The 46,516-nt window shown below is 39.8% G+C and carries 49 protein-coding genes and 1 pseudogene; 6 read left to right on the top strand and 44 right to left on the bottom strand.

The window, feature by feature from the left end:
* Positions 1-45 precede the first annotated feature (45 nt).
* The 4 genes and pseudogenes from tnpA to E7C97_RS02030 form a co-directional block, all read right to left on the bottom strand.
* Positions 46-510 (bottom strand): annotated as a pseudogene (gene tnpA / locus E7C97_RS02045) (IS200/IS605 family transposase).
* Between the two features lie 190 nt (positions 511-700).
* Positions 701-2,137, bottom strand: coding sequence for a signal recognition particle-docking protein FtsY (gene ftsY, locus E7C97_RS02040; protein ID WP_316107961.1), 1,437 nt, complete (start codon positions 2,135-2,137; stop codon positions 701-703).
* Between the two features lie 3 nt (positions 2,138-2,140).
* A complete protein-coding gene (locus E7C97_RS02035; protein ID WP_316107960.1) occupies positions 2,141-2,959 on the bottom strand; it encodes a Cof-type HAD-IIB family hydrolase in 819 nt (272 codons plus the stop codon).
* The gene (locus E7C97_RS02030) at positions 2,959-3,750 is read right to left on the bottom strand and encodes an HAD family hydrolase (protein WP_316107959.1); all 792 of its coding nucleotides are present in this window, start codon (positions 3,748-3,750) and stop codon (positions 2,959-2,961) included. Before E7C97_RS02030 ends, E7C97_RS02035 begins: the two co-directional genes overlap by 1 nt.
* Positions 3,751-4,083: 333 nt before the next feature.
* Here E7C97_RS02030 and E7C97_RS02025 point away from each other — a divergent pair, with 333 nt between their 5' ends.
* A complete protein-coding gene (locus E7C97_RS02025; protein WP_075228267.1) occupies positions 4,084-4,551 on the top strand; it encodes an 8-oxo-dGTP diphosphatase in 468 nt (155 codons plus the stop codon).
* A 124-nt stretch (positions 4,552-4,675) separates the two neighbouring features.
* Here E7C97_RS02025 and E7C97_RS02020 read toward each other — a convergent pair whose 3' ends face one another.
* From E7C97_RS02020 to rnc, 4 genes are all read right to left on the bottom strand, one after another.
* Positions 4,676-5,254 carry an HD domain-containing protein gene (locus E7C97_RS02020; RefSeq protein WP_316107958.1) on the bottom strand — a complete coding sequence of 193 codons (579 nt, stop codon included), beginning with the start codon at positions 5,252-5,254 and terminating at the stop codon, positions 4,676-4,678.
* Between the two features lie 138 nt (positions 5,255-5,392).
* Positions 5,393-6,052 (bottom strand): trimeric intracellular cation channel family protein, encoded by a 660-nt coding sequence (locus tag E7C97_RS02015; RefSeq protein ID WP_316107957.1) that lies wholly within the window; start codon positions 6,050-6,052, stop codon positions 5,393-5,395.
* An 87-nt stretch (positions 6,053-6,139) separates the two neighbouring features.
* On the bottom strand, positions 6,140-9,679 hold the full coding sequence (gene smc, locus E7C97_RS02010) for a chromosome segregation protein SMC (RefSeq protein ID WP_316107956.1): 3,540 nt from the start codon (positions 9,677-9,679) through the stop codon (positions 6,140-6,142).
* Positions 9,670-10,368, bottom strand: coding sequence for a ribonuclease III (rnc, locus tag E7C97_RS02005; protein ID WP_000661075.1), 699 nt, complete (start codon positions 10,366-10,368; stop codon positions 9,670-9,672). The genes smc and rnc overlap by 10 nt, the downstream gene beginning before the upstream one ends.
* A 153-nt stretch (positions 10,369-10,521) precedes the next feature.
* Here rnc and E7C97_RS02000 point away from each other — a divergent pair, with 153 nt between their 5' ends.
* The 3 genes from E7C97_RS02000 to ffh are packed head-to-tail and all read left to right on the top strand — an operon-like array spanning position 10,522 to position 12,655.
* Positions 10,522-10,854, top strand: coding sequence for a putative DNA-binding protein (locus E7C97_RS02000; protein ID WP_000402065.1), 333 nt, complete (start codon positions 10,522-10,524; stop codon positions 10,852-10,854).
* A 2-nt stretch (positions 10,855-10,856) separates the two neighbouring features.
* Entirely contained in the window at positions 10,857-11,072 is a 216-nt protein-coding gene (locus E7C97_RS01995) for a 2-oxoglutarate:acceptor oxidoreductase (protein ID WP_316107953.1), read from the top strand.
* Between the two features lie 17 nt (positions 11,073-11,089).
* Complete coding sequence (gene ffh / locus E7C97_RS01990; protein ID WP_316107951.1) at positions 11,090-12,655, top strand: signal recognition particle protein; 1,566 nt, start codon at positions 11,090-11,092, stop codon at positions 12,653-12,655.
* A 29-nt stretch (positions 12,656-12,684) separates the two neighbouring features.
* Here the strand turns inward: ffh and E7C97_RS01985 are convergent, their stop codons facing one another.
* From E7C97_RS01985 to E7C97_RS01960, 6 genes are all read right to left on the bottom strand, one after another.
* Positions 12,685-13,575, bottom strand: coding sequence for an RluA family pseudouridine synthase (locus E7C97_RS01985; protein ID WP_316107949.1), 891 nt, complete (start codon positions 13,573-13,575; stop codon positions 12,685-12,687).
* Positions 13,565-14,026, bottom strand: coding sequence for a signal peptidase II (gene lspA / locus E7C97_RS01980; protein ID WP_316107947.1), 462 nt, complete (start codon positions 14,024-14,026; stop codon positions 13,565-13,567). The genes E7C97_RS01985 and lspA overlap by 11 nt, the downstream gene beginning before the upstream one ends.
* The gene (locus tag E7C97_RS01975) at positions 14,023-14,931 is read right to left on the bottom strand and encodes a LysR family transcriptional regulator (protein WP_316107946.1); all 909 of its coding nucleotides are present in this window, start codon (positions 14,929-14,931) and stop codon (positions 14,023-14,025) included. The genes lspA and E7C97_RS01975 overlap by 4 nt, the downstream gene beginning before the upstream one ends.
* Before the next feature lie 152 nt (positions 14,932-15,083).
* The gene (gene sodA, locus E7C97_RS01970) at positions 15,084-15,689 is read right to left on the bottom strand and encodes a superoxide dismutase SodA (protein ID WP_006150800.1); all 606 of its coding nucleotides are present in this window, start codon (positions 15,687-15,689) and stop codon (positions 15,084-15,086) included.
* 69 nt (positions 15,690-15,758) lie between these two features.
* The gene (gene holA, locus E7C97_RS01965; RefSeq protein WP_316107943.1) at positions 15,759-16,796 is read right to left on the bottom strand and encodes a DNA polymerase III subunit delta; all 1,038 of its coding nucleotides are present in this window, start codon (positions 16,794-16,796) and stop codon (positions 15,759-15,761) included.
* Positions 16,797-16,828: 32 nt separating this feature from the next.
* Positions 16,829-17,764, bottom strand: a complete 936-nt coding sequence (locus E7C97_RS01960; RefSeq protein WP_316107941.1) for a dihydroorotate oxidase — start codon at positions 17,762-17,764, stop codon at positions 16,829-16,831.
* 226 nt (positions 17,765-17,990) lie between these two features.
* Between E7C97_RS01960 and gdhA the strand changes: the two genes are divergently transcribed.
* Complete coding sequence (gdhA, locus tag E7C97_RS01955) at positions 17,991-19,337, top strand: NADP-specific glutamate dehydrogenase (RefSeq protein ID WP_045763342.1); 1,347 nt, start codon at positions 17,991-17,993, stop codon at positions 19,335-19,337.
* 234 nt (positions 19,338-19,571) lie between these two features.
* On the opposite strand, the gene alaS is transcribed toward gdhA, so the two are convergent.
* The 10 genes from alaS to budA form a co-directional block, all read right to left on the bottom strand.
* On the bottom strand, positions 19,572-22,190 hold the full coding sequence (alaS, locus tag E7C97_RS01950; protein ID WP_316107938.1) for an alanine--tRNA ligase: 2,619 nt from the start codon (positions 22,188-22,190) through the stop codon (positions 19,572-19,574).
* A 16-nt stretch (positions 22,191-22,206) separates the two neighbouring features.
* Positions 22,207-22,692, bottom strand: coding sequence for an LURP-one-related family protein (locus E7C97_RS01945; RefSeq protein WP_316107936.1), 486 nt, complete (start codon positions 22,690-22,692; stop codon positions 22,207-22,209).
* A 273-nt stretch (positions 22,693-22,965) separates the two neighbouring features.
* Entirely contained in the window at positions 22,966-23,217 is a 252-nt protein-coding gene (locus E7C97_RS01940; RefSeq protein ID WP_049503189.1) for a hypothetical protein, read from the bottom strand.
* A gap of 140 nt (positions 23,218-23,357) precedes the next feature.
* Positions 23,358-24,428 carry an ABC transporter substrate-binding protein gene (locus E7C97_RS01935; protein ID WP_049508863.1) on the bottom strand — a complete coding sequence of 357 codons (1,071 nt, stop codon included), beginning with the start codon at positions 24,426-24,428 and terminating at the stop codon, positions 23,358-23,360.
* A complete protein-coding gene (locus tag E7C97_RS01930) occupies positions 24,425-25,198 on the bottom strand; it encodes an ABC transporter permease (protein WP_045763347.1) in 774 nt (257 codons plus the stop codon). The genes E7C97_RS01935 and E7C97_RS01930 overlap by 4 nt, the downstream gene beginning before the upstream one ends.
* Positions 25,195-26,001, bottom strand: a complete 807-nt coding sequence (locus E7C97_RS01925) for an ABC transporter permease (RefSeq protein WP_000754116.1) — start codon at positions 25,999-26,001, stop codon at positions 25,195-25,197. Before E7C97_RS01925 ends, E7C97_RS01930 begins: the two co-directional genes overlap by 4 nt.
* Entirely contained in the window at positions 25,982-27,139 is a 1,158-nt protein-coding gene (locus E7C97_RS01920) for an ABC transporter ATP-binding protein (protein WP_316107933.1), read from the bottom strand. Before E7C97_RS01920 ends, E7C97_RS01925 begins: the two co-directional genes overlap by 20 nt.
* A gap of 160 nt (positions 27,140-27,299) precedes the next feature.
* Positions 27,300-28,205, bottom strand: coding sequence for a UDP-N-acetylmuramate dehydrogenase (murB, locus tag E7C97_RS01915; protein WP_045763349.1), 906 nt, complete (start codon positions 28,203-28,205; stop codon positions 27,300-27,302).
* Between the two features lie 117 nt (positions 28,206-28,322).
* Positions 28,323-29,075: a YhfC family glutamic-type intramembrane protease gene (locus E7C97_RS01910; RefSeq protein WP_316107931.1), complete on the bottom strand. Its 753-nt coding sequence runs from the start codon at positions 29,073-29,075 to the stop codon at positions 28,323-28,325.
* A gap of 12 nt (positions 29,076-29,087) precedes the next feature.
* Positions 29,088-29,816: an acetolactate decarboxylase gene (gene budA / locus E7C97_RS01905; RefSeq protein ID WP_049526960.1), complete on the bottom strand. Its 729-nt coding sequence runs from the start codon at positions 29,814-29,816 to the stop codon at positions 29,088-29,090.
* A 284-nt stretch (positions 29,817-30,100) separates the two neighbouring features.
* On the opposite strand from budA, the gene E7C97_RS01900 reads away from it, so the two are divergent.
* A complete protein-coding gene (locus tag E7C97_RS01900) occupies positions 30,101-31,375 on the top strand; it encodes a PLP-dependent aminotransferase family protein (protein ID WP_316107930.1) in 1,275 nt (424 codons plus the stop codon).
* A 19-nt stretch (positions 31,376-31,394) separates the two neighbouring features.
* On the opposite strand, the gene E7C97_RS01895 is transcribed toward E7C97_RS01900, so the two are convergent.
* The 20 genes from E7C97_RS01895 to rpsU form a co-directional block, all read right to left on the bottom strand.
* Complete coding sequence (locus E7C97_RS01895; RefSeq protein ID WP_316107929.1) at positions 31,395-32,210, bottom strand: ABC transporter substrate-binding protein; 816 nt, start codon at positions 32,208-32,210, stop codon at positions 31,395-31,397.
* Between the two features lie 157 nt (positions 32,211-32,367).
* The gene (gene phoU / locus E7C97_RS01890) at positions 32,368-33,021 is read right to left on the bottom strand and encodes a phosphate signaling complex protein PhoU (protein ID WP_045763359.1); all 654 of its coding nucleotides are present in this window, start codon (positions 33,019-33,021) and stop codon (positions 32,368-32,370) included.
* A gap of 11 nt (positions 33,022-33,032) precedes the next feature.
* Positions 33,033-33,791, bottom strand: a complete 759-nt coding sequence (pstB, locus tag E7C97_RS01885) for a phosphate ABC transporter ATP-binding protein PstB (protein ID WP_045763360.1) — start codon at positions 33,789-33,791, stop codon at positions 33,033-33,035.
* Between the two features lie 12 nt (positions 33,792-33,803).
* On the bottom strand, positions 33,804-34,607 hold the full coding sequence (gene pstB / locus E7C97_RS01880) for a phosphate ABC transporter ATP-binding protein PstB (protein ID WP_316107928.1): 804 nt from the start codon (positions 34,605-34,607) through the stop codon (positions 33,804-33,806).
* Between the two features lie 10 nt (positions 34,608-34,617).
* Complete coding sequence (pstA, locus tag E7C97_RS01875) at positions 34,618-35,502, bottom strand: phosphate ABC transporter permease PstA (RefSeq protein ID WP_045763362.1); 885 nt, start codon at positions 35,500-35,502, stop codon at positions 34,618-34,620.
* The gene (pstC, locus tag E7C97_RS01870; RefSeq protein WP_316107926.1) at positions 35,492-36,409 is read right to left on the bottom strand and encodes a phosphate ABC transporter permease subunit PstC; all 918 of its coding nucleotides are present in this window, start codon (positions 36,407-36,409) and stop codon (positions 35,492-35,494) included. The genes pstA and pstC overlap by 11 nt, the downstream gene beginning before the upstream one ends.
* Complete coding sequence (locus tag E7C97_RS01865) at positions 36,409-37,287, bottom strand: phosphate ABC transporter substrate-binding protein PstS (protein WP_301560018.1); 879 nt, start codon at positions 37,285-37,287, stop codon at positions 36,409-36,411. The genes pstC and E7C97_RS01865 overlap by 1 nt, the downstream gene beginning before the upstream one ends.
* Before the next feature lie 110 nt (positions 37,288-37,397).
* The gene (locus tag E7C97_RS01860; RefSeq protein WP_316107924.1) at positions 37,398-38,711 is read right to left on the bottom strand and encodes an RsmF rRNA methyltransferase first C-terminal domain-containing protein; all 1,314 of its coding nucleotides are present in this window, start codon (positions 38,709-38,711) and stop codon (positions 37,398-37,400) included.
* Positions 38,712-38,717: 6 nt separating this feature from the next.
* Entirely contained in the window at positions 38,718-39,485 is a 768-nt protein-coding gene (locus tag E7C97_RS01855) for an inositol monophosphatase family protein (RefSeq protein ID WP_316107922.1), read from the bottom strand.
* Complete coding sequence (locus E7C97_RS01850) at positions 39,475-39,753, bottom strand: UPF0223 family protein (RefSeq protein WP_316107921.1); 279 nt, start codon at positions 39,751-39,753, stop codon at positions 39,475-39,477. Before E7C97_RS01850 ends, E7C97_RS01855 begins: the two co-directional genes overlap by 11 nt.
* Positions 39,754-40,155: a Spx/MgsR family RNA polymerase-binding regulatory protein gene (locus E7C97_RS01845; RefSeq protein WP_000631256.1), complete on the bottom strand. Its 402-nt coding sequence runs from the start codon at positions 40,153-40,155 to the stop codon at positions 39,754-39,756. It lies immediately after the preceding gene.
* 210 nt (positions 40,156-40,365) lie between these two features.
* The gene (locus E7C97_RS01840; RefSeq protein ID WP_316107919.1) at positions 40,366-40,989 is read right to left on the bottom strand and encodes a TIGR01906 family membrane protein; all 624 of its coding nucleotides are present in this window, start codon (positions 40,987-40,989) and stop codon (positions 40,366-40,368) included.
* Complete coding sequence (locus E7C97_RS01835) at positions 40,979-41,752, bottom strand: TIGR01457 family HAD-type hydrolase (protein ID WP_316107918.1); 774 nt, start codon at positions 41,750-41,752, stop codon at positions 40,979-40,981. The genes E7C97_RS01840 and E7C97_RS01835 overlap by 11 nt, the downstream gene beginning before the upstream one ends.
* A 10-nt stretch (positions 41,753-41,762) precedes the next feature.
* Positions 41,763-42,500, bottom strand: coding sequence for an acyl-[acyl-carrier-protein] thioesterase (locus tag E7C97_RS01830; protein WP_316107917.1), 738 nt, complete (start codon positions 42,498-42,500; stop codon positions 41,763-41,765).
* 4 nt (positions 42,501-42,504) lie between these two features.
* On the bottom strand, positions 42,505-43,635 hold the full coding sequence (gene hemW / locus E7C97_RS01825) for a radical SAM family heme chaperone HemW (protein WP_316107916.1): 1,131 nt from the start codon (positions 43,633-43,635) through the stop codon (positions 42,505-42,507).
* Between the two features lie 85 nt (positions 43,636-43,720).
* Entirely contained in the window at positions 43,721-44,116 is a 396-nt protein-coding gene (locus E7C97_RS01820; protein WP_301560024.1) for a YtxH domain-containing protein, read from the bottom strand.
* A 15-nt stretch (positions 44,117-44,131) separates the two neighbouring features.
* Complete coding sequence (locus E7C97_RS01815; protein WP_000895021.1) at positions 44,132-44,515, bottom strand: DUF948 domain-containing protein; 384 nt, start codon at positions 44,513-44,515, stop codon at positions 44,132-44,134.
* A gap of 1 nt (position 44,516) precedes the next feature.
* On the bottom strand, positions 44,517-45,305 hold the full coding sequence (gene lgt / locus E7C97_RS01810) for a prolipoprotein diacylglyceryl transferase (RefSeq protein WP_316107915.1): 789 nt from the start codon (positions 45,303-45,305) through the stop codon (positions 44,517-44,519).
* Positions 45,298-46,233 (bottom strand): HPr(Ser) kinase/phosphatase, encoded by a 936-nt coding sequence (gene hprK, locus E7C97_RS01805; RefSeq protein WP_049526992.1) that lies wholly within the window; start codon positions 46,231-46,233, stop codon positions 45,298-45,300. Before hprK ends, lgt begins: the two co-directional genes overlap by 8 nt.
* 187 nt (positions 46,234-46,420) lie before the next feature.
* The coding region (gene rpsU / locus E7C97_RS01800; RefSeq protein ID WP_049540322.1) for a 30S ribosomal protein S21 at positions 46,421-46,516 on the bottom strand (96 nt) is incomplete at its 5' end.

The following is a 46,516-nucleotide window of genomic DNA, read 5'->3' as shown; positions in this document are numbered from 1 at the left end:
TCATTGCTCTTGACTCGTCACTTGCCTCTTAAAGAGGCGTGAGTATTACTTACCACTATCCCTAAAGGGATCCTCATATTCTTTTACACTCAATTTATCCAGTGCTATATCATGCTTTTCCTGCTCTTGAATATATTTCTTAATTGTGGCTTCATTAAGCCCTACTGTACTCATATAATAACCTTCCGCCCAGAAATGCCGATTCCCAAACTTATACTTGAGGTTGGCGTGTTTATCAAACATCATGAGTGCACTTTTGCCTTTTAAATACCCCATGAAACTTGAAATACTTATCCTAGGTGGGATACTTACCAACATATGTACATGATCAGGCATTTAATGACCTTCGATAATCTCAACACCTTTATAACTACATAATCGGTGGAATATTTCTCCCAAACTACTTCGATATTGATTATAGATCACTTTTCGTCTATACTTAGGGGTGAACACAATGTGATATTTACACATCCACTTTGTGTGTGATAAACTATGAGACTTTTGCGCCATGGTTTTCTCCTTTCGCTTTACAATTGGCTTGAACACCTTTATTGTATCGCGCTTGGAGTTTTTTTGGTATAACCTTCGACGCGCACCCGCATAGCGGGTGGTTTATTTGTCTCGCACCTCTCGGAGCGAGACGGACTAATAGTCACATAAATCAAAAACAATCCTGCAAGAATTCTTGCAGGATTTTCTTTTATATCAAACCTTCTAGAAGGCCTTTCATAAAGTTCTCAGAATTGAATTCACCGATATCATCGATTTTTTCACCAAAACCAATCAACTTAACAGGAATATTGAGTTCCTCACGGATAGCCAGAACAACACCACCTCGGGCAGTTCCATCAATCTTGGTTAAGACAATTCCTGTAACAGGAGTAATTTTTGAAAACTCTTTGGCTTGTACAAGAGCGTTTTGACCTGTTGAGGCATCCAGAGCTAGGAAGGTTTCATGCGGAGCTTCTGGCACGACACGTTTAATGATACGACCAATTTTTTCCAACTCTGCCATCAAGTTTTCCTTGTTTTGTAAACGGCCAGCTGTATCAATCATCAAAATGTCAACACCTTCTGCTACTGCACGTTCCATCCCATCAAAGACAACACTAGCTGGATCTGCTTTTTCAGGCCCAGTAACCACAGGAACATCTACACGACGGCCCCATTCTGCTAGCTGAGCTACCGCACCGGCACGGAAGGTATCCGCAGCAACAAGCATGACTTTCTTGCCAGCTTGTTTGTAGCGGTGAGCTAATTTACCGATTGAAGTTGTTTTCCCGACACCATTAACACCTACAAAGAGCATGACTGTCAAGCCATCTTGGAAGTTAATGCTTTCATTGTATTGTCCATCTTTTTCGTAAAGCTCTATCAATTTTTCGATGATGACACGACGGAGGACATCTGGTTTTTTGGCATTTTCAAGTTTTGCTTCATAGCGCAATTCTTCAGTGAGATTTGAAGCTACCTGCACACCAACGTCACTCATGATTAAGAGTTCTTCTAGTTCTTCGAAGAATTCTTCATCAACAGAGCGGAAGTTAGCAAAGAAAGCATTCAAACGAGCTCCAAAGCCCGTACGAGTTTTCTTGAGACTACGGTCATATTTTTCCTGTACAGTCTCTTGAACTTGAGGAATTTCTTCGATTACTAGATCTTCTTCCTCTTCTTCAGAAGTGTCTGCTTCCGTTTCGTCTGGTTGAACTTGATTAGCTTCTTCATCGTCGCTATCACTTGAAGGTACTTCTTCGACTGGTGACTCAGGTTCTTCTGCAACAAACTCTGCTACCTCTTGAACTCTTTCTTCAGTTTCTTCAACTTCTGTTGACTCTGACTCTTCCTGACAACAATGACACTCAGTTTCCTCTTCAAACTGAGTTGCTTCTGGTTCAACTGTTTCTAGAGTAGCTTCTGCCTCTGGTTCTGCAGAATCACTAGCTTCTTTAGAATAAGTTTCCTCAACTTCTGAACTTTGATTGATTTCCTCAGTATTTTTCACTTCAACTTCTTCAGTTCCAAGTGCTTCAACTTCCTCGCTAGGTTCTGTCAGATCCAAGTTTTCCAAAGCTTCTTTAACGACTTCTTCGATTTTTGGTTCTTCTTTTCTCCCAAATAAACGGTCAAATAATCCCATTCTTTAGTTCTCCTTCAGTACATATTTTTCAATGGCCCAGGCAACAGCTTCCTCGTCATTGGTCATAGGGGTTACTACATTTGCAACTTCCTTGACCTCAGGCACAGCATTTTGCATAGCAACACCGAGTCCTGCCCATTCAATCATGGAAAGGTCATTAGCCTCATCTCCACAAGCCATCACTTGACTTTTGTCAATTCCTAGATGGTCTATCAATTTAGCTAATCCAGTAGCCTTATGAACGTTCTTTGGTGACCATTCCAAAAGCATGTCGCGAGATTTAAAAATTTCATAATTGTTAAACAAGTCTGGTGAAATATTAGCAATTGCGGCATCCAGTGGTTCTTGGGCAAAAGCGGTCACACACTTGTTGTAGGTCATCTGACTAGACAAATCTTCAAAGTCAATTGGAACAAAGTTTAAAACAGGGTTAAACTTGGCGTAAAGACTTTCTTGATCTGATTGGATTTGGTAAACGGTACCTTCTGAAATGGCATCTAAGGGAATGCCTAGTTTTTCAGTTTCCTCGTAAATACGTGTCACATCATCAATAGAGAATACTGTCTTATCAAGGATTTCACCCGTATTTTTCTGAACCAATCCACCATTAAAGGTGATAGTATACTCGTCATCATGGCCGTCTGTTCCAAGCTCTTTAAGGAAGAAATCCATAGCCTTGAGAGGACGTCCCGTTGTCAGTACCACTTTTACTCCCTGATCACGCGCAGCCCTTAAAGTTGCCTTAGTACGATCAGTCAATTTCTTGTCTGTCGTCAGCAAAGTCCCATCTAAGTCTAGGGCAATTAATTTAATATCTGCCATTACAATCCCTCCATATAAGCAATAACTGATTGGTCTTTGTGATGTCCGATAACTGTTTCAGCTAGTTCTAAAATCTCTGGACGAGCATTTTCAGGTGCGACTGGGTGCCCTACAACTTGCATCATGTGCAGGTCATTAAGATTATCACCAAAAGCCATCACCTGGTCCATATCTAGATTCAATTTCTTAGCTAATTCGACAATAGCAACTCCCTTGTCAACATGGTCTAAAACGATGTCAATGGATTCAAAGCCTGTCGTCATAGCCTTGACCCCAGGAACATGTTCATTGACCCAAGCTTCTCCGGCTTCTACTGTCTCTTCAGTAAAGTTAGTTGTGAATTTGAAAATCTCATCGGTAATATCTTCTAGTCTGGCTACTTTTTTGATATTTTCATTGTAATGATGGCTAAACATAAGATAGATTTCATCTACTGTATCTAAGACATAGCAAGCCTCTTTACCAGTCAAGAGCATCTTCTTCTCATCAAAATAAGGTGAAGTCTTTAGCTTTTCAAATGTTGATAGGTAAAAATCACGAGGCATGGTTGCTTCATAAAGGTCCTCTCCATGAAAACGAACCAAACTACCATTTTCAGCAATAAAGATTATCTCATCTTTGACATCCGCAAAATGCTTTTCAAGTGACAAAAGCCCACGACCAGATGCAACAGCAAAATAGATTCCTTTTTCTTTATAAGAATGGAGCAACTTTTTCAGACGCTCCATATCAAATTGACCGGCACCATCCAAAAAAGTACCGTCCATATCCGTTGCTACTAATTTAATCATAAAATTCTTCATACTCCAATTAATAAATCTACCTTCTATTATACCATAGAAAAAGTAAAAAAAGACGTGCTGAATTGACACGTCTTTGTCTTCTATAAATAATCCCGTAGGGCCAATTTAAAGGCCAGGCTGATTTGCTTACTTTCTTTTATATCCAACCTCTCAACACTTTTCTTCCAAAGTTCTTGATTGAAGTCTATTCTGAGAGTTCATCAGCTATTGCGTAAAAATTGTCAATCTTTGGCTGAGATACATTTGTCACAATCATAAATAGCATATAGTTCTTGACATATAATCTTGCATATGAAAAAATACTTGTTGGAGGTTAATCATATGACTGAAAAAATCAAAAACTGGGTTAATATTTGCGTTTTGAAAAATCAAGAAATTTTATTACTTAATAGACAGCACGATAATTTTCCCGGCTGGATTCCACCGGGGGGAAAAGTTGAATTCCCTGAAAGTTTTTTTGAAGCTGCATTACGGGAACTTAAGGAAGAGACTGGTCTCACTGCATTAAATCTTGAATTAAAAGGAATTTCAGGCTTTACTAATTCAATTGGTAATGAGAGATTTGTCTTCTATGACTTTTTATGTACTCAGTTTACTGGTGAACTAAGTACATCTACTGAAGGTGAGCCAAAATGGTGGAATCTAAAAGATATTAATAAAATACCAATGCAAGATGAAATAAGAAAAAGGCTACCACTTTATTTAAGAAAAGGAAGCTTTGAAAGTATTAACTATTGGGATGATAATAAGAAATGCATTAGTGAAAACAAAACAATTTTATTTGACTAATATTCTCTACGGTATAATCAAGAGTATCCAAATAAAAATCATCTACTCTAGCAATTTTTTCCTTCTACCTATAGATAGCTATAAAGCCTTGGAAACAGATTATTCCAAGGCTTTCTCTATATTATTAAAAATATAAGCCCTTTTCCACACTTTCCTGAATTAACTCTTCTGTCAGTTTCCATAATTTTTCTGATTCACTTTTTATGAACTTTTTCTTTTCTAATACCATGTCTGCACTGATATTATCAGGGTTATAATTGATTTCTGACACTTCCAAGTGATTTATCAGCGGTACCAAGGCGTCGATAACTCTTGCATATCTTGCTTCAGAACTCTGCCCTTTTTCAAATTCCAACCACAAATTTTTCATATTCAAATATTTCTCTTCTGGAAGGAGGCTCATTGTTTTTTCTATAGATGCTAGTTCTCTGTCATGAGAATGAAGCTTTTTTTCATCATCAAACACCCAAGTATCTCCGGCATAAATCTCACCTAAATCATGAATCAATAACATAGAAGTGACTTTTTCCATATCCAATTTTTCAGGATAATAATCTTGAAGAACCATTGCAGCTATGGCACCCTGCCAGGAATGTTCGGCACTATTTTCAAATCTGCCATCAAGAGTTCTATTAAATCTTCTTACTGACTTTAACTTCTCTATTTCTTTAATAAAATCAACTGAATGTTTCAAATTACTCATTGCTATTCCTACCTTATTCGAAATTACAAATATAATAGCAAAAATTAATCTTTACATCATTAATTTCCCTTATTTGCAAAAAAATAACGCCTAATCCACATGAGATTAGACGCTGATAAAATAACTCTCGCTTATTCATCAATTCAAGGTTCTCTTATCCATATTTGGCAAAGAGAGCTTGAACTTAATAATACAAAGTCGAATCACAAAGCCAACTATCGAGAGAATGATAAAGGCAGTAATTCTTGGAAAGTGAAGGACAAAGGCCAACCAGTAATAAATAACGCCAATTACAAAAGATAGAAGGGCATAGATATCTTCTTTAAGAACACTCGGAACTTCGTTGATTAATAGGTCTCGGATAATACCACCACCGGCTCCCGTTAGACAAGCCAAAATCCCTGCAGACATCAAATTTAGCTTACTATCCACTAAGGCTGTCGCTCCAATCAAGGAAAAGATAATCAGCCCAATGGAGTCAAAGATGAGGTAAGCTTCTCTCAGCCACTTATAGAACTTTTTTTCATGACTAGCATTGGCCTGTTTTGAAGTTACAAAGACATACATAATAACCGCTACCAGGATAGAGACATAAATGGGGCTAGGATCTGCTAGAGAAGCTGGAAAGCGACTAATAATGGAATCTCTTAGGATTCCTCCGCCTACTGCAGTTACAATTGCCAATAAACTGATTCCAAAAATATCTAAACGTTTACCAAATCCTTTGATGGCTCCTGACGCCGCAAAGGCTATAGTCCCAATATAATTACAGATCATTAGGAATAGATCAAAATCCATATAAGCTCCTCAAATTATTTTTGTAACCCTTCTGACTTCTTAAAGGTCATTCTAAATGCTTAGCTGAAAGTTTGTAACGAGCACTGACTAAGCATCCATATTCTCTAAATCTTTTAGTTTTACAGAGACAATCTTTGATACACCAGATTCTTGCATGGTTACTCCATAGATAGAGTCTGCCGCTGCCATTGTTCCCTTACGGTGAGTAACAACGATAAACTGACTATCCTTATCAAATCGATTGAGGTAATCCCCAAAGCGTTTAACGTTTGCTTCATCGAGTGCAGCTTCTACTTCATCCAAGATAACAAATGGGATGGTCTTGACCCGAATGATTGAGAAGAGCAAAGCCAGAGCTGACAGGGCCTTCTCTCCACCACTCATGAGATTGAGAGATTGGATTTTTTTACCTGGTGGTTGAACAGAGATTTCAACTCCTGCTGTCAATAAATCACCTTCTGTCAGAATTAGGTCTGCTTGTCCACCTCCAAACATCTGCTTGAAAGTCACCTTAAAGGACTCACGAATAGCTTCGAAGGTTGATTTAAATCGTTCCTTCACTTCATCGTTCATCTCTGTAATGGTTTCAAGAAGCAAATTCTTAGCAGAAAGAATATCATCTCGTTGAGTATTCAAGAATTCCAAGCGTTCGTGTACTTCGTCAAACTGTTCAATGGCATCCAAGTTAACCGGACCAAGTGAACGAATGGATTTTTCCAAATCCTTAACCTTTTGTTCAGCGACAGCCAAGTCTTCCAATTGGTTGGCTTGTTCTAATGCTTCCGTATAACTAATCTGGTATTCTTCAGTCAGTTGACCTTGAAGATAGCGAAGGCGGTCTGTAATCTTCTCTTTAGTCGCTTCTGCTCGTGTTTGCTTACGAATCCATTCTTCATTTTGCTGACGAGCTTGTTCTAAATGACTAGCAATATCATCCAATTGACCTTCAATATCATCTAGTTCAAACTGCTTACGAATCAATCCTTGTTGAATTTCTTCCTTTTGACTCTTAGCTTCTGATTCCTGCTTAGCCAAAAGTTCTGTATCAACTTTTTCAAGATTGTCTACTTTTTCTTGCAAAAGACGTTCAATCTCTTCTTGCTCGATATTGAGGTTCTCAAGTTCATTATTAATCCGTTCAATATCGGTAACTTCATAACGCTTCTGTCCAAGCATTTCTGTTTTGAGCAGACGCTCTTGAGAAAGTTTTTCTTGTAAGTTTTGATAGCGTTCCTGAATAGCATTTTTATTGGACTTGATTTCTTCAATCTCAGATTCCAGCTTTTGCTTTTCGGTTGCAATAACTGCGAGACGTTCTTGGCATTTTTCTTTTTCAGCTTGCCAATCTCCACATCTGAGATTAGTTAATTCTTGCTCCTGAAGTTTTAAGAGTGTTTCGAGTTCTTCGACTTGCTGGCTAGTTTGTTGATAAGCTAGGTACAAGCCTTGTTCTTCTATACGAGCTTGTTCCCCTTTGGACTTAATAGTCTCCAAAGTTTGACTAAGTTCGTTCAAGGCTTCTTGAACTGATTTCAGATTTTCTTCCTCTTGACGAAGAAGCTTTTCTTCTTGAGCAATCTCTTTTTGCAACTGCTCCAATTCAGGCTTGATGAAAATGCTGTTATTTTGACGATTAGCACCACCAGCATAAGAACCACCTGTTCGCAATTCTGTACCATCTAGCGTTACCATTCGAACTTGATAACGCACCTTACGAGCTGCATCACGCGCATGTTCAACTGTATCAAAAATAGCTGTGGTAGCTAGCAGATTTTTAAAGATAGCTTCAAGCTTGGCATCAAAAGTAACCAATTCATCTGCCATGCCAAGAAAACCAGGACTTGAGGCAATCACATCTTGGTTTTGACCTGAAATACTACGTGCCTTAATGGTTGTCAAAGGCAGGAAGGTAGCGCGACCAGCACGGTTTCTTTTTAGGAAATCGATAGCCTTCGTTGCTGCCTGTTCATCTTCAACGATGATATGTTGGCTACTTGCACCGAGCGCAATTTCAAGAGCGGTTTGATAATGAACGTCAAAGGTTAAATGTTCACTGACTGCACCTATGATGCCACCTAAACGATTTTTTTCTTGTAAGACACTCTTAACACCAGCATAGAAATTACTATGATTTTTAAGAATGTTTTCCAAACTTTGCGCCTTGGCCTGTTTGTTTTTCAGACTATCCAAACGGTCAAAGAGTTGATTTTGCTGACTTTGATAAGCCTGCTTTTGTGCTTCTTCTTGCTTGGCATTGGTCTGATAGTCAGCAAGTAAGCTTTGTACTTCTTCTTTAGCTGATTTAAGGGCAGCTTCTTGCTCACTAGCCTTGAACTTGGCAGAAGCCAATTGTTCCTTCAAGGATTCTAATTGTTCTTCTTGCTTTTGAGTTTGTTGGCGACTATTTTCAAGGTCGTTTTCAATCCGTGTCAATTGGTTGGACACATCAGCTTCTTCTTGCAGAAAGGCAACGAAGCGTTCACGCAATTGCTCAATCATTTGGTCTGGATCATCAGAAAAAGCTAATAACTCAGCTTCTAGATGATTGAGTTCCTTAGTATTGACCACTAAATTTTCTTCTAACTGACTGAGATTTGCTTCTTTTTCTTCCTTCTCCTGAATGAGAGCCTTTCTCTTTTCATCCAAACTAGCCAAACGGGTCTGCGCTTCTTGTTGATTGAGGGCAACTTGCTCAGTTTCTAGTTTAGATAAAGCTAACTTACGTTCTAAATCACTGATTAAACTAGTCAAATCAATCAAGCTTGACTGGTCTTTTGCCATCTCAGCCTGTAGATCATGACGTTTCTTTTTGAGAGCTTGATTTTCTTCTTCTAAGTCTTGACGTTTTTGATAATATCCGGTTAAAAGTTCTTGGACTTGGTTTAATTCTTCTTCTGTTAGATCCAATTCAGCCTTATTGTTTTGAATCTGAGCAGCCAAAACGTCCAAGTAGATGGCTTTTCGTTGACCGTCTAATTCTATAAATTTGCGTGCAGTTGTCGCTTGTTTTTCCAAGGGCTTGATTTGATTGTCCAGCTCATAGATGATATCTTCCAAGCGGTCTAGATTATCTTGAGTTTGTTGAAGTTTGCTTTCAGTTTCTTTTCGACGGGTTTTATACTTCAAAACTCCCGCCGCTTCTTCAAAAATAGCCCGCCGTTCTTCAGGTTTGGAGTTAAAGATTTCTTCGACCTTTCCTTGGGAAATGATGGAGAAAGAATCACGTCCGAGTCCAGTATCTAAGAAAAGGTCATGGATATCACGGAGACGAACTTTTTTCCCGTCTATCTTGTACTCACTATCTCCACTACGATAGATATGACGTTCAACTTTGATTTCCTGGCCTGCATCCTTAATAAAGCCATCTTTATTATCCAAAGTAACAATAACAGAAGCGTAGTTTAGAGGTTTCCGACTTTCTGTTCCTGCAAAGATGACATCAGGCATCTTCCCACCACGCAGACTCTTGACACTAGATTCACCAAGTGCCCAACGGAGGCTTTCAGTGATATTTGATTTCCCAGAGCCATTTGGTCCTACAATCGCCGTCACCCCTTGGTCAAAAACAACCTTGGTCTTGTCAGCAAAGGACTTAAACCCTTGGATCTCAATTTCCTTTAAATACATGAATCCAGCCCTTTCTCAACTGCATTTTTAGCGGCTTCCTGCTCGGCCAATTTTTTAGAGCGTCCTTTACCTGAACCTAGACTTTGCCCTTCAACAAGGACTTCAACCTCAAACATCTTATCATGGGCTGGCCCAATCTCTGAAATCACCTGATAACGAATATCAACATCTCCATTAACTTGGAGCAATTCTTGAAGGTGAGTCTTATAATCCTTGATCATCTCAAAATCGCCAGCTTCAACCTTAGGAATCATGACTTGGTAGATAAAGGTTTTTACAGTCTTTATATCCTTGTCTAAAAGCAGAGCACCCAAAAAGGCTTCAAAAGCGTCGCCCAAGATCGTGTCTCGGTTACGACCACCAGACTTTTCCTCTCCCTTACCAAGCTTGATAAACTGGTCAAACTGACAATCACGGGCAAAACCAGCCAAACTCTCCTCACGGACAATCATAGCACGGAGTTTTGACAAGTCCCCTTCTGGTTTTTTAGGGTATTTTTTAAACAGATATTCTGAAATCAATAATTGCAGAACAGCGTCTCCTAAAAATTCCAAGCGTTCATTGTGTGAAATTTTTAAGAGGCGGTGCTCATTGGCATAACTGGTATGGGTAAAAGCTGTTTCAAGTAAGCTTTTATCTGTAAAAACAAGCTCAAAACGATCTTGTAACACTGATTCTAATTCTTTCATGATTACCTCTTTCTAAATCATTATAATCCTATCCATTATATCAAAAAAAGGCTTCATAGTCAGAAAAGAACAGTGAAAAGCTCATTTTCTAACTTCTAGCTAAAATCAGCCCCCAGCTAGCGGTTTGGGCTTTTTTTTGGTATAATAAATCTTATGGAAATTGAAAAAACCAATCGAATGAATGCTCTGTTTGAATTTTATGCAGCCCTTTTGACTGATAAGCAGATGAACTATATCGAACTCTACTATGCAGACGACTATAGTTTGGCTGAAATTGCTGAAGAATTCGGTGTCAGTCGCCAGGCCGTTTATGATAATATCAAACGAACTGAAAAGATTCTGGAAGACTATGAGATGAAACTCCATATGTACTCTGACTACATTGTTCGCAGTCAGATTTTTGATCAGATTTTGGAGCGTTATCCAGAGGATACTTTTCTGCAAGAGCAAATTGAGATTTTGACCAGTATTGATAATAGGGAGTAATCATGGAAAATCTTGTCGTCTATAAAGGGATACCCTGTAAATTATTAGCTGCAGAGGAACCATTTCCTAGTCGACTACAGATTATCTCGCCCAATGATATCAACAAAGCTATGCAAATAGGTTTTAGCTGTTGGGGATATCCAAATGAAATCATGAAAGAAGTCATACCCGAAGAACTAGAGTGTTTGCAACATTTCGGACGATTTCCACTGAATTGAAAAAATAGGAGAAAATAATGGCATTTGAAAATTTAACAGAACGTTTACAGAACGTCTTTAAAAACCTACGTAAAAAAGGAAAAATCACAGAGAGTGATATCCAAGAAGCAACCAAGGAAATTCGTCTGGCTCTTTTAGAGGCTGACGTTGCTCTTCCTGTGGTAAAGGATTTTATCAAAAAGGTTCGTGAACGTGCGATCGGGCATGAAGTCATTGATACCCTCAATCCAGCCCAACAAATCATCAAGATTGTTAATGAAGAATTAACAGAAATTCTTGGTTCAGACACAGCTGAGATTATCAAGTCACCAAAAATCCCAACCATTATCATGATGGTTGGTTTGCAGGGTGCTGGTAAAACAACTTTTGCAGGTAAACTTGCTAACAAACTCAAAAAGGAAGAGGATGCTCGTCCTTTGATGATTGCAGCCGATATCTATCGTCCTGCTGCTATTGACCAGTTGAAAACACTTGGACAACAGATTGATGTTCCCGTATTTGCTCTTGGTACTGAAGTTCCTGCAGTTGAGATTGTTCGCCAAGGTTTGGAGCAAGCAAAAGCCAACCATAACGACTATGTTTTGATTGATACGGCAGGTCGTTTGCAAATTGACGAACTTCTCATGAATGAGCTTCGTGACGTTAAAGCACTTGCTCAACCAAATGAGATTCTCTTGGTCATCGATGCCATGATTGGTCAGGAAGCTGCAAACGTTGCGCGTGAATTTAACGCTCAATTAGAAGTTACTGGGGTTATCCTTACTAAGATTGACGGGGACACTCGTGGTGGTGCTGCCCTTTCTGTTCGCCATATCACTGGTAAACCAATCAAGTTCACTGGTACTGGTGAAAAGATTACCGACATTGAAACCTTCCACCCAGACCGTATGGCTAGCCGTATTCTCGGTATGGGGGATATGCTGACTCTGATTGAGAAAGCTTCCCAAGAATATGACGAGCAAAAAGCCCTTGAAATGGCTGAAAAGATGCGCGAAAATACCTTTGATTTCAACGATTTTATCGATCAGTTGGATCAGGTACAAAATATGGGACCAATGGAAGATTTGCTCAAGATGATTCCAGGTATGGCCAACAATCCTGCCCTTCAAAATATGAAGGTGGATGAAAAACAAATTGCTCGCAAACGTGCCATCGTATCTTCTATGACTCCAGAAGAACGTGAAAATCCAGACTTACTTACTCCAAGTCGCCGTCGTCGTATCGCTGCTGGTTCTGGTAATACCTTTATCGAAGTCAACAAGTTCATCAAGGACTTCAACCAAGCTAAACAACTCATGCAAGGTGTCATGTCTGGTGATATGAACAAGATGATGAAGCAAATGGGTATTAACCCTAACAATCTTCCTAAAAATATGCCTGGAGGTATGGATATGTCTGCCCTTGAAGGTATGATGGGACAAGGTGGTATGCCTGACTTGTCAGCTCTTGGAGGAACAGGAATGCCTGACATGAGCCAAATGTTTGGTGGAGGTCTCAAGGGAAAAATCGGGGAATTTGCTATGAAGCAATCCATGAAACGCATGGCTAATAAAATGAAAAAAGCTAAGAAAAAACGCAAATAAAAAGGGACTCGCTTGAGTCCTTTTTCTGTCTAGTTATTTCGAAGTTTTTCCAAAGTCTCTTTAAAGATAGCTGGGATATCGGAAGTAAATTCCATAGTTTCCCCTGTTCTTGGATGGGTAAATCCAAGTGTCTTGGCATGGAGAAATTGCCCATGTCCTTTCAAGGTTTTACGAGGGCCGTAAACCTCATCACCAGCGACTGGATGACCGATGTAAGCCATGTGTACACGGATTTGGTGAGTTCTTCCAGTTTCCAGTTGCAATTCCAGCAAGGTATAATCACCAAAGCGCTCCAAGACTTGAAAACGTGTTACTGCTGGTTTCCCTTTTGCAGTAACAGCTTGTTTCTTGCGGTCTTTTTCACTTCGTCCGATTGGTGCTTCAATGACGCCACGGTCATTTGGAAGATTGCCATGAACGATGGCCCAATACTTACGAAGAGATTTCTTGTCCTTCAATTCTTGAGCAAGTGCGATGTGCGCTTCATCGTTTTTAGCAATCATCAAGAGACCTGAAGTATCCTTATCAATACGATGGACAATCCCTGGACGCAAAACACCATTGATGCCTGATAGGTCCTTGATGTGGTACATAAGGGCGTTAACCAAGGTACCACTCGTATGTCCAGCACTTGGATGAACAACCATGCCTTGAGGTTTATTGACTACTGCTACATCCTCATCTTGATAAATGATTTCTAGAGGAATATCTTCAGCTACATACTCCAAAACCTCTGGTTCTGGCACCTGATAAGTAACGACATCGCCCTCTTGGACCGTATACTTGGCTTTTTTGACCTGACCATTGACCAAAACTTGACCTGATTTGATTTGTTCATTGGCGAGACTTCGCGACAGTTCTGTTAAATCTGACAAAGCCTTATCTAAGCGTAGTCCACCTGTTTCAATTTTAATTTCCATTCATTTCCTCTTTTAGCATTGCAAGCAATAACACAATCACTCCGACCGTCAGATAGCTATCAGCCACATTGAATATGGCAAAATTAACAAAATCTAAGTGAAACATATCCACGACAAATCCTTGACTGATACGATCGATAAAGTTTCCTAGACCACCTGCAATAATCAAAACCAGTCCAAAGACAGTCCAGAAAGAATCCTCTATATGCTTATGCAAATACCAGATAGCTCCTACCATGACCACTAAGGTAATCACTGCAAAAAACCACTGTTGATCTTGAAGCATAGAAAAGGCTGCCCCCCTATTTTGCAGATAGGTTAAACTAACTAGATTTGGGATCCATGATTTGATTTCACCAAGAGCAATATTCTGAACGACGTAAGCCTTTACCACTTGGTCTAAGACAATCAAGGCTGCTATAATCCCTGCAATTATTCCTCTTTTTTTCATGACTTCCTCTTCTGATCAAAATATTCTTGCATGACTTCTACAAATAGATTACCAGCCTGACTCAAGTCTACTTCCTCACGCTTGACATAAACCATGCGATTATTGAGATTATCATTTAGCGGAATAACGGTGATCCCGTTCACACTATTGTTATCTAAGAATCCAGATCCAGTCGCATAAGCATTTGTTCTTTCAAGAATCCCATTTAAGGTAGCGCGGTCAGTTACGTTAAACATTTGAGAGCTAGCACTTGTATCTACAAAGTTCTCTGAGTAATAAAGATACTCATCCTTTTCCTGTGTGAATCGAACTGTTGGTAAATCAGCCAAATCCTCCATAACCAACTCTTTTTTCTTGGCTAAAGGATGCCCTTCACGCAGATAGATATGCGTCTGGAAAGGAATCAACTCAATCACTTCAAGTCCTAACTTTTCAACCCGTTGCATGATTCCTTTTTGGTTTTGATTGTTGAGGTAGATAATTCCAATCTCACTATGTCCTTGGGCTACTTCATCCAAAATCTGAACAGTTGTAGATTCAAAGATACGAAAATTCTTATAGTCAGGATATTGTTGCGAAAAAGCTGTAATGGTTGGTGGCAAGAAATCATAGTGCTGGCTGGCTATTGAAAACTCATCTTTCTCCTCTTCAGGATTGGCATACTGATTTTGGAAAACATCAAATCCTTTAACCAACTCTTGTGCCTTTTCATAAAATTCCATCCCACGACGTGTAAGAAAAGTTCCTGAACTGGTTCTGCGGAAAATCTTGAAGCCAAGCTCTTTTTCCAAGTCTCTTACAGAAATAGATAGACTCGGCTGGCTAACGTACATTTTCTCAGCAGCTTCACGAAAAGTACCACTATTAGCAATAGCTACAACGTAGCGTAATTGTTGAATATTCATGATTTCTCCTTCGATTTCTATCTTATCATTATACCATAAATCAAGCCTATCCAACAAAGGAAAATCATAAGACAGTTATACTCTTCGAAAATCAAACAAAAAACACCTTTCAAGTTAGATGAAATTCTAACCAAAAGGTGTCGTTATTAAGATTATTTAGCTGCTGCGTAGAGTTCGTCTACTTTATTCCAGTTGATAACTGAGAAGAAAGCTTTGATATAGTCAGGACGAACGTTACGGTATTTCACATAGTAGGCATGTTCCCAAACATCCAAGCCCAAGATTGGTTTTTTACCTTCTGAGATTGGTGTGTCTTGGTTTGCTGTTGAAGTTACTTCAAGCTTACCTTCTTTGTTAACAACCAACCAAGCCCATCCAGAACCAAAACGAGTTGTTGCTGCTGCAGTGAAGGCTGCTTGGAATTCTTCGAATGAACCGAAAGTTTCATCGATTGCTGCTGCAAGTTCTGCTGATGGAGCTGTTTTTTCAGGAGTCATCAATTCCCAGAAAAGAGCGTGGTTCAAGTGTCCACCACCATTGTTGATAAGCGCTTGACGGATATCAGCTGGGATAGATTCTACGTCAGCAAGCAAAGCTTCAAGGTCTTCACCGATTTCAGGGTGTTTTTCAAGAGCTGCATTTGCATTGTTAACGTAAGTTTGGTGGTGTTTGTCATGGTGCAAGTGCATTGTTTCAGCATCGATGTATGGTTCTAATGCATCGTAAGCGTATGGAAGATCTGGTAAGATAATAGCCATCTGTAATACCTCTTTTTCTTTCTATATAATGATGATAACGCAATCATCCTATTTTTTCAAGTTATTTGCTCAATTTGACTGGCTGGCAATCTGCAATAGAGCCTTCTCAAACAGGTAGCCTTTTTCATAAACTCCTGTCTTAATTTGGTAATCAGCTTGGATGAGATAACGAATAGAATTCTGGAGAAAATCAAGGGATAGTCTTCGAGAATCACGAAGGGCAAATTTGATTTGGTAGGGATTAGGATTGCGACCAAGATAGTGACCTAAACTGCTGACCATCTGGGACTCTGACTGACCAGACTCTTGCAAAATTTTCACTTGTGTATAGAGTCTGAACTGCCCCAACATAATGGCAATCAGTTTAATCTCATCTTCTCCCTGCAAAGTCAAATCTTTTACTAAATCACGTGCCTGATCAATCTTCTTAGTCAATATTAACTGAGTTAAATCAAAGATATTATCCTGCAAAGTCTTTGGTATGGTCTCAACAATGTCTTCTTCGGTAATTCGGTCATCATCCTTATAAGACTGTAAGAAGAGTAGATTTTTCTGAATTTCACTGAATTGAAAACCTGATTTGATAAGTAACTGTTCGAAGGATTTTCCATCAAAGGAAAGTCCTTGTTCCTGAGACCACTTTTGAAAATAAGCTCGCATCTCTTGCTCTTTTGGTTCAAGGGCTTCAAAAATCTTGGCATCTCTCTTTAGAATTTTAACTAGACGTCGCTTGCTGTCTAGTTTACCTTCAGCAAAAATAACTAATTTACTCGTCGGAGATGGGTTTTCCAAATATTCTTCAAAAGCCTTAAGCTCGTCATCAGATAGATAGCGTTTTTTAGCAGTTGTTAAATCAAGAAAATGATCTAAAATAACAATTTTTTCATCCGCAAAGAAAGGAAGACTGACCAGCTCAAGTTCCAAACTATTGTAGTCTACTTCTTTCATGTCAAAATAAGCAAAATTCAAATCTGCAGGGTCGTATCCGATTTGCTTTAGAACCTGAGTTTTCATGATGTCGTACTGGCCTTGATCAGCCCCTGTAAACAGGGTCAAACTAGGAAGGTTTGCTAAGGATAGCTTTCGACTTTCTTCTATGGCTAGCATCTTTTCTCCTTTCTTTTTAATTTAGCTTCTGTCTAAACAATATAATTTAATTTTCCACGGAAATCCTCTAGGTTTTGGTATCCTTTTTCCGACATAATTTCTTTTAGTTCCTTTGTAATACGCTCAAAAGCACCTACACCTTCTTTATGAAGAGTAGTTCCTACTTGTACCATGCTGGCACCACATAGGATATGTTCAAAGGCATCACGCCCTGTAAGCACTCCACCAGTTCCGATGATTTGAATTTGAGGATTTAAGCGTTGATAAAAGGCATGGACGTTGGCAAGGGCAGTTGGTTTAATGTATTCTCCACCAATTCCACCAAAACCATTCTTAGGACGAATCACGACAGACTCATCTTCTATATAAAGACCATTTCCAATAGAGTTGACACAGTTGACGAATTTGAGGGGGTATTTGTTAAAAATAGCTGCCGCTTGATCAAAATGTACAATATCAAAATAAGGTGGAAGCTTAATCCCTAGAGGTTTTGTAAAGTAGGCAAAAACCTCTGACAAGATACGGTCTGTTGTTTCAAAATCATAGGCAATCTGAGGCTTGCCTGGCACATTTGGGCATGAGAGATTGAGTTCGGTTAAACCACGGAAATCACTTTCTTGCACCTTTTTCAAGATGGTATGAGTTTCCTCTGGAGACATTCCAACTAAAGATAGGAAGAAGGTACGATTTGGTTCCTTTTCTTGCAATTCCAAAAGGTAGTTCAAGTAATAGTCTAAACCATTATTTGGGAGCCCCATAGAGTTAATAGAACCAAGTGGAACATCTTGATAGCGTGGTTCAGGATTTCCCTGACGAAATTCCAAGGTTGCAGTCTTAGTGACAAAGGTTCCTGCTGCTGAATTTTTGACACCTTCCAACTCCTCAATGGTCATACAAGCAACTCCTGCTGCATTCATCAAGCAATTATCAAACTCAAAACCAGCAATCTGTGTTTTCGTTGATACCATGATTCTATTCCTCCAAAATCCATTATTTCTTTATTATTATACCATACTTTGGCAGGAGCCTTTTAATAAAACTAACCCTATAAAAAGGTTTCTAATTCAACTAATAAAACTAGCTTATTCAAATTGAAAGAATTTTTAGAAAATTTATGTTTTTTTCTTTACAGTAAAAAATTTTTCTGCTATAATGTCTCATGTAATAAAATATGACAACAAAAAGGAGAACGATATGACATCTGCTAAAGAATATATCCAAAGCGTGTTTGAAACTGTAAAAGCTCGTAACGGGCATGAGGCTGAATTTCTCCAGGCGGTTGAAGAATTCTTCAGCACTTTGGAGCCTGTCTTTGAAAAACACCCTGAGTATATTGAAGAAAATATCTTGGCACGTATCACTGAGCCAGAACGCGTAATTTCTTTCCGTGTTCCATGGGTTGACCGTGATGGAAAAGTTCAAGTTAACCGTGGTTACCGTGTTCAATTCAACTCAGCTGTTGGACCATATAAAGGCGGACTTCGTTTCCACCCAACTGTTAACCAAGGGATCTTGAAATTCCTCGGATTCGAACAAATCTTTAAAAACGTTTTGACTGGACTTCCAATCGGTGGAGGTAAAGGTGGATCAGACTTTGATCCTAAAGGTAAAACTGATGCTGAAGTGATGCGCTTCTGCCAAAGCTTCATGACTGAATTGCAAAAATACATCGGACCATCTCTTGACGTACCTGCTGGTGATATCGGTGTTGGTGGACGTGAGATTGGTTACCTTTACGGACAATACAAACGCCTCAACCAATTTGATGCTGGTGTCTTGACTGGTAAACCTCTTGGATTTGGTGGTAGCTTGATTCGTCCAGAAGCAACTGGTTATGGATTGGTTTACTACACTGAAGAAATGCTTAAAGCAAACGGCAACAGCTTTGCTGGTAAGAAAGTTGTGATTTCAGGTTCTGGTAACGTAGCTCAATACGCTCTTCAAAAAGCAACTGAACTTGGTGCAACTGTTATCTCTGTATCTGACTCAAATGGTTATGTCATCGATGAAAATGGTATCGACTTTGACCTTCTTACGGACGTTAAAGAAAAACGCCGTGCTCGTTTGACTGAGTACGCTGCAGAAAAACCAACTGCTACTTACTACGAAGGTTCTGTATGGACTTACACTGGTAACTACGATATCGCTCTTCCATGTGCCACTCAAAACGAGATCAACGGTGAAGCTGCGAAACGCTTGGTTGCTCAAGGAGTTATCTGTGTATCTGAAGGTGCTAACATGCCTAGCGACCTTGAAGCTATCAAAGTCTACAAGGAAAATGGAATCCTTTACGGACCTGCAAAAGCTGCCAATGCTGGTGGTGTAGCTGTATCTGCTCTTGAAATGAGCCAAAACAGCCTTCGCCTTTCATGGACACGTGAAGAAGTGGACGGTCGTTTGAAAGATATCATGACTAACATCTTCAACACAGCTAAAACAACTGCAGAAACTTACGGTCTTGGAACTGACTACCTTGCAGGTGCAAACATTGCAGCCTTCGAAAACGTAGCAAACGCTATGATTGCTCAAGGGATTGTTTAATTCTAAAAATGAACTCCTCACTACTCGTGGGGAGTTTTTCTAATGCAAAAAGAGAGTGGGACAGAAATCGGTAATTCGTTAGAATTCGATTTCGTCGTCCCACCTCCGCACAAGTTGAGTAGGGCTGTAAAAGCTGATGAAATCAGCGTAGTAGAGCCCACTCAACCACTGCGTCTTGCTCGACAATCCAAAGACAAATGAGAGGCTAGGACTTTTGTCCCAGCCTCTAAGTGATTATAATTTACCTGCTACTGCATCCAACAATTCTTGGATTTTCGCTTGATTGCTTCCTCCTGCCATGGCCATGTCTGGTTTACCACCACCACGTCCATCGACGATTGGAGCTAATTCTTTGATCACATTACCTGCGTGCACATCTTTTGTTTTGCTGGCTACAAGGACATTGACTTTGTCACCGATGGCTGCGACAAGAACAAGCACATCCGAATAGTCTTTTTGCTTCCAGTTATCCGCAAAGGTACGAAGGGCACCTGCATCTGATACAGAAACTTGACTAGCAATGTAACGGTGGCCGTTTGCTTCTTGAACATTCTTGAAGACATCGCCTGCTGCCGCTGCTGCTGCTTTTTCCTTCAATTCTGCATTTTCTTTTTGCAATTGACGGAGTTGCTCTTGAAGACCTTCCACCTTGTGAGGTACTTCCTTGAGTTGAGGAGCTTTCAAGGTTGCTGCGACTGCTTTCAGAGCGTCTTCTTGTTCACGATAAGCTTCAAAAGCTTCCTTACCGGTCACTGCCAAGATACGACGAGTTCCTGATCCAATACCTTCTTCTTTGACAATCTTGAAGAGGCCAATCTCAGAAGTGTTACCTACGTGGGTACCACCACACAGCTCCACTGAATAGTCACCGATAGTGACTACGCGAACTTCCTTACCGTATTTCTCACCAAAGAGGGCCATAGCTCCCATTTCTTTAGCTGTGTCAATATCAGTCTCAACTGTTTCCACTGCAATGGCTTCCCAAATCTTCTCATTGACTTGTTGCTCAATAGCACGCAATTCTTCAGGAGTGACAGCTTGGAAGTGAGTGAAGTCAAAGCGAAGGAATTCGACTTCATTAAGTGAACCTGCTTGAGTAGCATGGTGGCCAAGGATATTATGAAGGGCCGCATGGAGCAAGTGAGTTGCTGTGTGGTTCTTCATGACACGGTGACGACGATTGCTATCGATTGCCAAAGTGTATTCTTGGTTCAAAGCAAGAGGAGCAATAACTTCAACGGTGTGCAATGCTTGTCCATTCGGTGCTTTTTGAACATCCGTTACAGTCGCTACTACGTTTCCTTGAACATCCAAGATTTGACCGTGGTCCGCAACTTGTCCACCCATTTCAGCGTAGAATGGTGTTTCTGCAAAGATAAGTGACGCAGTCCCTTCAGCTACAGCTTCTACTTCAGCATTGTCAGCTACGATAGCAACCAACTTAGAAGACAATTGACTAGCATTGTAGTTGAAGACACTTTCTACAGTGATGTTTTGAAGGGTTTCATTTTGCATACCCATAGATCCACCTTTGACAGCAGATGCACGCGCACGTTCTTGTTGTTCCTTCATGGCTGCTTCGAAGCCTTCACGGTCTACAGTCATACCAGCTTCTTCAGCGATTTCTTCTGTCAATTCTACTGGGAATCCGTATGTATCATAGAGTTTAAAGACATCTTGACCTGCGATGACAGATTGACCTTTTTCTTTCAAGTCTGCTACGATACCTTGGGCAAAGTGTTGACCTGAGTGAAGAGTACGAGCAAATGACTCTTCTTCGCTCTTAACGATTTTTTCGATAAAGTCACGTTTTTCAAGCACTTCTGGGTAGTAGCTTTCCATGATTTTTCCAACAGTTGGAACGAGTTTGTAAAGGAAAGGCTCATTGATACCCAATTTTTGACCATGCATAGAGGCACGGCGGAGAAGACGACGAAGGACATAACCACGACCTTCATTTCCAGGAAGGGCACCATCACCGATAGCGAATGAAAGAGAACGGATGTGGTCAGCGATGACCTTAAAGCTCATGTTGTCGCCATCTTGGTCGTAAACCTTACCAGATAATTTCTCAACTTCACGGATGATTGGCATGAAGAGGTCAGTTTCAAAGTTTGTCTTAGCACCTTGGATCACTGCTACCAAACGCTCCAACCCAGCTCCCGTATCAATGTTTTTGTGTGGCAATTCTTTGTACTCGCTACGAGGAACAGCAGGGTCAGCGTTAAATTGTGATAATACAATGTTCCAGATTTCGATATAACGGTCGTTTTCGATATCTTCTGCAAGAAGACGAAGACCGATGTTTTCTGGGTCAAAGGCTTCTCCACGGTCGAAGAAGATTTCTGTATCAGGTCCAGAAGGTCCTGCACCGATTTCCCAGAAGTTGTCTTCGATTGGAATCAAATGGCTTGGATCTACTCCCACTTCAATCCAGCGGTTGTATGAATCCTTGTCATCTGGATAATAAGTCATGTAAAGTTTGTCTTTAGGGAAGTCAAACCACTCAGGGCTTGTCAAAAGCTCATATGCCCATGTAATAGCTTCGTCACGGAAGTAATCCCCGATTGAGAAGTTCCCCAACATTTCAAACATAGTATGGTGACGAGCAGTCTTACCTACGTTTTCGATATCGTTGGTACGGATGGCTTTTTGCGCATTGGTAATACGTGGGTTTTCAGGAATGATAGTTCCGTCAAAGTATTTTTTAAGAGTAGCAACCCCTGAGTTGATCCACAAAAGTGTTGGGTCGTTTACTGGAACCAAGCTAACAGATGGTTCTACTGAGTGGCCTTTTGTAGCCCAGAAATCAAGCCACATTTGGCGGACTTGTGCACTAGATAATTGTTTCATATGTATCTCCTTTTTACTAATTTGATTGGCTTTCTAGCATTTCCACATAGTCAATAGCGACACAGAGGGAAATGACTAGGTCTGCATAAGATTCGTCATAGACGGTTACGGTATAGGTAGAGGTTAAATGGAAAAGTTCCTTGGCAATCTCCGCAATTACTTGGTCACGATCGTCTAGCAATTTAAAATTCAAATCCCAGACATTTCCTTCGATACGAAGACCGAGACTGTCAAACTCATACTTATCCTTCCAGAAAGTCAACTTCTTTCGGATATAAAAATGATCGCCATTACTCAGTTGAATTTCAAAACGAGGTAGGAAAGTTAAGACTTCTTTACTAATCTCACTGACCTGTTCACCAGCAACATCATAGATGGTAAAGGTTTTAGGAATCTTAAAAAATGAACCTTCAACCTGATAGGCGACATTGCCCAACTCATCCTTGATATCAAAGCGTTCACCACCTAGGCGAAATTTCTGTTTGACAAGAAATGTTCTCATAAGCACCTCCAAAAATAAAAAACAAATCCATATCACGAAGGGCGAAAAACCGCGGTACCACCTTCATTCAATGAACTTGTCATTCTTTGATTCTTATGCAATTGTTAGATTGAGTAGCATGATTTTCTATCTTAGATGGCTCGCAGCACCGCCAATTCTCTGAACTAAGACGGAGAGAAAATCAATTCTCAACATTCCTATTATATCGTTTTTTTAAGTCTGCGTCAACTGGAAATAATCCTCATTTAAATAACCAACTCCCTAAATCTCTGGTTACTTTTTCAGAATATATTTTTTCTTACTGCCATTTTTCTTTTTATCCCAACTTTTATTCCAAAGTTTTGAATTGTTAAAGATAGCTTCGAAAATATTTACAAATATAAAGAACCCTATCACCAAATGTATGGAATCAGTTGTTAGGTATTGTCGATCCAAACCATCCTTTAGAGAGAATAGTATAACAGTTTGCTGAACAATCAAAAAGGTTGGCCAATAACTTTTTTTGAAAAAAGTAGACATTTTCATGATTTGTTACCGCTTTCTATTATTATAAACTTAGTATACTACTAGGCTATAAAATAAGCAAATAGGATAGTAAAAATACACAGCTATAGAACTATTCAAAAAACGAACCAATTTAACTGATTCGTTCTTTTTGTTTACTCCTACTTTCGATACATCTTAAATTGTAGGAAGAGGTCGCTGTAGATTCCTGTCCATTTATGATCAAATTTCTCATAAACTTCTAGGTGTTTCATAGTGTCTGCATCTGGATAAAAGGACTTGTCCTCTTTTGTCTCCTCTGGAAGCATTTCCTTAGCAGCATTGTTTGGTGTTGAATAGCCGACATACTCTGCATTTTTTAGAGCATTTTCAGGCTTCAACATGAAATTGATAAAGGCATAAGCCGCATCTTGGTTTTTAACTGTCTTTGGTATCACCATATTGTCAAACCAGAGATTACTTGCCTCTGTCGGTACGACATAGCGGAGATTTTCATTTTTCTCCAGCATCTGGCTGGCTTCCCCTGAGAAGGTCACACCAATGGCAGCATTGTTCTGAATCATGTAACCCTTCATCTCATCCGCCACAATAGCCTTGATATTTGGAGTTAGCTTGTAGAGCTTATCGACCGTTTCCTCCAACTGCTGTGGATCTTTAGAGTTGAGGCTATAGCCTAGTGAGTTAAGACCTAAACCAAGTACTTCACGCGCCCCATCAAAAAGCATAATAGAGTTTTTATACTCTGGCTTCCAAAGGTCGTCCCAATGTTCAGGCGCTTCTTCCACCATAGTTTCATTGTAGACGATTCCCAAGGTCCCCCAGAAGTATGGGATAGAGTACTGGTTGTTTGGGTCAAAGGACTGGTTGAGGAACTCTGGTCCGATATTTTCGATTCCTTCAATTTTTGAATAATCAAGCGGAACTAAGAGGTCTTCGTCCTTCATCTTGTTAATCATGTACTCACTTGGGATGGCAATATCATAAGTCGTTCCACCCTGCTTGATTTTCGTGTACATGGCTTCGTTGGAGTCAAAGGTCTCATACTGGACTTGGATTCCTGTTTCTTCTGTAAATTTTTCCAGAAGTTCAGGGGCGATATAGTCTCCCCAGTTGTAGATAACCAATTTTTGACTATCGCGACTATTGATTTTACTGTCAAGATGGTAAGAAATTCCCCACAAGACAAGGATAATGGCTAGAATTCCTGCTAAAAATGAATAGAGTCGTTTCATGCTTGCTCCTCCTTCTCACGTGAAATGAAGTAATATCCGACAACTAGGATAATACTAAAGAGAAAGACCAAGGCTGAAAGAGCATTGATTTCTAAAGAAATTCCCTTACGAGCACGAGAGTAGATCTCGACTGAGAGGGTTGAAAATCCATTTCCCGTTACAAAGAAAGTCACAGCAAAGTCATCTAGTGAATAGGTGAAAGCCATGAAGTATCCTGCAATGATAGACGGCGTTAGGTAAGGAAGCATAATTTCCTTGAACATCTGGAACTGACTAGCTCCAAGGTCATAGGCTGCATGGATCATATCTCCATTCATCTCTTTCAATCGAGGCAAGACCATGAGCACTACGATTGGAATGGAGAAGGCCACGTGACTAGACAGAACCGTTAGAAATCCAAGTGAAAACTTGAGTTGTGTAAAGAGAATCAAGAAACTGGCACCAATCATAACGTCTGGTGCAACCATCAAAATGTTATTGAGTGATAGGAAGGCTTCTTGATATTTTTTGCGTGATTGGTAGATGTAAATGGCACCGAAAGTCCCAATAACAGTCGCAATTAAGGCTGATAGGAAGGCTAGTAAAAAGGTCTGAACCAAGATGAGCATGAGTCTTCCATCGCCAAACATGGTTTCAAAGTGAGACAAACTAAAGCCTGTAAAACTATTCATATCATCCCCAGCATTGAAGGCATAGCCGATCAAGTAAAAGATTGGCAGATAGAGGACGATAAAGACAAAGGCTAGGTAAAGATTTGATAATTTTTTCATCGTTCTCTCCTTTCCTTAGTCACCCACATGGTGATAAACATGGTCAGGATAAGAACAACACCAATAGTTGAACCCATACCGTAATTATCGTTTGTCAGGAAATTCTGCTCGATAGCAGTTCCCAAGGTAATCACTCGGTTTCCCCCAATCAAACGGGTCAACATAAAGAGACTTAAACTCGGGATAAAGACAGATTGGACACCACTTCGCACTCCATTCATAGACAGAGGGAAGATGACATGACGGAAAGTCTCCCATTTGGTCGCACCGAGGTCATAGCTGGCATTAATGAGATTGTTATCCATATCATCCAAAACATTGAAGATGGGCAAAATCATAAATGGAAGCTCGATATAGCTTGCTACAAAGATAAATGAGAAATCTGTAAAGAGCAACTGCTGCGAACCAATCCCGATAAATTCTAGAAATTGGTTGATAGAGCCATTTTGCCCGAAAATCCCGATAAAGGCATAAGCTTTAAGGAGAAGATTGATCCAGGTTGGCAAAATAATCAGCATAAGCCATAGTTGACGGTGTTTGAGACGGGTCAAAAAAAGGGCTGTTGGGTAGCTGATAAGTAGCGTCACTAGAGTTACAATTCCTGCATAGAGCACTGAGTTAAAACTCATTTTGAGATAGGTTAAGTTTTGTGACGCAAAATAGGATTTATAGTTTTCTAAACTAAACTGACCTTCGATGTTGAAAAAGGATTGTCCAAAAATCAAGACCAAGGGTGCCAATACAAAGAGCGCAATCCAAAGCATGTAGGGCACTACAAAGAGTTTAGAGGTTGTTTTCTTCATCTCTTTCCTCCTCAATAGCGTTAATCAAACCTGCTTCTTGCTCTTCGATTTCTACGTACTCTTCGATACGAGCATCGAACTCTTCTTCTGTTTCATTGAGACGCATGATGTGGATGTCTTCTGGTTCAAAGTCCAGACCGATTTCCTCACCAACGATTGCCTTACGAGTTGAGTGAATCATCCATTCATTGCCAAGTTCATCATAGGCGATAATCTCATAGTGAACCCCACGGAAAAGCTGGGTATCAACTTTAACTTGGAGCTTGCCTTCTTCTGGAAGGGTAATGCGCAAGTCCTCTGGGCGAATCACGACTTCGACTGGTTCATTTGGCTTCATCCCACCGTCGACCGCTTCAAATCGTTTGCCGTTAAACTCGACCAAGTAGTCCTCAATCATAGTTCCAGGCAGGATATTTGATTCACCGATGAAGGTTGCAACAAAGTGGTTGATTGGCTCATCATAGATATCAACTGGTGTTCCTGACTGAACAATTTCACCGTCATTCATAACGAAGATCCAGTCACTCATGGCCAAGGCTTCTTCCTGATCATGGGTAACAAAGACAAAGGTGATGCCCAAGCGTTGTTGCAGTTCACGTAGTTCGTACTGCATGTCTGTCCGCAATTTCAAGTCCAAGGCTGACAAAGGTTCATCCAACAAGACCACACGAGGCTGGTTGATAATCGCACGCGCAATAGCTACACGCTGACGTTGTCCTCCAGATAGCCTACGGATAGAACGCTTTTCATAGCCTTCAAGCTGTACCATCTTGAGAACTTCTAATACACGTTGTTCAATTTCTTTTTTATCGACCTTACGCAAACGCAATGGAAAGGCAACATTTTCAAAGACATTCATATGCGGAAACAAGGCGTAAGATTGGAAGACAGTATGAACATCTCGCTTATTGGTCGGGATATCATTGATTCGCACGCCATCCAGTAAAATATCTCCAGTCGTTGCGTCTAGCAAACCTGCAATGATATTTAGGATAGTTGATTTACCAGATCCTGAGGCACCGAGAAGTGTGTAGAACTTCCCTTCTTCCAACTCAAAGTTAATATCCTTGAGAACCTTGGTGTTGCTATCTTCAAAAACTTTAGAAACGTTTCTGAATTCGATGATTGGTTTTTTCAATTGTCATTATTCCTTCTTTTTCATAGATTAACAGATCAGGGCTCTGTCAGGCCGTCACTACCTCTTGTAGGAGATTGAACTGCCTACATTCTTCTGCACTAACGATAAGCTTTCATCCCCTCTACATTCTAGTTAGTAGCAGCTAAGCTATTTCTAGTATTTACTCATGTTCACCCAAGATACGAACTTCTCGCTCGAGAGTAACACCTGAGTGTTCTTTAACCTTTTCAATGACAGACTCAATCAAGTCTTCATAATCTCTGGCAGTTCCATCAGCAATATTGACCATAAAGCCTGCATGCTTTTCTGAAACTTCTACGCCACCAATACGATATCCCTTTAAACCAGCTTCAGCAATCAATTGTCCAGCAAAATGACCCACTGGACGTTTAAAGACTGAACCACAAGAAGGATACTCTAAAGGTTGCTTGAGTTCACGAAGGTGGGTCAATCGATCCATTTCTTGTTTGATGACTTGGTGATTACCCGGAGCTAAGGCAAACTTAGCAGATAAGACAACTGCTCCTGATGCTTGAATGGCTGAATGACGATAACCAAAGGCCAAGTCTTTAGCAGACAAGGTTTCGATTTCACCTTCCTTAGTCAAGATTTGACAAGACTGTAGAACATGAGCAATCTCTCCACCATAAGCGCCGGCATTCATAAAGACTGCACCACCGACGCTTCCTGGAATTCCACAAGCAAACTCAAAGCCAGTCAAGCTATGACGGAGGGCAATACGAGTGGTTTCAATCAAGTTAGCTCCAGCTTCTGCCTCGATGGTATAGCCATCAACAGAAACATTATTGAGCTTGTCACACATGATTACAAAACCACGTACTCCACCCTCACGGACGATAATGTTACTTGCATTTCCAAGAACCATCCAAGGAATATTTTCCTGATTGGCAAATTTTACCACACGAGCCATCTCATAGCGATTGCGTGGAAAAACTAAATAATCTGCCTTCCCTCCAACTTTGGTATAGGTATAAGTTTTTAGCGGTTCATCGAATCGAATATCGATTCCTTCTAAGGTTTCTTTTAGTTTATCTAATACGGTCATTTTTCTAATCCTTTTATAAAATTCATTCCATTATACCATTTTTAGCTCTATTTTTCGATGATTTGGTTAGCTTTTTCAAAAGCTCAAACTAAAAAGAGGATGAACCTCTTTATTGTATTATTGCTTTTTATAAAAGATCGTTTTTGTAAAGTAAATAAAAATAATAACTTCCGCTGCTAACAATCCTTCTACGAGAAGTGGATTTGACAACCAACCAACTTGAGATAGGCTCGGAGCCAAATCAAATAGGGCGTGTAAACCATAAGCAGCTACTAGGTAAATCCATTTCTTTTGGCGAACTGCTTGATAAACCCAGAAGGTCAAGCCGACTTGAAGAAGCAAGGCTAGGATTCTCTCTAGTCCCAAAAGGTAAATCTGCCATGCAGCTAGATTGTTAATTGTAGCAAGCGTGCTTTCAGGCAAGAGTTGCATAATGTTTGGATTTTGAGATTCTACTGCTGAAAAGAGGATGAAGAGATTGAGTAAACTTGCAATCCCGATATAGATCAACTCTAAACCACCATGCCCCAATCCATAAGCAAGAGCATCTGAATCTTCCAAAGTTCTTTTCTTCTCCAACCATTTAAAGAAAATAAGTCGAGCTGTTTCTTCAAAGATAGCAGCCATAGAAATGCCATAAATCACATAGAGAAGAGGATTTTCTGACATGAGTGGAACTGTCCCATCCTTTTGTGGATGAAGAATCAAGAGATGAACGATTTTCTCCAAGACTTGAGAAGAGGCAAAAAATGCAACTGCCCCAAGTCCTAAAACTGCAAAATTAATCTTGTATTGCTTTCTTGCATACCAAACTGCTGCAATGAGAAAGGCGAATAAAGCCAGCATCGTTATTATTACATGAATTTTCATATTTGACTCCTATTATTCTGCCTGTTCTATATCTTTTTTCATCTCGTCAACGTTAAACTTAGCAAATAGATATTGACGATCCTGAACAGGAAAACGTTGATCCAACTGGTCAACAGCTCCCACTTCTACAATACCTTCCTTGATGACAAAATCCATAACGTGGCCACCAAAGGTTAGGTCATCTGAGATAAAGTGTAGATGGTAACCAGCAACACTAACTCCATGGAAAATTTCAGGTGTCCAAAAACCAACGATAGTTCCTGAGACATTGTCGCAGCTATATTCAGGCTGATGCGTCGCAACCTCAGCAAACTTCGTTTCGCTTGTTGATTTTGGAATCATACGAACATGCATGTGTTTAAAATCACCATGAATCTTGATGGAACGAAATAGATTTTCTCCATCATAATAGGATTCAATACGTTTTTCAAGTTCCTGATCAGTCATTTCAAAACGCTGACGGAAAATAACTTCTGCCTGGTGGGGTACAACTGCTGCATAGGGAATCAAGGCATCTGGTGAAACTTCCACAATTTCAGGTTTCTCACCTGATCCCTTAGCCTGATAAGCTTTCCCATCTAAGACAATCAATTCTCCATCGATAGAATCCAGGGTTCCTAATCCTAAATCACCATGTTCAAGCAATTCACCAACGGTCATGGTTCCTCCGTAAAGTCCCGCCATCAAGGCTCCCAAAGTATTATATTGGAATAATTTAACTGGTTCTTGCACCTTCATCATCTCACTCTTCTTTGAAAATTTTACTTACTAAGTATATCACATTTCTGATTAGAATTGAATGCTAGACTGCCTTTTAATACTCAATGAAAATCAAAGAGCAAACTAGGAAACTAGCCACAGGTTGCTCAAAACACTGTTTTGAGGTTGTGGATAGAACTGACGAAGTCAGTAACATACCTACGGCACGGCGACGTTGACGCAGTTTGAAGAGATTTTCGAAGAGTATAACATTGCCAAACTTCTAAAAAAAAGGTACAATGTAACAAAATCATGAGAGGTCTGGGATGAAGCAAGAAAGCAAGTATGAACTAGTCATTCACTATCTAAAAAATGAAATAGAAGCAGGTAGATTTCCCACTGGAAGTCGCCTACCATCTATCCGAAAACTCAGTCAAGATTTTCACTGTAGCAAAGACACTATACAGCGCGCACTCTTAGAACTCCGATACGAGAAATATATCTACTCCAAACCTCAAAGTGGTTATTATGTATTGGAGCAACAAACCAGTCATGAAGACTTAATTATCTCAGTCAACGATGAGCATCTAGCTGCCTATGATGATTTTCGTCTTTGTGTCAATGAGAGCTTGATTGGGCGAGAAAATTATCTCTACAACTACTATGAACACCAAGAAGGTTTAGAAGAATTACGTCAGTCTGTTCAGACATTACTCTTTGATCAAGCCATTTATAGTAAAGCAGACCAGTTGGTCATGACGTCTGGAACCCAGCAGGCACTGTTTATTCTTTCTCAGATCGATTTTCCAGGTCAAGCTCAAGAAATACTGGTCGAACAACCGACCTATCATCGAATGAACCAACTGCTGCTAGCCCAAAATCTTCCCTATCAAACCATTGAACGTCGGGTAGATGGCATCGACTTGAAAGAACTTGAGGAGCATTTTAAAAGTGGAAAAATTAAGTTTTTTTATACCATTCCCCGTTTCCACTATCCTCTGGGGCATTCTTATTCTGAAGAGGAAAAACTTGCTATCCTTGACTTAGCTGCAAAATATCAGATTTATATCGTTGAGGATGACTACCTGGGTGACTTGGATCCTAAAATGGGACAAACCTTTCATTATCTGGATCAGCATGATTTGGTCATCTATATCAAGTCCTTTTCTACGAGTCTATTTCCTGCCCTCCGGATTACTGCCCTTCTTCTTCCTAATGCAATCAAGGAAGCTTTTGTGACCTATAAAAACATTCTCGACTACGATAACAACCTTATCATGCAAAAGGCTCTATCACTCTATATTGATAGTCAACTCTTTGAAAAAAACAGACTAGCACGATTGGTACTGCAAGAAAAAAGTCAGGAGCACATCCAACAGCTCTTACAAAGCTATCCTATTTCCCTACCGAGCTATCCACTTCATGATGGGCTTTTGCTTGACCTCAGGAACTATCCTAGCATCGCTAGTCTTAAACACAGTCCTCTAGAACTCGACTTTTTCGAATCATCCTACATAGAGTCTTGTCCCTATCACTTTGCAAAAGTCCCCCTAGAAAATATTGAAGAAACATTAAGCTATTTAAAAACAGAGCTGGACTGAAATCCAACTCTGTTATTTTTTATTGTTCTACTTCTGTTAGCTTAGCAGCTTTTTCAAGATAAGTTTGGTAAGTTCCGTCATCTTTCAGTTTTTGGATGACCTTATCAACTACTTCTTTCAAATCTGAGTTACCTTTTTTGATAGCTACGGCATTTGCTTCGCCTTCTTTCATAGTCAAGCTTACTGTAGCTACAGCCAAATCTGAGTTCTTAGCAGCATAGCTTAGTGCTACTGGCTCATCCATATGAACGGCATCAACCTTACCTGATTGAAGCTCATTGACTGCTTCGCCCATGTTTGTCAAAGAAGTCAACTGTGCCTTTGGAAGTTGCTCTTTAACCATAGATTCAGGAACAGTTCCTTTTTGAGCTGCAATATTAGCACTTGCTAGAGAATCTAAATCCTTGTATTTTTCAAGATCTGACTTTCTGATAAGGAAGCTAATTTTATTTTCATAGTATGGAATTGAGAAATCAAAGACTTCTTGTCTTTCTTCAGTTGCACTGATTCCCGCAATTGCTAGGTCTGCTTTTCCTGTCTGAAGACTAGTCAAGACATTATCAAAACTCATGCTTGAAACTTCCAATTTCACTCCAAGTTCATCTGCGATTGCCTGCGCCATGTCAATATCAGCACCTACGACTTGGTTCTTATCATCTACAAGGGATTGAAACTCAAAGGGAGCATAGTCTGGACTAGTTGCTACCACTAATTTCCCTTTTTGCTTGATGGCCTCCACTGCAGACTGTGAGCTTGAACTAGACGATTGGCAAGCTACTAAAAAGAAGCTTGCAAGAAAACTACATAAGACAAATATCCATTTTTTAAAATTCATAAATAAACAACCTCTCTGTTATTTTTGTATAATTATAACTCTATAAACTTTGTTTGTCAAGCATATTTTAAATTTTTATGAAAAATTTTCAATTATTCTTTCAAAAAAGGAGCTTTTACTTACTAACAAGCTCTTTTTTTTGCATAATTAATCAATCTTACAATTCAACAATCTTACCTGTTTCAAAGTATACAACCCATTCACAGATATTTTTTGCATAGTCACCAATGCGCTCCAAGTAAGAGATAACTTGGAAATAATCACGACCTGTGACGATGGCTTCAGGATGTTTCTTGATTTCTTCTGTAGCTAGGTCTCGAATGTTATCAAAGTAATGGTTGATATTTTCATCCATAGTTGCAACTTCATAGGCTTGATCCACAGAACCATTCAAATAAAGTTCTAAAGCGGCTTCAACAAAGTTTTTTACTTCACGACCCATTTTTTTAATTTCTTCTTCAACTGCAGGGATACGTTGCTCACCCTTCATTCGAATCGTTGCTTTTGCGATAGATACTGCATGGTCTCCCATACGTTCTAGGTCTGAGACAGCTTTTAAAACTGTCAAAACTGTACGTAAGTCTTGTGAAACTGGCTGTTGTAGGGCAATCATTTCAAATGATTTCTTTTCAAGTTTCACTTCGTATTCGTTTACTTCTGCATCTTCCTCAATGACTTCTTTAGCCATGTCACGGTCATGCGTTACAAAAGCACGTACGGTACGATTGATTTGGGAAAGAACTTCTTGTCCCATGGCATAAAACTGATTATGCAATTTCTCTAAATCTTCTTCAAATTGAGATCGTAACATCTTCTCACTCCTTATCCAAATTTACCTGAAATGTAGTCCTCTGTCTCCTTATGTTGAGGATAGAGGAACATATCCTTGGTATCGTTAAATTCAATCAAATCTCCATTGAGGAAAAATCCTGTCTTATCAGAGATTCGAGACGCTTGCTGCATAGAACGAGTGACCAAGAGCATGGTGTACTTGTCTTTTAGTCCATACAAGGTTTCCTCAATCTTACCAGCAGAAATAGGGTCCAAGGCTGAAGTTGGTTCATCCAAAAGGATGATTTTAGGACTAGTCGCCAATACACGTGCTACACAAACACGTTGCTGTTGACCACCTGAAAGACCAATGGCAGAGTCATGCAAACGGTCCTTGACCTCATCCCAGATTGAAGCACGCTGTAAAGCTTTCTCCACAGCTTCATCCAAGACCTGCTTGTCTTTTTCTCCATTAATACGGAGACCGTAGACCACATTTTCATAGATAGACATAGGAAAAGGATTGGGTTGTTGGAATACCATTCCAATTTCCTTACGCAATTCAACTGTATCGGTACGAGGGCTATAGATGTTGTGACCGTTATAAACCACTGATCCAGTTGTCGTCACTTCAGGATTGAGATCCCCCATTCGGTTAATAGCCTTTAGAAGTGTTGACTTCCCAGATCCAGACGGACCGATAAGGGCCGTAATTTCCTTGGGTTGGAATGATAAGGAAACACTATTCAAGGCCTTCTTTTTATTGTAATAGACTGACAGGTCTGAAACCTGCAAAATCGGTTCTGTCATACTGTTCCCTTTCTAACCAAAGTGTCCAGTTACATAGTCATTAGTAGACTGTAGCTTAGCATTTTGGAAAATATTAGCAGTCTTATCATACTCAATCAAGTCACCCAAGTAGAAAAATCCTGTATAGTCACTAGCACGAGCAGCCTGTTGCATACTGTGGGTTACGATGATAATGGTAAAGTCCTTCTTCAACTCAAGCATGGTTTCTTCAAGTTGAGCTGTCGCAATCGGATCTAAAGCTGATGCCGGCTCATCCATCAAGAGAATATCCGGTTTAACAGAGATAGCACGAGCGATACACAGACGTTGCTGCTGACCACCTGAAAGCATCAAGGCTGACTTGTGGAGGTCATCTTTTACCTGATCCCAGAGGGCAGCCTGGCGAAGAGAGGTTTCTACAATTTCATCAAGGACTTTCTTGTCCTTAACGCCTGCACGTTCATGTGCAAAGGTGATGTTGCGGTAAATTGATTTAGCAAATGGATTTGGACGTTGAAATACCATTCCGATATGTTTACGCATTTCATAAACATTAATTTCTGGACGGTTAACGTCAATACCTCGATAGAGAATCTGTCCTGTAACCTTTGCAATATCAATGGTATCATTCATACGGTTGAGACTGCGTAGGTAGGTTGATTTTCCTGATCCAGACGGACCAATCAAGGCCGTGATTTTATTTTTTTCGAATTGCATATCGACGCCCTTAATGGATTCGTTTTTACCGTAGTAAACATGTAAATCCTTAGTAGAGAGGGCCACTTTTTCTTCTGGAAAGGTAATGATATGCTTTTCATCCCAATTATATTTTGACATGGCTTCTCCTTTAGGCAGCGGTTAATTTCTTGTGTAGGTAGCTTCCGAGTTTGCGAGCTCCAAAGTTAAAGATCAAGATAAAGATGAGGAGCACCGCAGCAGAACCTGCTGAAACAAGGGTTCCATCAGGAATAGTTCCTTCACTGTTGACTTTCCAGATATGAACAGCCAAGGTTTCTGCTTGACGGAAGATTGAGATTGGACTGGTTACGCTGAGGACATTCCAGTTTGACCAGTCAAGAGCTGGAGCTGATTGTCCTGCCGTATAGATAAGAGCCGCAGCTTCACCAAAGATACGACCTGATGCAAGGACAACACCCGTAACGATACCAGGTAGGGCTTCGGGGATAACGACATGAAGAACTGTTTCCCAACGTGAAAGTCCAAGTGCTAAACCAGCTTCACGTTGCGTATGGTGAACGTGCTTCAAACTGTCTTCAACATTACGCGTCATCTGTGGAAGGTTAAAGACAGTCAAAGCCAAGGCACCAGAAATAATGGAAAATCCATATTCAAACTGAACTACAAAGATGAGGTAACCAAAGAGACCGACTACGACTGATGGCAGTGAAGACAAAATTTCAATACAGGTACGAACGAAGTTGGTAACACGACCTTTTTTAGCATATTCAGCCAAGTAAATTCCAGCTCCCATTGATAGAGGTACAGAGATGAATAAGGTAATGACCAAAAGGAAGAAGGAATTATAAAGCTGGATTCCAATACCACCACCTGCTTGGTAAGAAGATGATTTTCCAGTCAAGAAGGACCAAGAAACATGAGGTAAGCCTCGAACCAAGATATAGAGAATCAAGGAAGCAAGGATGGTCACAATGATTCCTGCGATGGTATAGAGGACAGCTGTAGCAAGTTTATCTAATTTCTTAGCGTGCATAGTTTTTCTTTCCTCTTTCTTTCGTAATCAATTTAATCACACTGTTAAAGGCCAAGCTCATCAAAAGCAATACTAAGGCTAGTGACCAAAGAACATTATTATCAACAGTTCCCATAACAGTATTTCCGATACCCATGGTCAAAACAGAGGTCAAAGTCGCAGCAGGTGTTGTCAATGAAGTTGGGACAACGGCTGAGTTTCCGACCACCATCTGAATAGCTAGTGCTTCACCGAAAGCACGCGCCATACCAAAGACTACTGCCGTAAAAATACCTGAACGTGCCGCCTTCAAGGTTACACGCCAGATAGTCTGCCAACGAGTAGCTCCCATAGCAAAACTAGCTTCACGGTAGTGACGAGGAACTGCACGTAAGCTATCAGTTGTCATAAAGGTTACAGTCGGCAAGATCATAACAAAGAGAACGAAAATCCCTGATAAAATACCAAAACCTGTTCCACCAAAGACACTACGTACAAATGGTACGACGACCTGTAATCCGATAAATCCATAAACTACTGAAGGAATCCCAACTAGGAGTTCAATAGCAGGTTGCAAAATCTTTGCCCCTTTTGGTGATACTTCTGTCATAAAGACTGCAGCACCAATGGCAAATGGTGTTGCAATAAGAGCTGATAGGATGGTAACAATAAAGGAACCTAAAATCATCGGAAGAGCACCAAATTGTTTCCCTGAAGGGTTCCAAGTCTGTCCAAATAAAAATTCAAAAATGTTAACACCATTGACGAAGAAGGTAGATAACCCTTTCTGAGCCACGAAAATCAAAATCATAGCAACGATGATGACAATCAAAGAAAGGCAGGAAAAGGTTAGCCCTTTCCCTAATTTCTCAAGACGAGAATTTTTTGAAGGAGAGAGCAATTTTTTAGATAATTCTTCCTGATTCATTATTGACTCCCTTCTAGCGCTGTTACAGTCCCTGCAGCATCTTTTTCAACCTTCATTTCCTTAACAGAAATATAGCCCATTCCTTTAACGATTCCGTTCTGAGCTTCGTCTGAAAGAACAAAGTTTAAGAATTCAGCAACCAATTCATTTGGCTCACCAAGTGTATACATATGTTCATAAGACCACAAAGGCCAATTATTCGTGGTTACATTCTCTGAAATTGGTTCATAACCATTGAGTTTGATTGTCCCAACAGAATCATCAACATAAGCAAATGCTAGGTAGGAAATAGCTCCAGGGGTTTGAGAAACGATTGATTTGACCATCCCGTTTGAATCTTGTTCCTGACTTTGCATTGCTGATTGACCATTCATGATCACACTATCAAAGGTTGCACGAGAACCTGAACTAGCCGCACGGTTGATTATAGAGATGGCTAAATCTTTCCCACCGACTTCTTTCCAGTTGGTAATTTCTCCTGTGAAGATTTGTCGGAGTTGATCTGTCGTTAGATTATCAACATCTACTTCTTTATTGATAATAACAGCCAAACCTGCAACAGCTACCTTATGATCGACCAATGCTGAAGCATCAATACCGTCTTTTTCTTCAGCAAATACATCCGAGTTTCCGACATCTACTGCTCCTGATTGAACCTGCGATAGTCCTGTACCAGAACCTCCACCTTGAACATTGACCGTTTTACCGATATGAGCTGATGCGAATTCATCTGCCGCCGCCTCGACTAAAGGTTGGAGGGCAGTTGAGCCAACAGCCGTCATTGACTCCCCACGATCAATCCAACTTGCACATCCTGCTAGTGAACCAGCAAGTAAAAAGGTTGCAAGAAAGAGGGTGAGTTTTTTAATTTTTTTCACTATTTGTCTCCTTGAAAATAATGATGAATAACTTGGAATTTCGCCCTATTTTTCTAATGTTTTATGCAAAAAATCCATACTTCCACTATAACATAGAATACTGATTTTGACTAGTTTTTTACCTTAAACCTCAAGCCCTTAGGGAAATAATTCTTCAAGGTATTTCCGGTCACTTTTGCAAAACCTAGACCATTCCCACCAACTAAAACTTGATACCAGCCATTTGACAAAGTTTCAGACAGCTGAACTGTTTCACCGGCCACGTATTTAACGAAGTCTTCTTGATGAATTTCAATTGATTGCTTGACTTGACTTGGTTTTAAGGCTAGGCCAAGAGCAAAACTTGGTTCAAAACGTTTCTTCTTAAAGGTTCCAAGATGAAGTCCGTTTCGTGCAATTCTTAGTTTTCCTAAATCTGGTAGACCTTCTGGCAATAAATACAGTTGGTCTCCAAAAACCTGTAGGACTCCAGCCAGTTTCTCTTTTAAATGTTTCTTCTCAAAATCCTGCCATAAGGAAATCTGTTCTCGAGAGAGGTTGGATTTAGAAGGCTTGAACTTAGAGACTTTATTTTCCCCTCGAAATTGTAAATGGGCAACAAACTGTCCTTCTCCCTTAAAGTGATGTGGATACATTCTAGCGGCTTCAGGTAAGTCAATCCCAGGAACCATTCCATTGATATGTTGAACTGGGATCAATTCAAAATCATAGCTATCCAGTAACCATTGGACAATTTCTTCATTTTCTTCTGGAGCCCAGGTACAGGTAGAATAGACCAAACGACCACCATCAGCCAACATGGTGACTGCATCCACTAGAATTTCACGCTGCAAGTCAGCACATTGGCTTGGATATTCTACACTCCAATAATCCATAGCATCTGGCTGTTTTCGGAACATTCCTTCTCCAGAACATGGAGCATCTAGAACAATTATGTCAAAATATCCCTTAAACACTTTAGCCAAACGATCTGCAGATTCATTGGTTACAACAACATTTGTTGCACCAAAACGCTCCATATTTTCAACCAAAATCTTTGCTCGCTTGCTAGAAATTTCATTGGAAACAAGAAGACCTTCGCCTGCAAGATAGGCTGCCAGTTGAGTGGATTTACCACCGGGAGCCGCTGCCAAGTCCAAGACCTTCATACCAGCCTTTGGTTGAGCTACTTGTGCAACCATTTGTGCAGCAGGTTCTTGGGAATAGACCAAGCCTGTTACATGCTCAGGTGATTTCCCTGAAACCTTGCCATAATAGCCCCAGGGTGTATTTGGAATAGCATCTGAAAAAGAAACTTGGCTTTCTTTTAAGGGATTGATGCGAAAGGCGGAAACTGCCTCATCATCAAAAGAGGCAAGAAAAGCTCTTGCCTCATCTCCCAATATTACTTCATATTTTTTTACAAATCCTTCTGGAAATTGCATGTAAGTTTATTTCCTTTCATAGATATAGGATTGGATTTCTGCCAACTTGTCAGTTGGAACCATCATAATTGGTTGTCGTGTCTGAAAATCCACCGGTTCTCCAGTTAAGGTTACAATCTGATACCCTAAACTTTCTCCTATAATACTAGCTGCAGCATAATCCCAAGGTTGGAGATAGGTGATATAGGTCAATAGCTGACCTGAGAGGATTTTTGAAAAGCTGATAGCTGCACTTCCATATATTCGCACACCAAGTGAAGCATTAGCCAATTCTGCTACACCCCAAGCGTTTGTTTCCAACATACCAGCATTACTCGCAATTAGAAAATCACGCAAGGGCTTATCCTTAAAGTTCGGCAAGGGTTCTTCATTGAGACAGGCCTGAAAAGCACCTCCTCCATGATAACAATGACCTTTCATGACATCATAAATGATCCCAAACTGACCCACACCGTTTTCAAAATACGCTACCATAATGGCGAAATCTTCACCTTGGGCGACAAAGTTGTTAGTACCATCAATGGGATCAATGACCCAAACAGATCCATATCCAACTGAAGCACGCAGACAGCCTTCTTCTGCACAAAATTGGTCATCAGGATAATGCGAACGAATCCTATCAACCAAAAAATTCTGAACTTCCTTGTCCAAACGAGTCACCAAGTCTGTAGGAGATGATTTTCTCTCAATATGCAATTCTTCCTGCATGTGAGCTAGAATATAGTCTCCTGCTTCCTTGACAATCTCTTTGGCAAACACAAATTTATTTTCCAAGCGAAATCTTCCCTTCCCCTTGTTCTTTAGCTAATTGGATAACTCGATAGAAGGAATAGCCACTCGCAGATTCAAATTCACGACCCAAGCGTTTCTCTTCACTCTTGCTTGGAACAACCGCTTTGAATCCCTTGTAGGAATCTAGTAGTTTCTTTGCTTCTACCTTAGTCTCATAGGCTGCTTCAACATTATTAAAAAAAGAAAGCACTGAAGCAAGTTCTTCAGTGCTCCACGACAAATCTAGTGGGTAACTATACTGTTTATTCATCTAATTAATACCAGCTCTCAATGTAGCTTCTTTCAGTTCTTGTTTACGGTAACTACGAGGGAGAAAAGCACGAATCTCATCTTCATTAAAACCGATTTGCATCCGTTTTGCGTCAATAATAATCGGACGACGCAAAAGACTTGGATACTGCTCAATTAAATGAAGCAACTCCGATACTGAGATACTCTCTACATCAATATTCAATTTTTGAAAAATCTTTGAACGAGTCGAGATGATGTCATCAGTACCATTTTCGGTCAAGGAAAGAATGTGTTGCAGTTCTTTTCTCGTTAAAGGGCTGGTCATAATATTATGCTCTTGGAAGGGCACTTTATGCTTCTCAAGCCAGGCCTTTGCTTTACGACATGATGTACAACTCGGTGATAAAAATAGTGTAATCATGCTTTCCTCTTCTTTACATACTTTTCTATTTCTATTATACAAAAAAATAAAGCGCTTGACTAGTTATTTCCGTAAAAAAACCTACTTTTTCAAGAAAAATAGGTTTTTTAGAATCACATATGAATGTTTTGCTTAAATATAGAAATATTCATGTTACAAACGATAGTTTCTTCCTACATTTTATTTTGAATCAGTAATACTTTTCTTCACTTATCTATTTGTTTTTCGACTCTGTAGGTACATAAATCCAAAAATCAATTCATACAAGCAGAAAAATAGGAGAAAGGCATGGAGGAAAAAGTTCTCTGGTAGGATGAGAATGATAGGATCTTTTGCTGGATCAAACAACCAGGTATCATCACCTACAAATAGAATCTGATGAAACAAGGTAAAGAATTGTTCAAAACCAATGAAGACACCAACTAAACCAAGAACCAAAGGTAGAGAAAGTATGATTAAGAGTGCTCTACGATAAAGTGGCAGAAAACCTTTCTGAATAACTTGCTTCCAAAAAAGATAGAAAATCGGTAGAGTAACTACTGCTACTCCTTGAGCAAGATGGAAAAGTCCCTTTACAACCACAAAGTGGTGAATACCAGAGGCAGACGAAGGAAAATCCGGCATTTCCAATACTTGAGTCAATGGATTGGTCAAATAATCCATCAAAACATTAAAATTATGCTGGATGGTCTGAGGTTGCAGATGAACACGATTTGTCAAGTTTAACCAAGAAATCTCCAGAGGGTAAATCAACCAAGCCAGGTAAATAGTCAATAAAATCGCAAGCGAGAGGAGAAAGAGAATACTTCCTACAAAAGTAAACTTAGTTTTCATCGAAATTCCACTCCGCTAGACTTGAGAGGACATGAGTTGGTGCAATTGGCAAATCCTCTACTTCTTCAGGTTTTGTAAATCCTGTCGTCACCAAAAGGCTAGGAATGCCATTGTCAATACCAGCTCGAATATCAGTCAGGTAATTATCGCCCACCATGACAATTTCTTCTCGCTCAAGTCCTAGGTGTTCAACAGCCTTGTCCATAATAATCGCATTAGGTTTTCCAATATAAACTGGTTTTACACGAGTTGCTGCTTCGAGAAGAGTAATCAGTGAGCCAGCACCAGGCAAAAGGCCACGTTCCGTCGGGATGTTCAAATCAGGGTTGGTGCCTATAAAATGAGCACCTTTATGGATAGCTAGGGTCGCTGTAGCAAATTTTTCATAGTCGACCTGCCAGTCCAAACCAACAACAACATAGGCTGGATTTTCTTTATCTTCAACGTAGCCTGCTGCTTGAATGGCTTCCTTGAGCCCTGCTTCTCCAATCACATAGACTGTCTTTTCAAGCCCCAAATCATTCATGTAATCAATAGTCGCTAAGGTTGCAGTATAAATTGTCGATACAGGCGTTTCGATGTTAAAGTGATTGGCTAGCATCTCTTGAACACTTTCAGGCGTACGAGTGGTGTTGTTTGTCACAAAAAGATAAGGAATCTCTCTTTTTTGTAACTCATGGACAAAAGCTTCTCCTGCTGGGATTCTATCTTTCCCCTTATAGATTGTTCCGTCTAAATCAATTAAATATCCTTTATAAGTCATATCTTTCTTTCTAATCTTTATTAATTTCTTGCCAAGTTATCTTTGCTTGAGCATTGATATCGCCATCACTTGAGACTTGGTGATTACTTTCTAGTTCATTCAATTCATAACTAGAAGTGATCATGCCTCCTGGTCGAACTTCCTTGACATATTTGAGGTTGATTTTTTTGGGAATATGGTTGGTAAGAAAATCGGCTCCCATGACCTCAAAAATCCAGTCTAGGTATTTGCTGTTATTGACGTGACCATTCATATCTAAGTCATAGAAACGAACATGGTAGTCCTTGCTTATCGCTTCTTCCAGCTCTGTATATTTTGGCCCACGGACCAGTTTCTTAGAAAAATCAGATTGATAAGGAGCGACAATTTCTGGTACTACAGGATGAACCTTTCGACTCTCACGATCCATAAGGACAAAGGTAGCTACCATATGAATGATTTCTTGACCATCTTCATCATAAATAGTAAATCGGCGGTAGCAAAAAAGACGATTATAGGTCAAAGCTTCTGTTTCAATGGTGATTTCCTCAGCAAATTGAGGTAAACGTACCACATCGATATCATAATCCGTGATAATCCAGACCAGATTATACTGTTCTAAAACATCCTTGTCACTCACTCCCAGATCAATTGACTGCATCCCTGATACCTGGAGGGACAACAAGATCACATCTGGTAGCTTGATATGGCCATTCATGTCAGCCATATCAAAAGGAATTTTCATCTTCATTTGATAAGTTAAGCCCATACTTTTACTCCAATATAAATCGTTCTGCTACTGTATCTCCTAAAAAGAGACCTCTCTTGGTCATACGAACACGATCCCCCTCAACCTGCATAAGACCTTGTTGAATCAAGTCTTTGACAATATCCCCATAAAGTTCCTGGAAAGACCGTTCGAATTTTTCTTCAAAGCGTGCCATGGAAACTCCTGACTTCTTGCGAAGGCCAAGAAACATCTCTTCTTCCATTTGCTCCCTTTGACTCAAGTGTTCTTCATTGATACGAGCACTTCCCTCTTCTACCGCCTTTAAATAATGGCGAATCGGCCCATGGTTTTTATAGCGAACACCGTCTATATAGCCAGACGCACCAGCACCGATTCCATAATACTCGGCATTGTCCCAGTACATAAGATTATGGCGACTCTCAAATCCTGGTTTTGAAAAATTAGAAATCTCATAATGCTCGAAGCCAGCTTTTTCTAGCTCTGCAATGATATACTCAAACATCTCTGCTTCTAATTCTTCCTTTGGAAGTGGTAATTTCCCTCGTCTCATACGATTCATAAAGACCGTATGATTTTCTAAAATTAAGCTATAGAGACTCATATGAGGAATATCAAGGGCAATTGCCTTGGCAACATTGTCCTTGACCTGGTCCATGGTCTGACCAGGAAGTGCGTAAATTAAGTCAATGGAAATATTGTCAAAACCAGCAAGTTTGAGGCGATCGATATTTTCATAAATATCCTTTTCAGTATGACTACGCCCAATCTTTTTCAGCATTTTATCATCAAAGGTCTGAACACCTAGTGATACACGATTAACTGCAGAATTTTGCAAAACAGCAATCTTATCAGCATCCAGGTCACCAGGATTGGCCTCAATAGTCAATTCTTCTAAGACTGACAAATCCAAGTTTTTAGTCAATCCATCTAACAAAACTTCCAATTGAGAAGCAGACAAGGCTGTCGGTGTCCCACCACCAATATAGAGTGTACGCAATTTTTGAATATCATAAGAATGAAATTCTTGCAGTAGATGCTCTAGATAGTTGTCTACTGGCTGATTTTTGATAAAGACCTTGGAAAAGTCACAATAATAACAAATCTGTGTGCAAAATGGTATGTGCACGTAGGCTGATGTCGGTTTCTTCTGCATAGTATTTATTATACCACAAAGAGTTCTCTCAAGAAAAAAATCACCATTCTTGATTTTCTAGAAAACAAAGAATGGTGACTCTATTTTAATTTTCTTGAAGCTCAATGACAATTTCTTGACCATTTCCATTTTCTTCCACAACTACTTTTTCTTCTAGTTGTGATTTGAAATGATTCAAGGTTTCTTTTGAAGCCTCAGTCGCTTGTTGAGCATGATATTTTGCTTTATCTAGGACAGTGTCAAGAGTAATTTCCCCAGATTCAATCTGCTCTTTTGTTTTAAGAACGAATTCTTTGGTTTGTTCTTTGACATCCGTTAATTTTTCACAAACCTGCTCCTTAGCATACTCAGGATCTTCTTTTAGATCTTCTAAAAATTCTTGTGCTTGGCTTCTAACTTGTTTTCCTTTGTCACTAGTTAAAAACAAGGCAGCTGCAACACCTGAAACAGTTCCTAAAAGGATAGATGATAGTTTTCCCATTAGTCAACTCCTTTTTTATTTTTTAAAAAATTTACTTGCAACACGAATGGCAGATAAACCTGCACCAGTTTTTATAGTTTTTGATCCAGCAGATGATGCTTTTTTACTCAAAACACGTGCTTGCTCATTTAGGTCAGAAACAGAAACAGAAAGGTCTGCAACTGCTGTAAAGAGGGGATCAATTGTAGCAACTTTGACATTGATATCATCAACAAGAACGTTGACTTTTGTAAGCAATTCATTTGTTTGATGAAGAGTTACATCTACATCTGATGTTAAAGTTTTAACAGTTTTTTCAGTTTCATCAATTACACGACCAACTTTTTGAAGGGTAATAATCAGATAAACTAAAAATACAACCAAGGCAATTGCCACAATAATATAAGCCACTTCTAACATTTTAATTCTCCTTTTTTACATTATAAAATGGTGCTTTTTTCCGATTTTGATAAAAGATGATATAAATACCAAGGCCGATCAATAGTGCAGACAACCACTGGGATACTCGGAGTCCAAAGAACATGAGACTATCCGTACGCATACCCTCGATAATCATACGTCCAAATCCGTACCAAATTAGATAAAAGGCAGTGATATGACCACGACGGACACTCTTTAATCGACGTCTAAAAACGACAATCAAGGCAAAACCGATCAGATTCCAGATAGATTCGTATAGGAAGGTTGGTTGACGATAGGAACCATCAATATACATCTGATTCTTAATAAAACCAGGTAAGTAATCAAGATTTTCAACGGCTGCTCCGTAGGCTTCTTGGTTAAAAAAGTTTCCCCAACGACCTAGACTCTGAGCAATCATAACGCTAGGAGCTGCAATATCTAAGAAATCCCAAGTATTGATTAATTTGCGGTCAGCAAAAATATAGAGTACAATCGCGCCAGTAATTAAACCACCGTATATGGCAAGACCACCATTCCAAATAGCAAAAATCTCTCCCAGATGTTGGCTATAGTAATCAAATCTAAAAATAACATAGTAGAGTCTAGCACCAATGATGGATAAAGGAAAGGCAATTAAGATGAAGTCCAAAATATCATCAGATAAAATCTTCTTTTTAGGCGCTTCTTTACTGGCAAGATATACCGCTAAAATAAGACCTGAAACAATGCAGAGTGCATACCATCTAACAGCCAAAGGACCAATTTGAAAAGCGATTGGATCAATCATTTTTCACCTCGTTCTTTGCAATCAGATTTGTCAATCTTTCTTCAAATAGTCGAGTAGCATCAAAGCCCATTTCCTTAGCACGATAATTCATCGCTGCTGCTTCGATAACGACAGAAATATTACGTCCTGTTTTTACAGGAATGCGGATACGTGGAATGGCTACTCCAGAAATCTCCAATTCCTCAGCATTATTGCCTAGGCGATCAAAAGTCTTTTGCGTGTCATAATTTTCTAGATAGACAGCCAACTGAACTTGTGAAGAATCCTTCACTGCACTGGCACCATAAAGACTCATCACATCTATAATACCAACACCACGAATCTCAAGTAAATGCTTCAAGATTTCAGCTGGTTCACCCCAGAGAGTCATTTCATCCTTAGCAAAGATATCTACACGGTCATCAGCCACCAAACGGTGTCCTCGTTTCACGAGTTCTAGACCTGTCTCACTCTTACCAATACCACTGTCGCCCTGGATTAACACACCCATACCATAGATATCCATCAAGACACCATGTACACTTTCACGCTCAGCCAAACGAGAATCTAGGTAACTTGACAATTCCCCAGACAGACGACTTGTTGCTGTACGACTCGTTAAAATAGCGATTTTACATTCTCTAGCAGCCTTTAGCATTTCCTCTGGAACTACTAAACCACGCGCAACAATAACTGCAGGTGTTTCTGGTTGAAACATCTTTTTCAAAACCTGGTAGCGGTTATGAGAAGACATACTAATCAGATAAGACCACTCTTTCATTCCCAAAAGTTGAATCCGCTCTGGGGTATAGTAGTCAAAATACCCCGTCATTTCAAGCCCTGGTCGCGTAATATCCGCAGTATTGATTTTCTTTTCAAGTAATTCAGGCTCACCATAGACAATGTCTAGTCTGAGCTTATCAATCACTTCTTTGACTAAAACCGACATAATTTTCTCCTTCAATCGAGTTCTCCCTACTATTATATCAAATTGTAGTAGGAAGTTTATGTTTTTAACAGTATTTGAGGTATTTATTTAAGAAAGTAACCTTTATAATTTTAACAATCAAAAGGGATTAAACAGACTCTTAGAAGCTAACAAAAAAAGACTAGACAAGTCTAGCCTTTCTTATTAATTAGAATTTTTTACGTTTACGAGCTGCTTCTGATTTACGTTTACGTTTTACAGAAGGTTTTTCATAGAATTCACGTTTGCGTGTTTCTTGAAGAGT

The sequence above is a fragment of the Streptococcus sp. genome, assembly GCF_032481935.1.
Taxonomy (GTDB): Bacteria; Bacillota; Bacilli; order Lactobacillales; family Streptococcaceae; genus Streptococcus.
The sequence above is the reverse complement of the archived record's forward strand: the minus strand, read 5'-3'. Positions and strand labels throughout refer to the sequence as shown.

Bases quoted from the DNA above. Each gene is read 5' to 3' on its own strand.
- pstB (WP_045763360.1), bottom strand. From the start codon at position 33,791: ATGACAGAACCGATTTTGCAGGTTTCAGACCTGTCAGTCTATTACAAT.
- pstA (WP_045763362.1), bottom strand. From the start codon at position 35,502: ATGCACGCTAAGAAATTAGATAAACTTGCTACAGCTGTCCTCTATACC.
- E7C97_RS01910 (WP_316107931.1), bottom strand. From the start codon at position 29,075: ATGAAAATTCATGTAATAATAACGATGCTGGCTTTATTCGCCTTTCTC.
- E7C97_RS02015 (WP_316107957.1), bottom strand. From the start codon at position 6,052: ATGGATTTTGATCTATTCCTAATGATCTGTAATTATATTGGGACTATA.
- E7C97_RS01815 (WP_000895021.1), bottom strand. From the start codon at position 44,515: ATGTTAGAAGTGGCTTATATTATTGTGGCAATTGCCTTGGTTGTATTT.
- E7C97_RS02035 (WP_316107960.1), bottom strand. From the start codon at position 2,959: ATGGCAGATATTAAATTAATTGCCCTAGACTTAGATGGGACTTTGCTG.
- E7C97_RS01960 (WP_316107941.1), bottom strand. From the start codon at position 17,764: ATGGTATCAACGAAAACACAGATTGCTGGTTTTGAGTTTGATAATTGC.
- lspA (WP_316107947.1), bottom strand. From the start codon at position 14,026: ATGAAAAAAAGAGGAATAATTGCAGGGATTATAGCAGCCTTGATTGTC.
- smc (WP_316107956.1), bottom strand. From the start codon at position 9,679: ATGTATTTAAAGGAAATTGAGATCCAAGGGTTTAAGTCCTTTGCTGAC.
- E7C97_RS01850 (WP_316107921.1), bottom strand. From the start codon at position 39,753: ATGAATAAACAGTATAGTTACCCACTAGATTTGTCGTGGAGCACTGAA.
- alaS (WP_316107938.1), bottom strand. From the start codon at position 22,190: ATGAAACAATTATCTAGTGCACAAGTCCGCCAAATGTGGCTTGATTTC.
- E7C97_RS01995 (WP_316107953.1), top strand. From the start codon at position 10,857: ATGGAAAATCTTGTCGTCTATAAAGGGATACCCTGTAAATTATTAGCT.
- hemW (WP_316107916.1), bottom strand. From the start codon at position 43,635: ATGCAGAAGAAACCGACATCAGCCTACGTGCACATACCATTTTGCACA.
- E7C97_RS01840 (WP_316107919.1), bottom strand. From the start codon at position 40,989: ATGAAAACTAAGTTTACTTTTGTAGGAAGTATTCTCTTTCTCCTCTCG.
- murB (WP_045763349.1), bottom strand. From the start codon at position 28,205: ATGACCGTATTAGATAAACTAAAAGAAACCTTAGAAGGAATCGATATT.
- hprK (WP_049526992.1), bottom strand. From the start codon at position 46,233: ATGTCGGTTTTAGTCAAAGAAGTGATTGATAAGCTCAGACTAGACATT.
- E7C97_RS01830 (WP_316107917.1), bottom strand. From the start codon at position 42,500: ATGGGCTTAACTTATCAAATGAAGATGAAAATTCCTTTTGATATGGCT.
- sodA (WP_006150800.1), bottom strand. From the start codon at position 15,689: ATGGCTATTATCTTACCAGATCTTCCATACGCTTACGATGCATTAGAA.
- E7C97_RS01975 (WP_316107946.1), bottom strand. From the start codon at position 14,931: ATGAATATTCAACAATTACGCTACGTTGTAGCTATTGCTAATAGTGGT.
- holA (WP_316107943.1), bottom strand. From the start codon at position 16,796: ATGCTAGCCATAGAAGAAAGTCGAAAGCTATCCTTAGCAAACCTTCCT.
- E7C97_RS01900 (WP_316107930.1), top strand. From the start codon at position 30,101: ATGAAGCAAGAAAGCAAGTATGAACTAGTCATTCACTATCTAAAAAAT.
- E7C97_RS02025 (WP_075228267.1), top strand. From the start codon at position 4,084: ATGACTGAAAAAATCAAAAACTGGGTTAATATTTGCGTTTTGAAAAAT.
- lgt (WP_316107915.1), bottom strand. From the start codon at position 45,305: ATGATTGATCCAATCGCTTTTCAAATTGGTCCTTTGGCTGTTAGATGG.
- ffh (WP_316107951.1), top strand. From the start codon at position 11,090: ATGGCATTTGAAAATTTAACAGAACGTTTACAGAACGTCTTTAAAAAC.
- E7C97_RS01985 (WP_316107949.1), bottom strand. From the start codon at position 13,575: ATGGAAATTAAAATTGAAACAGGTGGACTACGCTTAGATAAGGCTTTG.
- E7C97_RS01845 (WP_000631256.1), bottom strand. From the start codon at position 40,155: ATGATTACACTATTTTTATCACCGAGTTGTACATCATGTCGTAAAGCA.
- pstB (WP_316107928.1), bottom strand. From the start codon at position 34,607: ATGTCAAAATATAATTGGGATGAAAAGCATATCATTACCTTTCCAGAA.
- E7C97_RS02000 (WP_000402065.1), top strand. From the start codon at position 10,522: ATGGAAATTGAAAAAACCAATCGAATGAATGCTCTGTTTGAATTTTAT.
- E7C97_RS01895 (WP_316107929.1), bottom strand. From the start codon at position 32,210: ATGAATTTTAAAAAATGGATATTTGTCTTATGTAGTTTTCTTGCAAGC.
- gdhA (WP_045763342.1), top strand. From the start codon at position 17,991: ATGACATCTGCTAAAGAATATATCCAAAGCGTGTTTGAAACTGTAAAA.
- ftsY (WP_316107961.1), bottom strand. From the start codon at position 2,137: ATGGGATTATTTGACCGTTTATTTGGGAGAAAAGAAGAACCAAAAATC.
- E7C97_RS02030 (WP_316107959.1), bottom strand. From the start codon at position 3,750: ATGATTAAATTAGTAGCAACGGATATGGACGGTACTTTTTTGGATGGT.
- E7C97_RS01820 (WP_301560024.1), bottom strand. From the start codon at position 44,116: ATGGGAAAACTATCATCTATCCTTTTAGGAACTGTTTCAGGTGTTGCA.
- E7C97_RS01945 (WP_316107936.1), bottom strand. From the start codon at position 22,692: ATGAGAACATTTCTTGTCAAACAGAAATTTCGCCTAGGTGGTGAACGC.
- pstC (WP_316107926.1), bottom strand. From the start codon at position 36,409: ATGAATCAGGAAGAATTATCTAAAAAATTGCTCTCTCCTTCAAAAAAT.
- E7C97_RS01835 (WP_316107918.1), bottom strand. From the start codon at position 41,752: ATGACTTATAAAGGATATTTAATTGATTTAGACGGAACAATCTATAAG.
- budA (WP_049526960.1), bottom strand. From the start codon at position 29,816: ATGATGAAGGTGCAAGAACCAGTTAAATTATTCCAATATAATACTTTG.
- rnc (WP_000661075.1), bottom strand. From the start codon at position 10,368: ATGAAAGAATTAGAATCAGTGTTACAAGATCGTTTTGAGCTTGTTTTT.
- E7C97_RS01925 (WP_000754116.1), bottom strand. From the start codon at position 26,001: ATGAAGAAAACAACCTCTAAACTCTTTGTAGTGCCCTACATGCTTTGG.
- E7C97_RS01940 (WP_049503189.1), bottom strand. From the start codon at position 23,217: ATGAAAATGTCTACTTTTTTCAAAAAAAGTTATTGGCCAACCTTTTTG.
- phoU (WP_045763359.1), bottom strand. From the start codon at position 33,021: ATGTTACGATCTCAATTTGAAGAAGATTTAGAGAAATTGCATAATCAG.
- E7C97_RS01860 (WP_316107924.1), bottom strand. From the start codon at position 38,711: ATGCAATTTCCAGAAGGATTTGTAAAAAAATATGAAGTAATATTGGGA.
- E7C97_RS01930 (WP_045763347.1), bottom strand. From the start codon at position 25,198: ATGAAAAAATTATCAAATCTTTACCTAGCCTTTGTCTTTATCGTCCTC.
- E7C97_RS01935 (WP_049508863.1), bottom strand. From the start codon at position 24,428: ATGAAACGACTCTATTCATTTTTAGCAGGAATTCTAGCCATTATCCTT.
- E7C97_RS02020 (WP_316107958.1), bottom strand. From the start codon at position 5,254: ATGAGTAATTTGAAACATTCAGTTGATTTTATTAAAGAAATAGAGAAG.